Source organism: Roseibium aggregatum (assembly GCF_017309185.1).
Classification (GTDB): domain Bacteria; phylum Pseudomonadota; class Alphaproteobacteria; order Rhizobiales; family Stappiaceae; genus Roseibium; species Roseibium aggregatum_B.
Genome location: NZ_JAEKJZ010000003.1, coordinates 57,672 through 114,594 on the forward strand (window position 1 = coordinate 57,672; position 56,923 = coordinate 114,594).

The following is a 56,923-nucleotide window of genomic DNA, read 5'->3' on the forward strand; positions in this document are numbered from 1 at the left end:
GATTTTCGAAAAGTTTCGCTTTATTTTCACTTGAAGTGGATTATGTGAAAAAAATCGAGCCGGAGGCGGATATGGCGGCTGACTACGATCTTCTGGTCATCGGAGGCGGCATCAACGGAGTGGGGATTGCCCGGGATGCGGCAGGACGGGGCGTTTCGGTTCTACTTGCCGAGATGGGAGATCTGGCCGGTGCGACGTCTTCCGCCTCAACCAAGCTCATTCACGGCGGCTTGCGCTATCTGGAATATTACGAGTTCAATCTGGTGCGCAAAGCCTTGAAGGAGAGGGAAGTGCTCTGGCGCGCCGCGCCGCATATCGCCTGGCCGCTGCGCTTCATCCTGCCGCACCACAAGGATCTGCGCCCGGCGTGGCTGCTGCGCGTCGGTCTGTTCCTCTACGATCACCTGGGCGGCCGCAAGCTCCTGCCGGCGACGGAGACGGTCCGGCTCGACACGGCGCCCTATTCCCAGGGATTGAAGAAGCTCTTCCAAAAGGGGTTTGAGTATTCCGACTGCTGGGTGGATGACGCCCGCCTTGTCGTCTTGAACGCACGGGATGCGGCGGAGCGCGGAGCAACGATCGTCACCCGGACAAAATGCACCGGCGCGCGGCGGGACGGAGATCTCTGGCGGGTCGATCTGAAGGATCTTGCGTCAGGCGAGACGAGGACGGTCACGGCGAATGTGCTTGTCAATGCCGCCGGTCCCTGGGTCGCCGACACCTTGCAGGAGGTCGCCGGTGCGAACGAGAGCGCCGCGATCCGCCTGGTCAAGGGCAGCCACATCATCGTCCCGCGCCTGTTCGATCACGACCGCTGCTTCATCTTCCAGAACGGTGATGGCCGAATCGTTTTCGCGATACCCTACGAGACGGATTTCACGCTGGTGGGCACGACCGATGTCGATTTCGACGGCGATCTCGCGAATGTCGCGATCTCGCGGGACGAGATCGCCTATCTGTGCGAAGCGGTGAGCGAATATCTTGAAAAGCCGGTTTCCCCGGAAGATGTCGTCAGCACCTTTTCCGGGGTGCGGCCGCTCTACGACGACGGGGCCAAGGACGCCAAGGCGGCAACGCGGGACTACGTGCTGGAGCTTGACGGCGGCGAGGCGAAACCGGCGATCCTGTCCGTTTACGGCGGCAAGATCACCACCTACCGCAAGCTCGCGGAGCAGTCCCTGAAGAAGCTCGAACCCTTCCTCGCCTTCAAGACCGGCCGCTGGACCGCGGATGCTCCGCTTCCGGGCGGCGGCTTCAATGTCATGGCGTTCGACGCCCAGGTCGCGGCGTTGCAGGAAGACTATCCTTTCCTGAACGCGAGGCATGCGACACGGCTGATCCGTCTCTACGGAACGGATGCAAGAGCGCTGCTTGGGCAGGCCAAATCTGTCACGGACCTTGGCCGATCCTTCGGCCATTCCCTCTATGAAGCCGAGGTGCGATGGCTCGTGGAGAGGGAGTGGGCCAGGAGCGCGGAGGACGTTTTGTGGCGGCGGACGAAACTCGGCCTGCGGTTTGATGAAGAAGAAGCGGCGGGACTGGACGCCTTCGTGTCCGGTCTTCTTGCCGACGAGGCCGGGGCTGCGGCATAGTCGCAATCGAATGAAAAGAAATGGGAGGTGCGCCATGGGCCGACTGGTTCTGGCGATAGATCAGGGCACGACTTCGAGCCGGGCAATCGTTTTCGACGGTGATTTTCGTCCCGTCAGCATCGGGCAGACCGAATTTCCGCAGCATTTTCCAACCTCGGGCTGGGTGGAGCACAGTCCGTCCGACATCTGGTCGAGCACGCTGTCGGTCTGCCGCGAGGCTCTGTCGAAAGCCCCGGATGGCGGCAGTGGGGTCGAAGCGATCGGCATCACCAATCAGCGCGAGACCACGCTGATCTGGGACCGCTCCACCGGTGAGCCGGTTTACAATGCCATCGTCTGGCAGGATCGCCGGACGGCGGATTTTTGCGCGAAGCTGCGGGCCGAAGGGCTTGAAGAAACGTTCGCGGCAAAAACCGGTCTGCTGCTCGATCCGTATTTCTCCGGAACGAAGATCGCCTGGATTCTCGACAACGTGGAGGGCGTGAGGGCGCGCGCGGAGCGCAGCGAACTGGCGTTCGGAACCGTCGACAGCTGGCTCATCTGGCAACTTACGGGCGGAGAGGTCCACGCGACCGACGCGACCAATGCCTCCCGGACGCTGATTTACAACATTCACGAGAATGCCTGGGATACGGACCTGTGCAGGCTGCTCAATATCCCGATGAACCTGTTGCCGGACGTCAGGGACAATGCGGCCGAATATGGTGTCACCCGTGCGGAGTTGTTCGGGGCGCGCATACCCATTCTGGGCGTGGCCGGCGATCAGCAGGCAGCCACTCTTGGGCAGGCCTGTTTCAAACCGGGCATGGTGAAATCCACCTACGGTACGGGCTGTTTCGCCTTGATGAATACCGGCGAAACGCCGGTGCTGTCGCGGAACAGGCTGCTGACGACGATTGCCTACCGCTTGTCGGGAAAGACGGTCTACGCCCTGGAGGGGTCGATCTTCGTTGCCGGTGCGGCGGTCCAGTGGCTGCGCGACGGGTTGGGCATCATCGAGAGTGCATCCGATACACAGGGACTTGCCGAAGCGGCCGATCCCGGGCAGGACATTTACCTCGTTCCCGCCTTCGTCGGTCTCGGGGCGCCGTACTGGGACGCGGATGCCCGTGGCGCCCTGTTCGGCCTGACACGCAACACCGGTCCGAAGGAGATTGCGCGTGCGGTTCTTCAAAGCGTGGGTTACCAGACCAGCGACCTGATCTCGGCCATGCGGTCCGATTGGCCCGGGGCGGAACAACCGGTTCTGAGGGTCGATGGCGGCATGACCGCGTCCGATTGGACCATGCAGTTTCTGGCCGATATTCTGGGGGCGCCCGTTGACCGGCCGACGGTGGCGGAAACGACGGCTCTGGGTGCTGCGTGGCTGGCGGGATCGATGGCCGGAATCTGGCCGGATGAGGAAAAATTCGGCACCCGGTGGAAACTGGAACGAAGATTTGAACCGCGTCTCGCGGAAAGCGAGCGCAAGCGTCTTCTGTCCGGCTGGGCGCAAGCGGTTGATCGGACCCGTTCGACCCGGTCCTGAACTTTTCTTCAAGTTGTTCCTTTAGAAAAAGGTTCCTGAATTCAATCCTTTAGTCGGGGTGGCGGGGTGAGTTCCCTTTGGTAATTGATTCTTGCCTAAGCGCCTTGAGCTGTCAAAAAATTACGGCAGCATCTCTTACCTAGCAAAAATATTTCAAATCCCCCCTGAAATTAGAAATATGTCAGCGGTTGATTTTCTGTCAAAAAACCGCCTTAGTTTGCGCTGGCCTGGGCTTAACCTTTTGCACATTTCAAGATGCAAGGCCCGGGCTCTTCATCAAGGGGAGAACAGTTTGATGAAATTTCAAAAAACCTTGAAGGCAACCCTTCTCGGCGCCAGCCTTGCCGTGGTTGCGGCAACCGGCGCCTCCGCAAAAACACTGGTTTACTGCTCGGAAGGTTCGCCGGAAGGCTTCGATACGGCTCTCTACACCTCCGGTACCACGTTCGACGCTTCCTCCAAGCCGATCTACAACCGGCTGGTCGAGTTCAAGCGCGGCACGACCGAGGTCCTGCCGGGCCTGGCGGAAAGCTGGGACGTGTCCGAAGACGGTCTGGAATACACCTTCAACCTGCGCAAGGGCGTCAAGTTTCATACCACCGATTTCTTTACGCCGACCCGCGATTTCAATGCGGACGATGTGATCTTTTCCTTCGAGCGACAGCTCAAAAAAGACAACCCCTGGCATGAGTATACGGCGGGCACTTCCTGGGAGTACTTTGATGCCATGTCCATGCCCGATCTCATCAAGGAGATCGTGAAGGTTGACGACTACACGGTGAAGTTCGTTCTGAACCGTCCGGAAGCGCCGATGATCGCCAACCTGGCAATGGATTTCGCCTCCGTTCTATCGGCTGAGTATGCGGGACAACTGGAAAAGGCCGGCACCAAGGAACTCCTGAACCAGCAGCCAATCGGCACCGGTCCTTTCACCTTCGTCGCCTACCAGAAAGATGCCGTGATCCGTTACGCCGCATTCGCCGATTACTGGAATGGTAAGCAGGCGATCGACAGCCTGATCTTCGCCATCACGCCGGACGCCGCCGTGCGCCTGCAGAAGCTGAAGGCCGGTGAGTGCCACGTCATGCCGTATCCGGCACCGGCTGATATCGCCGACATCAAGGCGGACGACAGCCTGACCATGGTGGAACAGCAGGGCTTGAACGTTGGCTATCTTGCTTACAACACCAAGATCGCTCCCTTCGACAAGAAGGAAGTCCGCAAGGCGCTGAATCACGCGATCAACAAGCAGGCGATCCTGGATGCCGTCTTCCAGGGCTCCGGCCAGGCCGCGAAGAACCCGATCCCGCCGACCATGTGGTCCTACAACGACGCGATCGAGGATGACGACTATAATCCAGAACTGGCGAAGGAAATGCTGGCAGCCGCCGGTGTCTCCGACCTGTCCATGAAGGTCTGGGCGATGCCGGTTCAGCGTCCGTACAACCCGAATGCCCGCCGCATGGCGGAAGTCATTCAGGCGGATTTCGCCAAGGTTGGTGTCAACGTCGAGATCGTGTCTTACGAGTGGGGCGAGTATCTCTCCCGTTCGAAGGCTGAGGACCGCGACGGCGCCGTTCTGCTCGGCTGGACCGGCGACAACGGCGACCCGGACAACTTCCTGGCCGTTCTGCTCGGCTGTGATGCCGTCGGCGGGTCAAACCGTGCGCAGTGGTGCAACGACGAGTTCGACGCTCTCGTTCAAAAGGCCAAGACTGTCACCGACAAGGCGGAGCGCACGAAGCTCTACGAAGAGGCGCAGGTCGTCTTCAAGGAAGAAGCGCCCTGGGCGACCATCGCGCATTCCGTCGTCTTCATGCCGATGTCTTCCAAGGTCACCGGCTACGTCATGGATCCGCTCGGCGGTCACTGGTTCGACGGCGTGGATATCGCGGAGTAAACGCCGCTCAAATCCCGGAAGGCGCTGGCAGAAATGCCGGCGCCTTCCAGTTTTTTGGCCGGCGGACATTCTTCTTTTGAAAGACGGTTGCCGCCGGTCCTTCGTATCTGGATCCTGACATGCTTCGCTTTCTTCTAGGCCGCCTGGGCCTGTTGATCCCGACATTCTTCGGCGTCACGCTGGTCGCCTTCTCCTTCATCCGGCTGCTGCCGGGCGATCCGCTCGATCTTCTGGCCGGCGAACGCGGCGTCACGCCCGAGCGCAAGGCGGAACTGATGGCCCAAATGGGTTTCGACAGGCCGCTCTGGCAACAGTATCTCGACTATGTCGCCGGCGTTTTTCAGGGCGATCTCGGAACGTCATTTGTGTCGAAAAAACCGGTGCTCGACGAGTTCCTGACGCTCTTTCCCGCGACCGCGGAACTGGCGCTGTGCGCGATTATTCTTGCCGTCTGTCTCGGTATTCCCGCCGGCATTTTCGCCGCGGTCAAACGCGGCTCCTTCGCCGATCAGGCAATCATGGGAACGGCGCTCGTCGGCTATTCCATGCCAATCTTCTGGTGGGGCCTGCTCCTGATCATTCTCTTTTCCGGCATCCTGCAATGGACGCCGGTCTCGGGCCGTATTTCGCTGCTCTATTTCTTCCCGCAGGTTACCGGGTTCATGCTGATCGACAGTCTCCTGTCCGGCGAAAAGGGCGCGTTTCTATCCGCTGTCCAGCATCTGATCCTGCCGTCGATCGTGCTGGCGACCATCCCGCTTGCCGTGATTGCCCGTCAGACCCGTTCGGCCATGCTTGAGGTGCTCGGCGAGGACTATGTCCGCACGGCCCGGGCGAAGGGCCTGCCGCCGCGCCGGGTCATCGGCCTTCACGCCTTGCGCAACGCGCTGATCCCGGTGGTGACGACCATCGGCCTGCAGGTCGGCGTGCTGCTTGCCGGGGCGATCCTGACGGAGACCATCTTTTCCTGGCCGGGGATCGGCAAGTGGCTGGTCGACAGCATTTCGCGCCGGGACTACTTCGTCGTTCAGGGGGGGCTCCTCATGATCGCGGCGATCATCATGCTGGTGAATCTGGTCGTGGACGTGCTCTACGGTCTGATCAACCCGCGCATCCGCCACAACTGAGCCGGGGACCGGAAAATGACAAACACCTCTCCGGCCGCCAAGGCCGACACGGCGAAACTGGAAGCGGAAAGCCGCAACGCCACAAAGGCGCAACTGGCCGAGTTCTGGTATTATTTTTCGCAAAACAAGGGCGCTGTCATCGGACTGGTGGTGTTCGCGCTGCTGGTTCTGATGGCGGTGTTCGCGCCGCTGATAGCGCCCCATGATCCGGACGTTCAGTACCGCGACAGCTTTCTGGTGCCGCCGGTCTGGGAAGAGGGCGGCAAGGCGGCCTTTCTGCTGGGTACGGATGCGGTCGGCAGGGACATTCTCTCCCGTCTCATCTACGGCGCGCGCTTTTCCCTGTTCATCGGGGTTGTCGTCGTCACCATCGCGCTTGTGGGCGGCATCGTCATCGGTCTCGTCGCCGGCTACATGCGCGGCGCGGTCGACACGCTCATCATGCGCGTCATGGACATTGTCCTTGCGTTTCCTTCGCTGCTCCTCGCTCTGGTGCTGGTCGCCATTCTGGGGCCGGGTCTGATCAACGCGATGATCGCCATCGCCATCGTCCTCCAGCCGCATTTCGTGCGGCTGACCCGCGCCGCCGTTCTGGCCGAGCGCAGCCGGGACTACGTGGTCGCGGCCAAGGTCGCCGGTGCCGGTCATCTACGGCTGATGTTCAAGACCATCCTGCCCAACTGCCTGGCGCCGCTGATCGTTCAGGCGACGCTGTCCTTTTCCAACGCCATCCTGGATGCGGCGGCCCTCGGGTTTCTCGGCATGGGCGCGCAACCGCCGACGCCGGAATGGGGCACGATGCTGGCGGAAGCGCGCGAGTTCATCCTGCGCGCCTGGTGGGTGGTAACCTTCCCGGGACTTGCCATCCTGATCACCGTGCTTGCCATCAATCTTGTTGGCGACGGCTTGCGCGATGCGCTCGATCCGAAGCTGAAGAGGAGCTGATGCCATGCCGCTTCTTGAAATCAGAAACCTGAAGGTCGAGTTCGACACCGCGAAAGGCCCGTTCAAGGCGCTCGACGGCGTGGATTACTCGGTCGATTCCGGTGAGGTGCTGGCGATCGTCGGGGAATCCGGCTCCGGCAAGTCCGTCGCCATGCTGGCGATGATGGGACTTCTGCCGGACAGCGCGACGATTACCGCCGACAAGATGGCGTTCGAGGGGCTGGACCTGAGAACGCTTTCGGCCACAGCGCGGCGCAAGGTGATCGGCAAGGAGATCTCGATGATCTTTCAGGAGCCGATCGCAAGCCTCAATCCCTGCTTCACTGTCGGCTTCCAGTTGGGCGAGTCCTTGAAGACCCACATGGGCCTCAAAGGCGGCAAGGCGAAAGATCGCGTGATCGAGCTTCTGACGGCGGTCGGTATTCCCGACCCGGAGGGCCGGCTCAATGCGTTTCCGCACCAGATGTCCGGCGGCCAGTGCCAGCGCGTGATGATCGCCATGGCAATTGCCTGTTCGCCAAAGCTCTTGATCGCCGACGAACCGACCACCGCACTGGACGTCACGATCCAGAAGCAGATCCTGGACCTTCTGGTTCAACTGCAGCAGGACAGCGGCATGGGCCTCATCATGATCACCCACGACATGGGGGTGGTGGCGGAGACCGCTGATCGGGTAATCGTCCAATATCAGGGCCGCAAGATGGAGGAGGCCGACGTGTTGTCGCTCTTCGAGAATCCACAGAACGCGTATACGAAAGCGCTGCTCTCGGCGCTGCCGGAAAATGCAACGGGCGACCGTCTACCGACGGTGAGCGACTTTGCCGAAGCGGGAGGATTTTGACCATGTCGGACGATGTGATCCTGAAGGTCCGGGACGTCTACCGCACCTATGACATCAGCGGCGGTCTGTTCCGCAAGGCTTCGCAACTGACGGCCGTCAAGGGTGTCAGTCTCGATGTGGAGCGCGGCACGACGCTGGCGGTTGTCGGCGAAAGCGGCTGCGGCAAGTCGACCCTTGCCCGCATGCTCTCCATGATCGACGCGCAGTCGTCCGGCTCCATCGAGATCGACGGCCTGCCGATCGACATTTCCAGGACTGGTATTTCGAAGGAAATGCGCCAGAAGGTGCAGATCGTCTTCCAGAACCCCTACGGTTCACTGAACCCGCGCCAGAAGATCGGCCACGTGCTGGAAGAGCCGCTGTTGCTCAACACGGACATGTCGGCGGCCGAGCGCCGGGACCTGGCCTTGCAGATGCTGGAAAAGGTCGGCCTGCAGCCGGAGCATTACGGCCGCTATCCGCACATGTTTTCCGGTGGCCAGCGCCAGCGCATCGCCATCGCGCGCGCCATCATGATGAAGCCGAAGCTCCTTGTGCTCGACGAACCGGTCTCCGCGCTCGATCTCTCGGTACAGGCGCAGATCCTCAATCTCCTGGCCGATCTTCAGGAGGAGATGAACCTGACTTATGTGTTCATTTCCCACGATCTTTCGGTGGTGCGTTACATCGCCGACAAGGTGATGGTGATGTATTTCGGTGAAGTGGTGGAATACGGCACGCGGGACGAGGTCTTCGAAAACCCGCAGCACGACTATACCAAGACCCTGTTCGCGGCGACACCCAAAGCGGATGTGGAGAGCATTCGCAAGCGCCTGGCCGCCAAGGCGGCCTGACGAGTCTTACGGCCGGATCTGGATCGGCAGGGTTCCGTTTCCGTCAGGCAACGGCCTCGTTTTGATTGGAAGCAGCCAGATTGGCCGAAGTCTCCCGCAAGTTCTGCGCCGAGATTTCATAGTGCTGGCTGGCTGCAAGATGAAGCGACCTGTGAAGGCCGCCGATATCGACACTGCTTCCGTCACTGAAGGTCACGGTCACGTCACTGCCTATCGAGGCCCCCGCCAGAGTGATTGAATCCTCGGAGCCTGCAAAGGACAGGACGGTGCCTTGGCTTTCATGCGAGACCGTGAAATCTTCTGCGGACAAGCCGTCTCCAATTCTGATTTCAAGATCGCCGGAGGAGTTGACAGTGTCTGCTCCATCGCCTTTTTCGAAATAGACAACGGAGTCGGTGTTGACGCTGATTGTGTCGTTACCCGCGCCAGCATGAATCGTATTGCCGGAATTTCCCTGGATAATGTCGTCTCCGGCTCCTGCGTAAATTGTGTTGCCGGAATTGACACTGATGATGTCGTCACCGCCACCGGCTTTGATAACATTGTCCGAATTGGCTCGAATGGTGTCATTACCGCCGCCGGTGTTGATGGTGTTGCCGGCGTTGGCCTGGACGACATCGTCGCCAGAGCCAGCCGTTATGACATTGCCCGCGTTCACGCTGATGACATTGTTGCCACCACCGGCGTTGATGACGTTGTCCGCATTGGCGTTGATTACGTCGCTACCGTCGCCGGTTGTAATTGTGTTCCCTGCGTTTGCAAAAATGGCGTTGTCGCCTTCGCCTGCATCGATTGTGTTCTCCGCGTTGACTGAAATGACGTCATGGTTCTCTCCAGTGACAATGACGTTGTTCGCGTTTGCGGTTATGATCGAGCCGATTAAATTGTCGATGGCGTTTTTTTGAGACCCGGAGTTATCGGACCGCTCCAGCGCCAGGCTTTGACGGAATTCCTCTATCAACCGATCCACTTTGTTTTTCTCGGCGACAGCTTTGTCCAGATCGTCGTTTACAGCAGGCTGAGGTTTTTCTTCCGGTTCCTCCGATTGTCTTTCTTGTTGCCTTGCGGTTGTCGGCGTCGTAGATGCCGTCGACTGAAAGAAATGGGATCTGGATTGATAGTTCAAGCTGCCGATTGTCATCAATCACCTCCGCCTCGCGCGTTCAGATTGCAGAGAAATGAATGGATGTTCTCGTTTTGATTGTGTGTAGGTAATTTTAACAATCAGTAAATTTTCCTGAACTTCAGGGACTGCGCTGAAGCTGGTTTGAGTCCCGGTCCACTTCGAAGGAAGCGTCAAGTCCGCAGCCTGTTTTCAGGTAATCGTTTATGAGATGTTTCTCGGCTTGTGCCGTTTGAGTATTGTTTGCGCGACGCTCGTTCGTCTCATTGAGGCGCGAGGTCGCTCTCCCGTTCCTATGGATTCCATTTCTCGATTGAAGGAAAAATTCATTTTCGAGGTTGCTTTATTCGATTATTCGAGTATTCTCGAATTATGGAAAAAGAAGACGCCTTGAACGCATTGGCAGCCTTGGGTCAGGAAACACGCCTCGACGTCTTTCGCCTTTTGGTGAAAGCGGGAAAAGAAGGCATGGCCGCAGGTGCTATTTCAGATGCGCTCAAAGTTCGTCCGAATACCCTATCGACCCACCTGGGCGCCCTGTCCCGCTCCGGCCTTGTGCACGCGGAGCGGGACGGGCGCTCGATTCATTACACCGCGGATCTCGGCACCATGCAGGTCCTGGTGACTTACCTTCTGCAGGATTGCTGCGGCGGAAATCCCGACCTCTGCGCACCGATCCTCAAAATGGCCAGTGCGGCTACCTGCGACAGTTCCGAAGCCTGTTGAATTCCCGGCAAGGTGGTAAATGACAATGCGATATGTGCTTTTCGTGTGCACAGCGAATTCCGCCCGCTCGGTCTTGGGCGAAGCTCTGTTACGCCACCTGGGGCAGGGTGGGTTTGAGACCTACTCTGCAGGCTCGACCCCACGGGGAACCGTTAATCCCTATGCGATTGATTGCCTGGAGCGCCACGGACTTCCTGCAACCGGTTTTCGATCAAAGAGTTGGGAAGAATTCTCCGGACCGTCTGCACCGGTAATGGATCACATCGTGACGGTCTGCGACAACGCCGCAGGCGAAGCCTGCCCGGTTTGGCCGGGACATCCGTCGGTTCTTCACTGGAGCATCCCCGATCCGGCCGCTGTTTCAGGAACGGAAAGTGAGATTCGAGCCGCATTCGATAACGCCTACGACCTTCTTGAAAACAGAATTGTGAAAGAGTTGATATGAGTAAAGAAGCATCCTCGCCCATGGGACTCTTCGAGCGCTATCTGTCGCTTTGGGTCGGTCTTTGCATTGCCGCCGGCGTCGGTCTCGGTGTGACCTTTCCCGGTATCTTCGAGGCGATCGCCTTGATCGAGTATGCCAGCGTCAACCTCGTAGTCGCGGTGCTGATCTGGGTGATGATCTACCCGATGATGGTCAACGTCGATTTTGCGTCTTTGAAAGACGTAGGCAAAAAGCCGAAAGGCCTTTGCATCACGGTTGTCGTCAACTGGCTGATCAAGCCTTTCACGATGGCCGCTCTCGGTATCCTCTTCTTCGAGTATCTATTCGCGGGTCTCGTAGATCCCCAGACGGCGAAAGAGTATATCGCGGGAATGATCCTTTTGGGGGTCGCGCCTTGCACGGCCATGGTGTTCGTCTGGAGCCAGCTCGTGCGGGGAGACGCGAACTACACGCTCGTTCAGGTTTCGATCAACGACATTATCATGGTGTTCGCCTTCGCACCGATCGCGGCGCTGCTCCTTGGGGTGACGGATATTGTCGTGCCGTGGGAAACGCTGCTCCTTTCCGTGATCCTTTACGTCATCATTCCCCTGACCGCCGGATATTTCACCCGGAAAGCACTTGACGGAAAAGACAACGAAGAGCGCATCGCGGAGTTTACGGGGAAGGTTAAGCCATTTTCGGTTATCGGCCTTCTGGCGACGGTCGTTTTGCTGTTCGGTTTTCAGGCGCAGACCATTCTCGACAAACCGATGGTCATCTTGCTGATTGCCATACCGCTTCTCATCCAGAGCTATGGCATATTCTTCGTTGCCTATGCTTGGGCCTATCTGTGGCGAGTGCCTTTCAACACAGCTGCCCCGGCAGCTCTCATCGGAACGTCGAACTTCTTCGAGCTCGCGGTCGCAGTCGCCATCAGCCTGTTCGGACTGAACTCCGGAGCCGCGCTCGCAACGGTTGTCGGGGTTCTGGTCGAGGTTCCCGTAATGTTGTCGCTGGTTGCTCTAGCCAATAGGACGCGCTCTTATTTTCCAGCCGTTGCGTAAAGCCCGATACGGGGAGAGCCGACGCGAACAAAGGCCTGCCTTGCAAATATGCCAGGCAGGCCTTCGCTTTTAGAGTGCTGAAGTCCTGGCCTCCGCATTAGTTCATTCCGGTCAAGAGTTTGGCGACCCGACAAATAAATGTTCATGTGCGGTTCAGACAGTCTATCGTAGAGGCGTCCTTTCAGAAGTTGATTCTGGCACTTTGTGGATTTTCGATTTGAATTGGTCTCTACGAGCGAGTTATCGATGAAACGTTTTTCAGTTTTTCTCCTGCTGGCGACTATCCTGTTGCCGATTTCCCTGGCTCATGCGTCTCCTGACGTGGACTTCCCTCAGAACGGGCAATCCTATGGCGGCAAGGTCCGCAGCGGCCCCGGCATGCAATACGGTCAGACCGGTAGCCTTCGCGAAGGCGACCGTATTTTGATCCTGTCGGGAACCGGGGTCATGATGAATGGCTACGAATGGTTCCAGGTCCGCTACCGCAACGGCCGGACCGGTTATCACTGGGGCGGACTTTTCTGTTCCGAACGTCCCTATCCCGGGATCTACCAGGTCTGCGCGCCGCGTTCGCGGGTCAGCAATCCGCCGCCGCAGCAGCCTGCCTATCAGCCGCCCGCACCCGCCGGTGTAAACGGCCAGAACGCGGGTATCGTCCGGCATTCGGGTGGCAGCTTCGTCAATGTCGGCAATCGGCAGTGGCATGAGCAGGACGCCTACGGCAACGTCACGTTCCGCTTTCAGGAATTCGGCCGGGACGAGTGGTCCGTTTATCTGCACGATTCTTCACGCAACGTGATGCTGCAACTGGATCTGCACCGGCGCATGATCACTTACGCGCAGGGCACTGGTCCCCGCTCGGATCTCTATCAGATCACCGAAGCCTTTCCGGCGGGTGGCCAGCAGCCCGCAACGGGTGGGCATTATCCCCAGCCGGCCGGCCAAAACGCGCTGACCGTCAAATACACCTGCACCGAAGGTATCCCGCTGGTCGTGAACTACGTGAATACCGGCAACGGTCACCTGACATTTTCGATGGATGGTGCCCCTTTCCAAAGGCTGGAGCAGGTCGTATCGGGGTCGGGAGCCCGTTATTCGGATGGTCCCTACACCATCCACAGCAAGGGCTCGCAGGTCTTCATTACGGCTCCCTGGGGAAGCGATACCTGTTTCGAGAGACGGTAACGGACCGGCCCGGCGGCGTTTCTGAGCGCCGCCGGGTTTGCGCCAACTGACCTCCGCCGACTTGCCTCGTTTGCGCTCAATAGCGTGCCGAAACTGCAGATCTGCACCTTGAGCGTGTGTTCTGGGTTTGCTATGCAATCTTGATTGCTTGTTCTGGATTGTACGAGGTGTTCCCGGTGAAAGCCCGAGTTCTGTTTTTTTGTTTCGCCGTTTTTCTTATGCCCTCCCAGGTGAGTTCCGAGCCGTTTGAGTTTTCCGGCCGGACATTTGTCTTCTATGGTGGAGGACACGGTATTCAGACCGAATACTATGCGCGCGGCGGCCGTGCTTACCTTTGGTATCCGGGCAACTCCCGTAGCGTGCGGGGACAGTGGAAATACAGTTCCGGCGGAAGCCATGTCTGCTTCCGTTATCCCGCCAATATCTACGATCCCGTGAAAAACAAGCAGCTTGGGGACTGGAACTGCAAGTCGAAGACAAAATTGCAAAGGATGGCAAAGGCGGCGTGCAAAGGCGACCCGTTCCGGCTGTCGAGCGGAAAGGTTCCTTACATGCTGAAGCGCGGCCGGGGGCAACTTGGGCAGATCAAGGAAAAATGTTCCTGAGATGGGGTTTGGCTTTACGATTCGATGTGATTGCTGCGATTGAACCCTTGCCTCGACCGTGAGGACACAAAAAGCTGCACGTGCTACTGCAGAAAACGCCAATGAAAACGAAAATGCTGATGGTCCGTTTCCTGCTAGTACTGGGTTTAGCAGCTGGCATGTTTTCGTTTTCAGTGTCCGAAACTCTTGCTGCAAGCTGCTCGGAACGCACTCCAAGCGAGCATATAGAAGACACCGATGTAATCTTTCTAGGCATAGCGGGTGCAGAAGCGGGAGGATCACGAGACGATAAAAAGCGTATTGTCCGGTTCGAAGTATTGCGGAGCTTCAAAGGCGCGAAAGGTCGAACCATCGATATTGAATATATGAATGACCACGGCGGAAACACAGGCTGGGGGTTCGCTCCTGGAAAACCCGTCTTTGTGTTTGCTGCCAATCCACGTCGCGCGCTCAATAAGGATCCGACTGCACCTTTGGTTTATTTCTGTTCCATGGCTCCGTTTCATGGCAGAAAAAAACTTCACAATGAATACTGGAAAATTCTTTGGGCGTTGAAGAACTGAAGTTCTGCAGCGATGTGGTCGTATCAGCGGAGGGGGCGAGCTACCGTCCGCTGACCGGAGTTGAAGTGATCGCCGTTTTGAAAATGACGGAATAGGCTTCCTGGAGTCTACTTCCGCTTCTTGTTCATCGCCGCTGCGAGTGCCGCGGCCATCGCGTTGTTGCCGCCGTCGCCGCCTGAGGATTTCGGCGCGCCACCCTTGCCGCCGCGCGGACCATTGCCGCCGGGGCCTCTTCCACCAGGATCTCTACCGCCCGGACCGCGTCCCCCCGGAGCCTGCCGGTCCTGCTGCGCGCGTTCGCGCTGTCCCTGGTAATCGGCCTGGGACTTCATGGTCATGGAGATGCGCTTGCGCGGCACATCCACCTCCAGGATCGTCACCTTGACGATGTCGCCGGCCTTGACGACCTTGTGTGGATCGTCGACGAAGCGGTCGGCCAGCTGGGAGACGTGGACCAGACCGTCCTGGTGAACGCCGACATCGACGAAGGCGCCGAAATTGGTGACGTTGGTGACCGTACCCTCCAGCTTCATGCCCGGTTTGAGGTCGGAGATCTCCTCGACGCCTTCCTGAAGGGCGGCGGTCTTGAATTCGGGGCGCGGGTCGCGGCCCGGTTTTTCCAGTTCGGAGAAAATGTCCTTCACCGTCGGCAGGCCGAATTTCTCGTCGATGAATTCCGCCGGGTCGAGGTTTTTCAGGAGCGAGTTGTCGCCCATGATCTGGCGGACGTCGCGGCCGCAGGCCTTCACGATCCGCTTGGCAAGCGGATAGGCCTCCGGGTGAACGGAGGATGCATCCAGCGGTTCCGCGCCGCCGTTGATGCGCAGGAAGCCGGCGCAGAGTTCGTAGGCCTTGGCGCCGAGGCGCGGCACTTCCTTGAGTTGCGACCGTTTCTCGAAACGGCCGATCGCTTCGCGATGCTCGACAACGGCCCTGGCGAGGCTGTCGGAGAGGCCGGAGATGCGTGACAGAAGGGCGGGGGAGGCGGTGTTGAGATCGACGCCGACCGCGTTCACCGCGTCTTCCACCACCGCGTCGAGAGCGCGGGCGAGTTTGGTCTGGTTGACGTCGTGCTGGTACTGGCCGACGCCGATGGATTTCGGCTCGATCTTGACCAGTTCCGCCAGCGGGTCCTGCAGGCGCCGGGCAATGGAGGCCGCGCCCCGGAGAGAGACGTCGATGTCCGGCATTTCCTTCGCCGCCAGTTCCGACGCGGAATAGACGGAAGCACCCGCCTCGTTGACGATCACCTTCACAGGACGCTGGGCGGCAGGAACATCTGTCAGGATATCGCCCGTCAGTTTGTCTGTTTCCCGGCTCGCCGTGCCGTTGCCGATGGCGATCAGGCCGACCTTGTGTTTGGCGATCAGGGCAAGCAGGGTGACGCGGGAGCCGGTCAGATCGTTGCGCGGCTGGAACGGATAGATCGTAGCGGTGTCGACCAGCTTGCCGGTGTCGTCGACCACGGCGACCTTCACGCCGGTACGGATACCCGGATCGAGCCCGAGCGTGGATTTCGCGCCTGCGGGTGCCGCCAAGAGCAGGTCCTTCAGGTTCCTGGCGAAGACCTGAATGGCTTCCTCCTCGGCCTTGTCCTTGAGCACGCCCATGAGGTCGAGTTCCAGATGCAGGGCGAGTTTCACCTTCCAGGCGAAGCGGGCGACCTCCATCAGCCATTTGTCCGCCGGGCGGCCCCGGTCTGCGATGCCATAGGTGTCGGCAACGGTTTTGACGGCTGGAAGGACCGGCGAGACGTCGTCCGCGTCGACCGTGAGATCCACCGAGAGAACGCCTTCGTTGCGGCCTCGGAACAGGGCGAGCGCCCGGTGGCTCGGGATCTTCGACCAGCGTTCGGAATAGTCGAAATAGTCGGCGAATTTCGCGCCCTTTTCCGCCATGCCGTCGATCAGTTTGGACTGGACGACACCGCGTTCTTCCACGTAGCGGCGCAGGCGGCCGACCAGATCGGCGTTTTCCGAAAAGCGCTCCATCAGGATCTGGCGGGCACCGTCAAGCACCGCCTTGACGTCGCCGAAGCCCTTGGCCTCATCGACAAAGGCGGCGGCTTCGGTTTCCGGTGTTCTGGACGGGTCGGCGAGAAGTTGGTCGGCAAGGGGCTCCAAACCCGCTTCGCGTGCAATCTGGGCTTTGGTGCGGCGCTTCTTCTTGAAGGGAAGATAGATGTCTTCCAACTGCGATTTGGTCTCGGCGGCCTGGATCGCGGAGGTCAGGTCCGCCGTCATCTTGCCCTGTTCGTCGATCGATTTGGTGATCGCGACCCGGCGATCTTCGAGCTCCCGCAGATAGATCAGCCGCTCTTCCAGTTTTCTGAGCTGGGTGTCGTCGAGCCCCCCGGTTGCTTCCTTCCGGTAGCGCGCGATGAACGGCACGGTGGAGCCTTCGTCGAGAAGCTGCACCGTTGCATTGACCTGCCCGGCCTTGCAGCCGATCTCATCCGCAATCCGATGCGCGATGCGCAAGGCGGTGTCCGCGGAAAGCGCGGACTTCGCGGTCGATTGGGCGGATGCGGAGGAATGAGCGGCGGTGGTCATCTTCGGATTTGACTTTCGGTTTTCGAACTCTCGGGCGGAAGACGATAATCGCGCTTAATCGGGCGGAAAAGAGACCGGAGACCGCCGTCCACCGGCAATTGCACGCTGGCCGAACAGGAGAGAGAGGAGAGAATGGAGGAGCATGGCGTAAGGTCAGACGCGTTCCAGATAAATGCGAATGGTAAAAGTTTCAAACTTGCGCATAATTAGTTTGAATTTTACGGTTTTTCGAACGATGGGTAAAAGAAATCATTTTCTGCGTACTTGAAAGGCCGCTATTCTCGAACCGTATAGTGGTGTTTTCTGGCATGGATCGTTGGTAGTCAAACCAGTTTGACATGATTGGCAGCCGCTTGAAGGGCGTTCGAGCCAAATGCATGGTCCGGTTTGTTAGGGAGAAAAGATAATGCCAAGGGGACGTCCCAGAAAAGTGGACACGCAGGATGCGCTCCAGGCGATCATGGTCGCGTTCTGGCAGAACGGGTATTCCGGAACGTCCATGAACGATCTGGCGTCCGCATCCGGCATGGCAAAACCCGGCCTTTATGCGGCTTTCGGAGACAAGGAAGCGCTGTTTGAAAAGGCGCTGCTGCATTATTTCGAAAACTACGGCGGCCCGGTCTTCGCGCAGTTGCAGGCAGCACAGAAGCACGTGGTCGAGGACTTTCGGGATTTTCTCGGCGCGGTCGCCGCGCTTTCCTCTGACAGGTCCCTTCCGGCCGGCTGTTTCCTGATCAATTCTCTGGTCGACTGCACCTACGGCTCGGAACGCCATCACGAACTGGTCATGGGCCTGAAGGACTCGAAGTTCACCGCCATCAGGGAGCGTGTGCTGAAAGCGGTCGACGCTGGAGAAATGTCCGCCCGCACGGATATCGATCGCGCGGCGGTCTTTCTGGACGGACAGTTCTGCGCCATAGCCATGCTGGGGAGAGGGGGCAGTTCCCTTGCGGACCTGAAGACTTTCATAGAAACGGGCCTGCGCACCTTGCCCGTTACCGGGGATGGCGGCGTCTTCGACGAAGACCTTGCCGTGCCTACCTTACGACAGTGATCCGCTCCGCTGCGCGGGTGACCGCCGTATAAAGCCAGCGGCTCTTGTGCTCGCGGAAGGCCCAGCTCTCGTCGAACAGCACCACGTCGTCCCACTGCGAGCCTTGCGCCTTGTGCACGGTCAGCGCGTAGCCGTAATCGAACTCGTCCGCCCGGCGGCGGATGGCGTAGGGAATGCCTTCCGCTCCGTCCTCGAACATGGCGGGCAGGACCTTCACCTTCACGGCGGTCTTGCCGATGTCGTCCTCGGAGATGACATCGAAACGCAACGTGTTGCCGCGTGGCGGCCGGAGCCGCTTTACGGTCCACAAGCCGCCGTTCAACAGACCCTTGGTCTTGTCGTTGCGCAGGCAGACGAGTTTGTCGCCGACGGCAGGCATCGGCGTGGTGAATTCCTTGAGCTCCCGGATCCGGGAATTGTAAAGCCGCCTTGTCTTGTTGGTGCCCACCAGGACCTGATCGCTTGCCAGGATCTGATCCTTGTCGATCTCGCGCCGGTGGATCACCCGGCTTTCGCCGAACGCGCCATACTCCAGTTCGCCGCCGTCGCGGATTGTCATCGACATGCGCACGATCGGATTGTCCTGCGCCTGCCGGTGAACCTCCGTCAGCATGATGTCCGGTTCGGCTTCCGTGAAATAACCGCCGCCTTTCACGGGCGGTAACTGGGCCGGGTCGCCGAGCACCAGAACCGGCGTGCCGAAGGACAGGAGATCCTTGCCGAGGTCCTCGTCCACCATGGAGCATTCGTCGATCACGATGAGGCGGGCGGTCGCCGCCGCGCTGTCGCGCTTGATGGCGAACTGCGGACCGGCGTCTTCCTCGTCGTCGTCGGTCTCGTCCTCCTCCTTTGCGGCGCGCGGGCGGTAGATCAGCGAGTGGATCGTGCCGGCGTCGGCGCAGCCCTTCTGGCGCAGGACGTGGGCCGCCTTGCCGGTGAAGGCGCCGAAACAGACGTCGCCGTCGATCCCTTCCGCCAGATGACGGGCAAGCGTGGTCTTGCCGGTTCCGGCAAAGCCGAACAGCCGGAACACCTGCCGGTCGCCCCGCTTCAGCCAGGCGGCCGCCTCCTTCAAGGCTTCGTCTTGTTGGGGGGACCAGGCCACCGGCGCACTCCGAGAAATGAAGACCCGGTTGCATACCCTGATTTGGGCGATTCGACCAAGGGTGGATTTGGGAGGCCTTCGGGCATCTGGCGAAATTTGAACTTGTCGTCCCGGTTTGGCGCGGAGGCGTCAAGTCCGGGCCTCCGCCTGCGCGGCGACGACAGTTGATCGGTTTTTCAAGCGGAAACTCTCGTCAGAGAATATGGAAAACCCATCACCCCAAGACCGAGAACGAACTCTCCTTCGTCAGTTCCCGTTTCCTGGAAAAGGCGCCGGTGTTGAGCGTGTGGTCGACGTGGCGAAGCGGGAATTGCAGCGGTGTGTTGTCATGGTCGTTGCCGGCCTCGCAGTAGTCGATCAGGTCGCTCATCAGGCGGCCGGCGACCAGCGCGTTCTTGAACTGGTTGCCGCTGGTGCCGATGGCGAGATAATAACCGTCGACATCGCTGCGGTCGTAGATCGGCAGCCAGTCGTCGGTCGCGTCGTAAAGATCGGCGACGCCGACCGGGTGCTGCGAGACGCCGAGGTCCGGCAGGCGCTGGGAATAGCGGTAGGCATAGGTCAGCGCCCGGTCGGTCAGGTCCCGGGAGAAGTCGTCCGGATCGTTTTCGATATGGGGATCGCAGGCCGGGTTCTGGCTGCCGATCATGAGCTGTCCGCCGCTGCCCGGCTTGATGTAGCAGCCGATGTCGTTGTCGGAGACGATCAGGCCTTCGCGTGAATAGCCGAACGTTTCCGGCGGCCTGATCTGGACGACTTCCTGGCGCAGCGGCCTGTGGCCGATCCTCACGCCGGGATCACCGTCCAGCAGGGCGTTCACCCTGCCGGAATGCGGCCCGCCGACGTTGATGATGATGTCCGCGGAAAGCCGGTCGCCGTTTTCGCAGACCACGCCGGCAACGCTGCCGTCTTCGACGGGAATGCGCACGACGCGGGTGTTGAAGCGGAACGCGGCGCCCGCGCGTGCCGCCGCATCCTTGAGATTGCGGGCCGCGATTTGCGGATCGTCCACGTAGCCGCCTTGAGGAAAGAAGACCGCGCCTTGGATCGCGCCGCCGGTCGGTGTGCCGAACGCGTCGTCGTCCATGGTCCTGGGGGGCGCGAAGCAGTCCAGATTGTAGCCGGGCAGGTGCCGCTCGATGTCTTCGGCGGTCCAGTGTTCATGGGGTATGCCGAGCGCTTCGGCGTGTTTGAGAACCTGCGCCTGATAGTTGTCGGCCACCGTTTTCATGACCATGGTTCCGGTTTCGATGAACCGGGCCAGCCCGTCCCCGCTGTCCGCGCCCAGGGTTTCGCGCCAGTTTTTCCACTCGTGATAGCCTTCATAGGCGAGCGCGGTTCCGTCCAGCGTCGAGTAGTAGGTTCTGATGACGGCGGCGGAACTGGAGGTCGATCCGTAGCCGGCTGCGGGCAGGGCATCGACATTGAGCGTCCTTTTGCCCTTGCGTGCCAGATGAAGCGCGATGGCGCAGCCGATCACCCCGGCGCCGATGACGATAACGTCGTAACGAGTCGTTGAGTTGTCTGATCCGGAGGCGGTTGCTGGCATGGTCGCTTTTCCTGATTGATTTTCTGTCAGTCGAGAGGAGCCGCTGCGCGATGTCCAGTGGGCAATGCGCCATTAGGTGTTCAGATTCGGTCAGCGAGGCAAATGGGAAAATGCGCTGATTGTGAGATAATTCATCAAATAGTGAATTTTCTAAACAATATGCTGATTATATGAAAGTCTGCGTATTCTGTTCTCGAGTCTCAAATTGAAATCAACTCAGGCTCCGGTCAGTCTGGACTCCGTTCCCGGGGGCAATGTCGTCTTTTCAAATAGTTGGAGAATAGTGTGCCACGCGCATTTTTACGCGAATGGCCGACCGTGGCTTTAATCACAGTCTCGGCGGCGCTCTGGATGTTGCTGATCGGTTTTTATCAAACGCTTGGAGGATGGATCGTCTGTCCGCTGGCCGCCGTCTTGGCGACCTTGCAGTCCTCCCTGCAACATGAGGTGCTGCATGGGCATCCGACCCGGAACCCCTCGGTCAACGAGGCGCTGGTCTATTTTCCGCTGGCCGTGTTTTTTCCGTTCCGAAGAGTCAAGACCCTTCATCTGCGCCACCACAACAACGACCGGCTTACCGACCCTTACGACGATCCGGAGAGTTTCTATCTAGCCTGGCGGGACTGGACCCGGCTGCCGGCCTTTCTCAAGGTGTTGTTGACGCTCAACAACACGCTGGCCGGCCGGCTCCTGATCGGTCCGGCACTTTCGATCGTCGGTTTCTACGGGTCGGAAATCAGGCTGCTCCGCAAGGGCGCCAAGGGTGTCAGGGGCGCCTGGCTGCATCATCTGGCTGGCCTTGTTCCCGTGCTTGCCTATGCCTGGCTGGTTGGCGGCATGCCGCTCTGGCTGTATGTTTCATGTGTTGCCTATCCCGCCACGAGCTTGCTGATGGTACGTACGTTCGCCGAACACCGGGCCCACGAAAACGCCGAGGCGCGTTCGATCATCGTCGAGTATTGTCCGGTGTTTTCTCTCCTCTTCCTGAACAACAATCTTCACGTGGTGCATCACGCGCATCCGCGAACGCCCTGGTACGAGCTTCCGGCGCTTTACCGGTCGGCGAAGGAAGATTGGCAGCGGCGCAACGACGGTTACGTGTTCGCCAATTACCTTGAGCTGGCGAAAAGCTTTCTGTTCAAGCCGAAGGAACCCGTTCCGCACCCGCTCATGCGATGCGAGGACGACGTTCAGGGAAAGGCCGCAGAGGCGGTGTCTTGAGCGCGCGCGACTGTCTTGAGGTACGCCTGCCGATGTATGACTGGCCGGAGGTTCGTCCGGCGACGGCGAAGCTTGAAAAGGCGCTCGGCAAGGCGTTGGCCGGTCGACTCGGCCTGGCGCCGGAAAGGCTGAAACCCTGGCCGGTCGGCATGGACCTTGGCGAAGCCTGGACCCGGTCGGACCTGTTGTTGACGCAGACCTGCGGGTATCCGCTGACCCATGGGCTCAGGGGCAAGGTCCGGCTTGTCGGTGCGCCGCATTACTCGGCGCCGGACTGCGAGGGCGTCAGTTACCGAAGCCGGATCGTCGTCCGCAAGGACAGTCGTTTCAGAAACCTTGAAGACTTGCGCGGGAGCCGGGCCGTGTTCAACAGCCTCGACAGCCAGTCGGGCATGAATGCCTTTCGTCATGCAATCGCGCCGTTCGCAGGCGGCAAACCGTTTTTCGGGCGTGTGATGGCAACGGGAAGCCATCGGGCTTCCGCAAGCGCGGTCGTCGCGGGAGATGCCGATGTGGCCTGCATCGATTGCGTGTGCTGGCAGCTTATTTGTAACGAGGTCCCGGGCCTCGCGGATCATCTCGATGCGATTGCCGCAACGGCAGCCGTGCCGGGGCTGCCGTTGATCACGTCCCTGCGGTTTTCCGTGGCGGACGAGGCAGCGATTGCGGAAACGGTCGAAGAGGTGTTTTCCGCGCCAGAGACGCGGAAAAGCCGCGAGCGCCTTGGCATTCGCGGCTTTTCCAGACTGTTTTTCGAAGACTATGCGGCAATTCCCGCCATGGAAGACGAAGCCGTGTCCCAAGGCTATCCGGACCTTTTATAGGTCCGGTGAACTGCCCTTAGCGAAAGGTGCGGGAGATCTTCGTCGTTTCACGCAGGCGCAGGGCCTGGTTCATACGGGCCAGTTCCGCAGCGGTGTGTCCGGAAACAACACCCATGAGGTTCGTGCGCAAGGCTTGTGCAAGATAGGTCATAGCGATCCCGATCCTGAATGTCTGGTTGGTCCTTGTGGTCCGCTGCTCTAAAAACGGGCCATCTGCTGCATATATGTGCATAACTTGTCATTCAATCAATCGAATAGTATTCATCTCATCGTTCAAAAAAATTGAATTGAATTTTTGTGGAGGCAAACTTGGAAAAGCTGCCCGGTGCGGGGACACATCTCATCGATATGGAGCTTTACCGCACCTTTCTGGTGATTGCGGAAACGTCCAGTTTTACAAAGGCTTCAGAGCTGATCGGCCGAACGCCTTCGGCGGTTTCGATGCAGATCAAGAAGCTTGAATCAATTCTGGGTGTCGCGGTTTTTGCAAGGGAGGGCCGCACCGTTCGCCTGACCCCGGAAGGCGAGGCTCTGATGGGATATGCGCGGCGCATCCTGATGCTGAACGAGGAAGCGGTGTCGCTGTTTCTGTCGCCCGAGGTGGAGGGGGAGGTGCGGTTCGGCGCGCCGTCCGATTTCGGCACCCGCTTTTTGCCTAATATCCTGTCCCGCTTCGCGCGCTCCCATCCGGGCGTGAATGTGGACGTTCATCTGGACGGCAGTCCGAGACTGGGAGAGTTGGTCACTAAGGGCGAGCTGGATCTGGTGCTTTATACGGCCCGTCCCGGCACGGCCCTCGCGCAGGCCGGGCAAATCGTCTTTACCGAGCCGCTGGTCTGGGTTGGACTGGAAGGGGGCATTGCCTACGAGCGCGACCCCTTGCCGCTCGCGGTTTCGACACCGGGCTGCCCCTGGCGCCGGGCCGCGCGCGTCGCGCTGGACGATGCGCAAAAGCCCTACCGGATTTCCTACACGAGCTTTCACAGCGCAGGCCAGGAAGCGGCGCTGCTCGCCGACCTCGCGGTCGCACCGTTTCCGGCAAGCGTCGCCGGGCCGCCGCTTCAGGTGCTCGACGAGCGCCACGGCCTGCCGACAATCGGCGATTACCACATCATCATGGCGGAGGGGCCGCGCGCGGGCCGCGCCACCCACGCCTTCGCCGAGCATGTCGAGGAGAGCTTCAAGGAGCTCAGTCTTGCCCCGAATGCGGCGTGAACGGTTTGTTGCCGCGATTTCGTTTCCGGAGTGTCACGCGCCGGCAGATCAATGCTGCGGGCACCGGTACACCTGCGAGGGCTTCAGGACAAGATGGAAGTGTTTCATTTTAAGACATTCGTTAACGATGTTCTTTTTCAATCAGTGTACTTCCGGGTGAAATCGGCGGAAAGACTGGCGTAAAAGTTAACGAACAGTTAGGATTCACGGTAAAGAAAGTCCTAACTGTGAGATGCGTCATGACAATTCTTCGCGAAACGCTTCTGGCGGCCGGTCTGGTCGCAGTGCTTGGAACCGCCGCTCATGCGGAAAGCGGAACGATCCGCATCGTGCATGAGGAACCCTATGGCGCGATCGTCACCAAGGAAGCCGGCGTGCTCGTCTTCCGCGGCCTGCCGCCGACCCGCAAGGTCATCGTCAATCCGGACGGCAAGACCCCGCTGGAACTGAAGCAGACCGAAGTCAACGAGACCAACGTGGTGCTGTTCTCCAGCCAGGCCGACTACGCACGGAACCTGGGCGCGAAGATTATCCGGCTCAAGTAAACTGGCGACACCGCGACATTTTTGCGGTGCAATCCTACACGCCATTAGTCATTGCAGGGCTTGACCCTGCAATCCATGCCGTTTCCTGTCCTCAGATTGAAAGACCGGGTCCTGTGGCTGATCCGGCCGGGCCAATATTGGCGTCCTTCAGGTCCGAAATGGAACGGCATGGATGCCATGGTCGAGCCATGGCATGACGAGAAGAGATGTTGTGCGGGGACCTGCGCCTTCACATCCGCATGCGCTCCGCCTTCGGGTCGAACGGCGGCTCGGAGAGGATCGTGGCCTTGCGGCGGTCGCCGAGGATTTCGACTTCGAAGGCACCGGCGCTCGTCTCGCCGGCAAACGCCGCCGGAATGTACCCCTGGGCAAGTGATTTGCCGACGAAATGGGCGTAGCCGCCGGAGGTGATCCAGCCGATCACCTTGCCCTCGTGCCAGACCGGTTCGTCGCCCATGACATCGGCGTCCGCGGCATCGACCGCGAAGCTGACCCTGAGCCGTTTCGGACCTTCGTCGAATTCCTTTGTTGCGGCTGCCTTGCCGATGAAATCGTCCTTCGACAGTTTCACGAAGCGGCCGAGGTCGGCTTCAAAGGGACCGTAGACCGGGCGGAACTCGCGGAACCAGGTGCCGAAGTTCTTTTCAAGGCGCATGGAGAGCAGGGCGCGCATGCCGAAGTTGACGATGCCGAACTCTGCCCCGGCCTCCATCAGGGCTTCGTAGACCTGGCGCTCGTATTCCGGCGTCATCCAGATCTCGTAGCCGAGGTCGCCGGTGTAAGAGATGCGATTGACCTTGCAGGGCGCGTTTGCGACGTCCATCTCGCGGAAGTCCATGAAGCGGAAGGCCGCGTTGGAGACATCCTCGCCGGTGACCTTCGCCAGCACGTCGCGGGCCTTCGGGCCGGCGATGGACAGGCCGACCCAGCCCAGGTTCAGGGCCCGGATCGTGACGGAACCGTCCACCGGCAGATGCTTTTCGAACCAGCGCATGTGATAGACTTCGGCCTGGGACGAACCGAACATGTAGAATTTCTCGTCTGACGCGCGCGCTATGGTGAAGTCGCCGATCAGCTTGCCGTTGTCGTTGAGCATCGGCGTCAGGATGATCCGGCCTATCTTCGGCATGGTGTTGGTCATCAGGCGGTCGAGGTAGGATTCCGCACCCGGGCCGACGATTTCGTATTTGGCGAAGTTCGCGATTTCCGTGATGCCGACGCTTTCGCGCACCGCCCGGCATTCCGCGCCGATGTGCTCGAAGTCGTTGGAGCGGCGGTAGGAGACGATGTCCTTCGCCTCGACGCCTTCAGGCGCGAACCAGAGCGGTGTTTCCAGGCCCCAACTGTCGCCCATGACGGCGCCTTGCGCCAGCATGCGGTCGTAGAGCGGTGTCGTCTGGTGCGGCCTTGCTGCGGGCAGTTCCTCGTTCGGAAAGCGGATGCGGAAGCGGCGGCGGTAGTTCTCCTGCACCTTCTTGTTGGTGTATGAGAGCGTCGCCCAGTCGCCGTAGCGGGCCACGTCCATGCCCCAGATGTCGTAACCCGGGTCGCCGTTGACCATCCAGTTGGCCAGCGTCAGACCAACGCCGCCGCCCTGGCTGAAGCCGGCCATGACGGCGCAGGCGACCCAGTAGTTCCTGAGCCCCCGGACCGGTCCGACAAGCGGATTGCCGTCGGGGGCGAAGGTGAAGGGGCCGTTGATGATCTGCTTGATGCCGGCGTTCTGCAGTGCCGGGAAGTGCTCGAAACCGACCTCCAGTTCCGGCGCGATCCGGTCGATGTCGGGGGCGAGCAGTTCGTGGCCGAAGTCCCAGGGTGTCTGGCGCGGGCTCCAGGGACGGCAGTTCTGCTCGTAGGTGCCGAGCAGGATGCCCTTGCCTTCCTGGCGGGTGTAGATCTCGCCGCCGAAATCGAGAACGCCGATCAGTTCCTTGCCGGTCTCCCTGTTGTGTGTGGTGACCTCTTCCATCTCCTCGGTCAGGAGGTACATGTGTTCCATGGCGAGCAAAGGCAGTTCTAGCCCGACCATGCGGCCGCATTCACGGGCCCAGAGACCGCCGGCGTTGACCACGTGCTCGGCATGGATCGTGCCCTTGTTGGTGATGACATCCCAGGTGCCGTCCGGTGTCTGGACCAGCTCCTCGACCTTGGTGTGCCGGTAAACCGTGGCGCCGTTGACGCGGGCGGCCTTGGCGTAGGCATGGGTGGTGCCGGAAGGGTCGAGATGACCTTCGACGGGATCCCACAGCGCGCCGATGAAGTGCTTCTCCTCCAAGAGCGGGAACATCTTCTTGGCCTCGGAGACGGAGATCAGCTCCAGGTCCATGCCGAGATAGCGGCCCTTGGCCTGGGCGAGGCGCAGGAAATCCATGCGTTCGGGCGTGTCGGCCAGCATGACGCCACCGGTCAGATGCAGCGAGCAGGACTGGCCGGAGATCTCTTCCAGTTCCTTGTAAAGCTCCACCGTATAGGTCTGAAGCTGGGCGACGTTGGGGTCGCCGTTGAGCGTGTGGAAGCCGCCGGCGGCATGCCAGGACGAGCCGGAGGTCAGTTCGTCGCGTTCCACCAGCACCACATCCTTCCAGCCGAGCTTGGTCAGGTGATAAAGCACGCTGCAGCCGACGACGCCGCCACCGATGACAACAACCTGGGTATGGGTCTTCATGAATTTCGCTCCGGAGAGACCCGCTCCTTGATGACGGGTTCAAAGTTCAAAGTGACTGTGAGTTCACGATCAGAAATCGGTCGGCGCACCGCCTTCGGCCTTGCGTTTCTCGACGAAGGCCGTGAGTTCCTCGTCGATCGCCGGGTCGAGGGCAGGCTGCTCGTAGGCTTCAAGCGCCATCTTGTAGAGCCTGTTCGCCTTGTCATGGGCGGTCGGGCTGCCGGCTTCCGCCCAGGTCTCGTAATTGCGCCAGTCGGAGACAATCGGCGCGTAGAAAGCGTCCTTGTACCGGGCCTGGGTGTGCTCCGTGCCGAAGAAATGTCCCGCCGGTCCGACCTCGCGGATCGCCTCCACCGCAAGTGCCTCTTCCGAGACGTCGAGCGGGGTCAGATATTCGGCGATCTTCTGCAAGAGGTCGATGTCGGTGATGAATTTCTCGAACCCGGCGCTCAGGCCGCCTTCCAGCCAGCCCGCCGCGTGCTTTATGAGATTGCCGCCGCCCTTGAGCGCCCCCCAATGCGACAGGGTCGTTTCCAGGGCTGCCTGATAGTCCACGGTGTTTGCGGCGCAGACGCCGGAGGAGCGGTAGGGCAAGTCATTGCGGCGCGCGAGCTGTCCGCCGACAATGGCCGCCTTCATGTATTCCGGCGTGCCGAAGGCCGGCGCGCCGGATTTCATGTCAACGTTCGAGGTGAAACCACCATAGACGACCGGCGCGCCCGGTCGCACGATCTGGGCGAAGGCGATCCCGGCGAGCGCCTCGGCGTTCTGCAGAGTCAGCGCGCCGGCGATGGTGACCGGAGCCATCGCGCCGGCGAGCGTGAAGGGCGTGACGATGGAGACCTGTCCCGCCCTGGCCATTTCGATGAGACCCTGCAGCATGGGGGTGTCGAGGCGCAGCGGGGACGACGTGTTGATGACGGAGGCAACGCACGGGGTGTTGTTGAACTCATCCGGGCTGAGGCCATGGACGATCCGGGTGATCTCCAGCCCGTCGAGATTGCGTTCCTTGCCCAGCGAATAGATGTGATAGACCTTGTCGGTCAGGCGTGCCTGGTCGGCAACGCAGTCGAGGTGGCGGACGGACGCATGGAGGTCCACCGGTTCGACCGGATAGCCCATGGTGCAATGTATGATGTTGAAGAACTGGGCGAGCTTCAGGAAGTTCCGGTAATCCTCCTGGTTGCCCGGTCTGCGGCCCTTGTCCCGGTCCACGGCGTTGGGAGCGCTGGCCACACAGGAAAAGGCGACCGCGTTGCCGCCGATCTGAAGGTCGTGCGCGCGGTTGCGCGCGCGAATGGTGAATTCGCCAGGAGCCCTGGCGACAAGTTCCTCCACCAGCGCGCGGTCCATGCGCACGCGGTCTCCGCCCGGATTCACATCCGCTCCGGCATCCTTCAGAAGTGCCTTTGCCTCCTCGTGCAGGAAGTCGATGCCGATTTCCTCAAGAACGCGCATGGAGGCATCGTGGATCGCTTCGAGCTCGTCGGCGGACACGGCTTCCAGAGGCGGAAAAAGGTTTCTGGGCTGCTTGAACGGTTTTTGCGGAAAAGGGTCGGGACCGGCCTTGTCGCCGCCCCTGCGCCGCCGGCCGCGGCGTGTTGGAGGCAGGGCGCTCAGATTTGCCGTGTCGATGTCAGCCGTCATGGTTTCCGCCGTTGTTGGTCGTCAGGGCGCCGGGACGTGCCATGCGCTCAGGTTTCGCCGGTTCGAACGAAACTAGCGGAGGCAGGGTCTTTTGCGGGCAGTCTGGGAACGACGGTGAGTGCTTCAACTCCGACATCGGGCCGTGCCGGCTGGCCCATGCTGTCTCTGTCGGCAAACTAGAGCTTGACGTCCGCCGTCTTCGAAGCGATCAGGACCGATGAACCTGTCGAAAGGATTTTCCGTGAGCGCGCGGCTTTCAGATTCGGATTTGCTGACTTTTCTGAAGACCCTGCTTCCGGTGACGGACTGGCAGGCGGCGCGCCTGAGACCGTTGCCGGTCAGCTACACCAGCCGCTTCTGGCGCCTGGACACGCCGGACCGCCTCTACATGGTCAAGGAGTTCTTTCCCGGCGCGGAAAACAACCTGCTCTATCCGACCCTGCCGTATCAGGAAGCCGATGCGCTCAGCGGGCTGGCGAAGCACGCTCTTGCTCCGGAGCTTGAGGCCTTCGCGGAAAGTCCCGCCGGAACGCCGGTCCTGATCTATGGCTATGCGCCGCCGGTCTCCGATGAAATCGACGTGGGCGAGGCCGCGGAGCTGATCGGGCGGCTGGCGTCCCTTTCCGGACCGGTGCCGGGTCATCACGAGGTTCCGGCCGGCTTTCACGAGGTCCTTGACCAGGGGGATGCCATGTTGGCGGCCATTCCCGACAGCCGCAAGGCGGTCAACCTGAAGCGGCTGCGCCCGGAGAGCGGTTCGGTGCAGCGATGTCCGGTCGAACGCTTGCTGATCCACCGCAGCTTCTGTCTCGGCACCATTCTGGCGACGGGCGAGGGCGCGCGCCTGATCGACTGGCAATTCGCCGGCCTCGGCGATCCCGTCGAGGATATCGTCTGCTTCGTTTCGCCCGGCCTTGCCACGCTCTACGGCGTTCATCCTCTGGTCGCCCATGCGGAAGACTTGTTCCTGAAGCACTATCCGGACCGGGGTACGGTGAGCCGCTTTCTTGAAGAACGGAGTGCCTATCACTGGCGGTTCGCAGCCTATTGCCTGCTGCGCAACGAGACGCTGATGCTCGAAAACGCTCCCGCCGCGCGGGCCTACGGCCGCGCGCTGGAGGAAGAAGTGGATCTTCTGCTCCGGCTCCGCGGCAGGTAGGCTTGCCTGCGCCGGCGCTGACATCGATCTGTCACACGAGCGCGATAACGGGAAGCATGTCTATCGATCTGATTTCCGTTACAAAATCCTTCGGCTCCCACAAGGCGCTCAACGGCGTTTCCCTGTCCATCGAAGAGGGCACCTTTTTTGTCGTTCTGGGTCCTTCGGGATGCGGCAAGTCGACCTTGCTGCGCGCGATCGCGGGCCTCGAGCCGATCGATGCCGGCGAAATTTCGCTCGACGGTGAGCGTGTCGCGGCCGACAGGTTTCATCTGCCTCCGGAGGACCGGCAGGTGGGAGTGGTGTTTCAGTCCTACGCGCTCTGGCCGCACATGAGTGTCGGCAGCAATGTCGCCTTTCCGCTTGAAACGGCGGGTGAAAAGCGCGGCACGGTCTCTGCCCGCGTCGCGGAGTGTCTGGAGACCGTGGCGTTGACACCGTTCAAGAACCGGAAACCCGCCGAACTCTCCGGCGGCCAGCGGCAGCGGGTGGCGCTCGCGCGCTGCCTCGCCCAGGGCGCCGGCACGGTGCTGATGGACGAGCCGCTCGCCAATCTCGATCCGCATCTGCGCAACGCCATGGAAGAGGAACTGGCGGCCTTTCACAAGGCCAGCGGTGCGACCACGCTGTTCATCACCCACGACCAGCGGGAGGCAATGGCGCTGGCCGACAGGGTCGCGGTGATGTGGGACGGCGAGATCCTGCAGGCCGACGACCCGGACACGCTTTACCGCAGACCCGCCTCGAAGCGCGTCGCGGGTTTCATCGGCCGAAGCACGCTTGTTCCGGCGACGGTCGAAGCGGCGGACGGTCCACGGGCGCAGGTCTCCTTCGCGGGGCTTTCCATTGACGTCGAATGCCGTCCCGGAACCGCTCCCGGCGAGGCGACGCTGCTCATCCGTCCGGAACACGTCGTGCTGGCGACGGGCACGGAAGGGTTCGGCGCGACGGTCGAGCGGACGATTTACCGGGGCGGGCACTGGGAGGTTTTCGTCACCGTCGACGGATCCGGGCAGTCCCTGCTGATGACCCTGAACCGCAAGGCGATGCCCGGCGACCGGCTGCGCCTCGATATCCTGCGCGGATGGGTTTTGCCGGGAGAGTGAAGTCTGTCGTTGGAAGGGCGAGGCCGCTGTTTTCATGCGGACAAGCACCCTCCTTCATTGGAGGCATTTGCATAACGTTGGCGACAAGGGGGCTTTCCATGCCTCCCGGCTCTCGCGCCGCTCGGCCGGGATAACCGGAGTGAGGTGGAAGGCTCCCCAGGTTCAAGCCAAAAACCTCAATCCTTCCAGGGTATCGTGCCTGCGGGAACGCGTCCCGCCAGCATGTTCATCCCCAGCATGATCACCACCGTCGCCAGCACGACCACGGCGGACATGGCCGCGGCGAGCGTGGTGTAGCCACCGTCCTCGTAGTTGAAGATGGTGGTGCCGATGGTCTCGTTGCCGGTGGACCATAGCAGCGCGGAGACGGTGATCTCGTTATAGGCGGTCAGAAAGACCAGGATCGCCCCGGAGGCGGCCGAGGGGGCGGCGAGCGGAGCGAAGATCCTGTTCATGCGGCGGAAGAAGCCGGCGCCCGAAACCCGTGCGGCATCTTCCAGCGACCCGTCCATCTGCAGGAAGGCGGCCGCGACCGGTTTCAGGCCGACGGCGAGAAACACCGAGGCATAGGCGATCAGGATGATCCAGAGCGTGCCGTAAAGCGAAACATTCACGACGGGCAGCGGCCGGATGAAGGCCAGGATGAAGGCGATCGACATGACAAGGCCGGGAACCGCGAAGGCGACTTCCGACTGGGTCAGGGCGAGACCCGCGAGGCGCCTTTTGCCGGCGTGCCTGTGGGTCAGGAAATAGCCAAGGTAAAGGCTGACCACGGCAATGATCGCCGCCGCGATGCCAGCGATCACCGTCGAATTCGCAAAGGCTCTCAAGGTGACAGTCTGGCGCCACAGCACTTCCTGGAAGTTTTCGAACGTCAGCGTGGCCAGGGAGAGCGGCAGGCCGTAGGTCCTGACCAGGGCAGTGGCGAGCAGAGAGGCGGCCGGCAGCACCAGAACGAAACCGACGAAAATCCAGACGGCGGCTTCGACCAGGGGACGCTTGGCGCCGAGAGAAATCGCCAGTGGGTCCTGGGGCAGCCCGATGAGGCTGTTGCGCATGCGCCGCTGCAACAGGCTCTGGACCAGGATCGCGGCGAAGGCGACCAGCGCCAGGATGACGGAAATCACCGCGACGTTCGGCAGGACATCCGGACCGAAGCTGGCCAGCCTGCGCCAGACCAGAACGGGGAGTGTGGTGTAGCGCGCGGGAATGCCGAGCAGGGCGTTGATGCCGAAATTGCCGAGGGCCGCCACGAAGGCCAGGGCGAAGCCGGCAAGAAGCGCGGGAGCCAGCAGCGGCAGGGTGATCCGCCGGAGCATCAGCGCGGCGCGCGCGCCCGAGATTCGCGCGGCATCGGACAGCTCCCTTGGAAAGGAGCGCAGGGAAGCGCGGACCAGCAGGAACACCAGCGGGCTGTGCTGAAGGGTTAGGAGCAGGACAAGGCCCTCGCGCGAATACAGCGGGTGGGTCGAGCCGATCTCCGGTGCCAATCCCAGCCAGCGCAGCACCGGGCTGGCGGGACCGAGCGCCTGGATCCAGGCAATCGCGGTGACATGGGGCGGGATCATCATCGGCAGGAGGATGAGGAAAACGAGCAGTCCCTTGGCGCGAATGTCCGTCAGGCCGACGAGCAGGGCCAGCGCCGTGCCGAGCACCGTTGCCACGAGCGCGGACAGGAAGCTGCTTTCGATGGAGTGCCAGAGAGCGCGCTGAACGGACCGGCTTTGAAACGCCTCCAGGAGCGGGCCGAAATCGAGCCCGGCATCGCTCGTCAGGCCTGTCTTGAACAGGAGCATGAGCGGCAGGCCGCAGATCAGCGTGGCGCCGAGTACGAGCGCGAGGAGGGTGGTTTTTTCGGAGGTTAATGCTGATCGCACTGGTATTCGCTGTCAGTCGAAAACGTCACTCCGGACAATCGCGGCGCTCGCTGCGTGACGATCCGGACACCGGTCATCAGCATGAGCGAAGCGAATACTCCAGCCTTTTGGGACTGGCCGCGCCAGTGCGCGAAATATGTCTGGAGTCCGGATCGGCGTTCGACTGCGTCTCACTTGTCCGGAATGACCAAAAAAGAAGGCAGCGCGGAGAATGTCCGCGCTGCTTTTCGTCTAAATGGCCTTAGCCGCCGAAGATCTCGGTGAACTTGATCTTGTTGGCCTGATCCTGGTCCAGGGCCTGGGACGGATCGAAGTCCATCAGCTTGATCTGGTCGCGGGCCGGGAAGCCTTCGGGAGCCTCAACGGCCGGGTGGGCCGGCAGGTAGCCCTGGGACGCGGCCAGCTTCTGGCCTTCCTCGGAGATCAGGAAGTCGACGAAAGCCTTCGCGGCGTCCGGGTTCTGCGCGGTGGACAGGATGGCGACCGGCTCGGTGACAGCGGAAACGCCTTCTTCCGGGAAGACGAACTCAACCGGAGCGCCTTCCAGCTTGTTGCGGATCGGCAGGAAGTCGACGACGAAACCGTAGAGTTTCTCGCCGCCGGCAACTGCCTTGTAGGTGCCGCCGTTGCCGCCTTGCGGGTTGGCACCCTGCTCGGCGAGACCTTCATAGAAAGCCCAGCCAAGACCCGGATTGGAGGTCAGGGCAGCCATGTGAATGGTCGCTGCGCCGGAGGTCAGCGGCGACGGCATTGCGATCTTGTCCTTGGCTTCCGCTTTCAGCAGGTCCTTGTAGGACGCCGGCTTCATCGGCGCGCTGGTGTTGTAGACGATGCCGGTGGTGATCAGCTTGGTGGAGAAGTAGGTCTTGTCATCGTCCATGATGGCCGGATCGTAGGCGGAGACGTCCGCGCCTTCGTGAGCCATCAGGCGGCCTTCCTTCTTCAGGCCTTCCATGGTGACCATATCGGCAATCAGCAGAACGTCAGGCTTCGGTGCGCCGGCTTCGAATTCAGCGCGCAGTTTCGCCATCATCTTGGTGGTGCCGTCGCGAACCCACTCGACTTCGACACCCGGGTGCTTGGCGGTGAAGGCATCCACGGTCGCCTGGGCGTCCGCGTTCGGCTGGGAGGTGTAGAGAACGAGCTTGCCTGTTACGTCGTCGGCATGCGCGGGGGCATAGGTCGCGGCCAGGAGACCGGCGGCGATCAGAAGCTTTTTCATAAGACAGATCCTTATGGGTTGAACCATAAAATGACGTTGCGAATGATCGTCGCCTATCATCTGAGTGTGACAGTTTTATTCGAGATCTGCGTAATTCTGCCTATTGGTGATCTGGCTAAATGGTTTGAGGGTCGTTTTCGGAAACCGCCGTGCACGGAGCGCGGCCGCGCGGTCTTGTGACGAAGCACGCGCGTCCGGCTCAAGCGCATTCATGAGTAGCCGAGACAGGTGCCTTCTGAAACCAGATCCAGACCGTGCGTCTTGTCTTCCAGGGCGGCGGGCAGTCCGGCGACCGGTTCCAGGTAAAGCGCAAAGGTGGAGTGATGGAGCGGCAGGACCTTGCGGGGCTTGAGAGCCTCGACGAAATCGGCGACGTGATGCGCGCTCATGCTGATCTGCCCTAACGCTCCGGTGGTGCCAACCCCTCCCATATGCGGGATAAAGATGTCCGGGGTGCCCAATGGCCTAACGGCGTCCAGAACCCTCGGCGTGGGGAATGTGTCGCCCGTCCAGTAGACCGTCTTTGTCCAGTTCCCGTTGCGAAACGTCAGCCAGTAGCCGTTGCCGGGACCGAGCAGGCGCGCGATTTCCGGGTCTTCCGAATGATCCGCCGGAATCGCCTTGAGTGAAATTTCCACTTCACCCTTGTTCAGAACGAAACTCCGGCCCCAGTCGGCCTGTCGGACGTTCGTGAAGCCTTTCGCCGAGAGTCTGGCGGTGTCATGAGCAGGAACGAAGAAGGGCATGTCCTTCGGGATCGACTGTTCCGCCTTCTGGTCGAAATGATCTTCGTGCATATGGGAAAGAACCACGTAATCCACCCGGCCAAGGTCAACTCCCGGAAAAGGTGTCAGGCGTTCGTGAAAAACGACGTTCGGTCCCTTGGAAAGGTCGAACATCTCATTCGGATCGCCCATGCGAAAGGCTTCCTTGCCGTCTCCGAATGCCGGGTCGGTCAGCAAGGTGAGGCCGCCGAAAGCGATCAGCATGGTCGCTCCGCCGAGCCAGGTGATTTCGAGACGGGTTTCATTTTCGGGAGCGTTGCCCCGGCTGCTGGACGTTGCGCTCAGGAGCGCTGGTGCCGCAAGTGCCGTCGCCCCGGCAGATTTCAGGAAATTGCGCCGTTTCATTCAGATTGCCTCTTCAACCGTTTTGTCTTTGGCTGAGGTAGATCGTTCGAATTGTTCGCGGTAGTCAGGTAAACATGCACACTCTGACTGGGAAATTCGTTCAATGACGGCGCTCTCACACCTGGAAACCTTCATCGAGGTCGCGGCGTCCGGCAGTTTCGCGGGGGCCTCCCGTCATCTCGGTCTGCCCAGGTCCACGGTTACGGCGCGGATAAAGTCCCTTGAGGAGGAATTGGGCGTCGCGTTGTTTCAGCGCACCACCCGGCAAGTGCGCTTGACGCCGGAAGGAGAGAGTTACCTTTCGAAGGTCCAGCCAGCGATGGTGGAACTCAAGGAAGCGGGGGAGCAGTTGAAGTCGGCGCTGGCACCCCAGGGTCTGGTGCGCTTGTCCGTTCCGGTTGACCTGCCGCTCGACAAGATGGCGGACGCAATGACGTCGTTTAACGCTCGCTATCCGGATGTCCGGATCGAGGTGCACATCAGCGACCGGCCGGTCGACCTGACCGGCGAGCGCTTCGATTTCGCTCTTCGTGGCAACCGTGCCGCTTCCGAAAACGTGGTTGTCCGCAAGATCGCTTCCAGTCCGCTTCTACCCGTCGCCCGTCCGGAGCTGTTGGCGGGAGCCTCGTTTGATGCGCTTCTGGCGGAAGGCCGCGTCCTCGACCCTGCCGGCGCCATGGGGGAAACGGAGTGCAGCGGGTCTACCGCCGTATTCCGCACCCGGAACCTCCAATTGGTTCGCGCGCTGGTTCTGACAGGGAGTGTCGCCGCGGTCCTGCCGAGGTCCATGTGCGAAGACCTTCTGGAGACCGGCGAGCTTGTGGAGACAGGTTATCCAGCTCCTTTGCCGGACCTGTCACTCTATGCCGTGCTTCCCTCCAGGCGGTTCGTTCCCAAACGCGTGCGGCTGCTGGTCGATCATCTTGCAAAGGTTTTCCGCTGAGCGCCTGTTTCCCGTTTCCGGTTACGGGCAGGCCATTGCCGTTGTTCGGCGGCTCGGCTATCACCGGGACACGTAGTTCAATCGATTGTAGAAAGGCGCTGTTCATGAGCTCTAAAGACACGGTCGCGGAAATCGGCCTGATCGGTCTCGGCACGATGGGAGGCAATCTGGCGCTCAACATCGCCGAAAACGGATTCCGGATCGCGGTTTTCAACCGCACGTCCGAAAAGACCGACCAGTTCATGGCCAAGGCCGGGGATCTTGCGGACAGGCTGGTGCCGACTAAAACGCTTGAAGACTTCGTGGCCTCGCTTCAGCCGCCGCGCGCGGTGATCCTGATGGTGCCGGCCGGAGAGGCCGTCGACGCGCAGATTGCTGCCTTGCGTCCACTGCTCGGTGACGAAGATCTGATCATCGACGCCGGTAACGCGAATTATCACGACACCAACCGCCGGGCGGAAGAGGCGGCAGAAAAAGGTCCGCGCTTCATGGGAATCGGCGTGTCGGGCGGCGAGGAAGGCGCCCGTTTCGGTCCGTCGATCATGGGCGGAGGAGCAAGAGACGCCTGGAACCGGGTCGGGCATATCCTCGAGGCCATTTCCGCGAAATACGAGGACGTCCCCTGTGCGGCCTATCTGGGCGAGGCCGGGGCCGGCCACCTCGTCAAGACCGTTCACAACGGCATCGAATATGCCGACATGCAGATGATCGCGGAAGTCTACGGCGTCATGCGCGACGGTTTCGGCATGACCGCGAACGAGATTGGCGATGTTTTCGAGACCTGGAACGGCGGTATCCTGCAGTCCTACCTGATCGAAATCTCTTCCAAGGTTGCAAAAACGGCCGATCCGGAAACGGGCAAGCCGATGCTGGACATCATCCTGGACCGGGCGGGGCAGAAGGGCACCGGCCGCTGGACCGCCATCGAGGCGCTCATGCTCGGAACGCCGGCGAGTGCGATCGAGGCGGCCGTCGCCGTGCGCAACATGTCGGCGCGGCTCGATGACCGGAAGGCGGGCGAGGCCGCGTTCGGCCCAGCACCTCAAAGCATGGAGCGAGCGGCGGGGAGCATCAACGCCCTGGAGGCGGCACTGGTCGCCGGCAAGATCGTTTGCTACGCGCAGGGTTTCGGTCTGATCCTGGAGGCGGCGAAGCAATATGGCTGGGCTATGCCGCTGCCGGAGATCGCGAAGATCTGGCGCAACGGCTGCATCATCCGTTCCGCCATGCTGAACGACATGTCGTCGGCCCTTGCGGACGATGCAAGCCGGAATCTGATGCTGGCTCCGTTCTTCCGCGACAAGCTGAAGGAAACGGAGGCGAGCCTGCGCCGCATGGTGGCCGAGGCCGCTCTCCACGGTCTGCCGGTTCCGGCGCTTTCGGCCGCACTTTCCTATTTCGACATCATGCGTACGGGGCGTTCCACCGCCAACATGCTTCAGGGCCAGCGCGACTTTTTCGGTGCGCACGGGTTCGAGCGCACCGACAGAGACGGCGGCGGCTTCCACGGCCCCTGGGCGATGGGGTGAGGGCAAGCCGCTTCAAGACGGAAGGGCCCCGCGGAGCGCGGGGACTTCCGGTCAGGTCCCGGCCTGTAGCCCCGTGTCGAGCAACGCCTTGATCTGGGCCTCGCCGGTTCCGGCAACGATCCGGCCGAGTTCTTTATCGCCTTTCAGAACCAGCAGTGTGGACCGGCGCGGGATTTTCCGCGATGTCGTGACCGCGTGGCCGCGGTAATCGTCCCAGTCGACCCGGACAAACACGATGGCGTCGTTATAGGCCGGGTTTGACGAGCGCAATGCGTTGATCACCCGTTCCTGGCGGGCGCAGGTGCCGCACCAGCTGGCGGCGTAGTCGACGAAGACTGTCTTGCCGGCCGCAAGCTGTTCTTCGATCAGTCCGGGCGTGTAGGCAAGTGTGTCGCTGGCCTGGCCGGGCGCGGGCAAGAGCGTTGCCATCAGGCCGGCGAAAACGGTCGAGACGAGGAAATTGCGACGGTTCATCATGTATCCTTTCCGGTTGTAGGTCAGAAGCGCACGGAGAGATCCTGCAGCCAGACCGGCAACACGCCGATGGCCCAGGCGTCGATCATGTGATGGACGTTGAAAAGCAGCAGGAGGCCGACCGTCAGGAAAATGCCTCCCATGACGGGTTTGGACTTTTCGGCCAGTCCCTTGAGACTGTCGGCCCGGCGGCGGAGGGTTTCGCGAGCGCCCAGTCCGAGACCCACGATCAAGGTGGACACTCCGAGGGCGAAGAAGCACATGATCAGTGCGGCCCAGAGAAGGTTCTGCCCCTGGGAGGCAAGGGCGATCGCGCCGCCGAGCGTCGGGCCGATGCAGGGCGACCAGACAACCCCGAGCAGTGCGCCGCCCAGAAACTGGCCGCGCAGACCGCTCATGTCGGTAGCCTGCATTTTCTGTCCCGCGGATCCGGAAAGTCCGGCGGCGGCCAGTTCGAACCTGTGCGCAAAAGCCGGGACGAGCAGAACAAGGCCGAAGGCGATCATCAGAACGGCGCCGATCTTCGACATGACCTCCTCGGTCAGGCCGATGGCATAGCCGAGTGTCGCGACAAGCATGCCGACCACGACAAAGGAGACGCTCATCCCCGCGGCCAGGGCCACCGGCGCGCGGCGGTCCGCGCTGAGGGCGGAGGCGAGCACGATCGGAAGGACCGGTAGAACGCAGGGATTGATGAGCGTCAACAGCCCGGCAAGATAGGCAAGCGGCAATTCAAGCATGTGATCGGTGCGGCCTCTGGCTGGCTTTGTCGTGATGCAGATGCCCGGCTGCCGCCAGGCGGTTCATGCACCTAGATAGGCCGGCCTGTCACCGCTGTCCGCTAACGCTTCATCACAACTGCGTTGGCTGTTTTCCGACCGCCGGGCACTGGCTACTGCGCGAGACCCAGGGCTGCCATGTTGGCGATCGACGCGGGCAGGCCGGAATGGTCGCGCAGCTCGACGATCAGGCGCGGGGCGCTCTCGAGTTTCGCAAGGGCTCCGAACACCGCGTGCCAGTTGATGGTGCCTTCGCCGAGTGTCCAGTGGCGATCGGCATAGCCGTCGGCGTCCTGCAGGTGGATGTGGCGTAGGCGGTTGCCGGCGGCCTTGACGTAGTAGTCGACCGGAGGTGCGCCCGTCGAACCGTGGGCATAATGGGCATGGCCGGTGTCGATGGAGATCTTGACCGCCTCGGAACCGAAGCTTTCCGCCAGTTCGATGCGGGCGTAAGGGTCCTTGTCCTCGATGTTCTCGATAACCAGTTCGCAACCGATCTCCCCGGCGCGTTTGACCGCGTCCTGCATGGTCAGATGGCAGAGCTCGATCTTCTTCGCGCGGGCGTTTTCATAGTTGTCGAGATTGTTGTGGTCCCAGGTCGAATAGGGGCTGTGCACGACCATGTGGGTTCCGCCAAGCGCTTCGCAAACCTCAAGCCCTTGCAAGAGCCGCTTTCTGACGACCTCCCGGACATCGACATCCATGCTGTCGACGGAAAAGCCGAAGAAGGGGCCATGAATTCCGACCCGGCCTTCGTGTCCGTCCAGCAGCGTCCTTGCCCGGTCCACGAGAGGCTGCCAGTCGCCGTTCAGAACCTCGCCCGGCCAGAAATCCTGCAGTTCGAGATCCCGCGGCTTGTCGAGCATCAGCTTGCGGTGGGTTTCGAGCGTGTTGACGTTGAGCGCGGCGCCAAGAATGGGAAGGTCTGTCATGAAACACCTATGGTCAGAACGGAAAGGCTGTCCGCCTGATACGGTGTTGTTCTTGACACTATTGCGACGTGGGGCAGGCGCTCCGACGATATCCACGTTTGCGGTGGCCACAGCCGGAAACGCGGACGCGATTACGGCGCGGGGAGAAGGAGCCGCTCAGGCCGCGAAAACGCCCGTTTCGTCGGCGAACCCCTTGATTTCGATCGGATTGCCAGACGGATCCCTGAAAAACATCGTGCTTTGTTCGCCCGGTTCTCCCTCGAACCGGACAGTCGGGGCGATCACGAACGCAAGACCGGCATCGGTGAGCCTGGCGGCAAGCGCCTTCCAGGCGGGCATGTCGAGGACGGCGCCCAGGTGCGGCATGGGTACCATATGGTCTCCGACCTTGCCCGTGTTCGTCGTCTTGAACGGTTCGCCGAGGTGGAGCGAGATCTGATGACCGAAGAAATTGAAATCCACCCAGGTTTCCGTGCTCCTGCCTTCCTGGCACCCAAGGAGCCCGCCATAGAATGCGCGTGCCTCGTTCAGATCCGTGACGTGAAAGGCGAGGTGAAAGCAGGGGTGCATGCGTGGCTCCATGTCCTTGATCGGGAAGACAGGCTTCGGAAGAGTATAAGGGCTTTGTATCAAGCGTTACCGCTCGTGACACTCGGTTTGTATCAATTGCTCTTTGAAAAGCCGACAGGAGAACGGGCGGGTGAGGCAGTCGGCACACCTTCTTCCGGCAACGGGCAATCGCGTCTGCCGGTTTCGCAAGGCGCCGCTTCGGAGAATCAAATTCGTAAATAAAGTTCGGCAGGTGACGATAACCCGCACGAAAATGTCGTATGCAGGCATATCAAGGAAATAAACGGCATGAATGCTACCTAGGTGCATGCTAGACGGTTGTGCTAACGGCTGCATAATGCAATGGTATTGCCGTTAATCCCACTGCCGGTTTGAAATACCGGTCATGACCTTTTCCCTTGCAGGCCGGGTCATGAAATTGGGTTTGGAGCAAGAGTAGCGTAAATGCACCTGGAAAAGGCAAAATTCAAAAGAAAAAATTTTGTTGTCTGTTCGGGTAAATTTCGCTCATTGCTAACGTTACTTTTCCAACGGATGCGCCGGCGAATGAATACTTTTGAAAAAGCGTCCGCTCGCTGCGCCCAAGTCACACTCACGCATACAAGCTGCACAGGAGTACCCTCATGAAAAAATTGTTTGTTTCGGTCGCCGCGACCGCTCTGATCGGCATGGCGTCCAGCGCCATGGCGGAAGACTGCGGTACGATCACAGTTGCGGAAATGAACTGGGCATCCGCCGGAGCGATCGCGCACATCGACAAGATCATTCTGGAAAACGGCTATGGCTGCACGGTCGAGCTGGTGACAGGCGACACCATGCCTACGTTCACGTCCATGAACGAAAAAGGCGAGCCGGACATGGCGCCCGAGCTGTGGATCAACGCCATTCGCGAGCCGCTCGACAAGGCTGTCGCGGAAGGCTCGCTGATCATCGGCGGGGAAGTCCTTAACCAGGGCGGTGTCGAAGGCTTCTGGGTTCCGACCTATATCGCGGAAGCGAACGACATTCACACCATTGCGGACGTCAAGAAGCATCCGGAACTGTTCCCGGGCGCTGAAGACGAAAGCAAGGGCGCGTTCTTCACCTGCCCGACCGGTTGGAACTGCCGTATCACCACCGGCAATCTGTTCCGTGCCTTCGGTTTCGAAGACGCAGGTTTCGAGCTTGTCGACTCCGGGTCCGCGGCCGGCCTCGACGGATCCCTGGCGCGCGCTTACGAGCGGAATGAAGGCTGGCTCGGTTACTATTGGGCGCCGACAGCGATCCTCGGCAAATACGACATGACCCTGCTCGACTTCGAAGTCGAACACAACAAGGAAGAGTGGGACAAATGCACCTCGATCGAGGACTGCCCGGATCCGAAGCCGAATGCCTGGTCCAAGTCCGAGGTTTTCACCGTTGTGACCGACGAGTTCTCCGAAAAGGCGGGGCCGACCATGGACTACATCAAGGGCCGGACCTGGGATAACAACACCGTCGGCAAGGTTCTGGCCTGGATGAGCGACAACCAGGCGACCAATGAAGACGGCGCCTACTACTTCCTGGAAAACTACGAGGACGTCTGGACCAAGTGGGTCTCGCCGGAAGTGGCGGAAAAGGTCAAGGCAGCCCTTTGATCCGCTGATGTCAAGAAACGGAGCCCGCGTTCAAAACGCGGGCTCTTCACTATGGGGCACAAAATACCATCGGGACGAATAAGATGGACTGGATAGAATTTCCCTCGCTTAGTCGGGGCACCTTGAGGGACATACGCGTCACAATTGACGGCGGCTTTAGAGAATTTACCCGTACCTACGGCGAGATGCTCGAAAGAGCGACCGAGCCGCTGGAAGATTTTCTCGTTTTCCTCGAACACCTTCTGATCGAATCCCCCTGGCCTATCGTGCTGGTGGTCCTGGTCGGCATCGTGTTTTTGATGAGCCGCAACGTGAAGATCACTGCGGGCTCATTCGTGGCGCTTGTGTTGATCGGTGTGTTCGGCATGTGGGAGGACACCATGCGCACCATCGCCATGGTGACCGTGTGCACCATGCTCGCGATCTTCCTCGGAATTCCGATCGGCATTCTGATGGCGCGCTCCGACAAGTTCCAGAGCATCGTCAATCCGGTCCTCGACCTGATGCAGACCATGCCCGCCTTCGTCTATCTCATCCCGGTGGTGATGATCTTCGGCCTCGGCAAGGTGCCGGGTCTCATCGCCATCGTCATCTATGCAATTCCACCGATGATCCGCCTGACCAACCTCGGCATCAGGCTTGTCGATCCGGATGTTCTGGAAGCGGCTGACGCCTTCGGGTCCAGCGCCCGCCAGAAACTGGTGAACGTGCAGCTCCCGCTTGCCTTGCCGACGATCATGGCCGGGATCAACCAGACCATCATGATGGCGCTGGCCATGGTTGTCGTTGCCGCGCTGATCGGCGTGAAGGGGCTCGGTCAGCCAGTGCTCAACGCGATCGCCAACCAGTATTTCACCATGGGCGTGATGAACGGTCTGGCCATCGTCGCCATCGCGATCATCTTCGACCGGGCAACGCAGGCCTACGGCAAGCGTCTCCAGAAGCATTCGGAGGTGATCCATGGCTGAGGCAACCGGCATCGAAATCAAGAGCCTTTACAAGATCTTCGGGCCGAACGGCGCGGAGATGGTGCAGAAGATCAAGGACGGCATGTCCAAGGCCGAGCTCAACGAGCAGTTCAACCATGTGCTCGGCCTGAACGACATCAACATCTCCATGCCCGGCGGCAAGATCCAGGTGGTCATGGGGCTCTCTGGATCCGGCAAATCGACGCTGATCCGGCACATCAACCGGCTGATCGATCCGACGGCGGGGGAGGTGCTCTATGGCGGCGAGGACGTCTGCCAGATGTCGGAGAAGGAACTGCGCGAATTCCGCCGTCACAAGACGGCGATGGTGTTCCAGAAATTCGCGCTTCTGCCCCACCGCACAGTGATGAAGAACACCGTTTACGGACTGGAAATCCAGGGCGTGCCGATGAAGGAAGCCGAAGAGCGGGCGGCCCGCTGGATCGACCGCGTCGGCCTGTCGGGCTTCGAGGACCATTATCCGAACCAGCTGTCGGGCGGTATGCAGCAGCGCGTGGGCCTTGCCCGGGCGCTGACCAACGACGCCGACATCCTGCTGATGGATGAGGCCTTCTCCGCTCTCGATCCGCTGATCCGCATGGACATGCAGACGGTGCTGCTGGATCTTCAGGAAGAGCTGCACAAAACCATCGTGTTCATCACCCACGATCTGGACGAGGCGCTCCGGCTTGGCGACAAGATCGCCATTCTGCGCGACGGGGCGGTGATCCAGCAGGGTACGGGGCAGGACATCGTCCTTAATCCGGCCGATGCCTATATCGCCGACTTCGTCAAGGAGGTGAACCGGGGTCGCGTCATCCTCGTGGATACGGTGATGGACAGGACGAGGACGCTCGAAGGCGGGTTGACCGTTTCCAGCGGGATCATGCTCGAGGAGGCGGCCAAGACCTTTGCGGAGTCCGGCGAAGGGGAACTGAGCGTCGTCAATGGCGACGGAGCGCCTCTGGGTGTCCTGAACATTCAGGACGCCATCACGGCCATGGTTACGCCCGCAACGCATTGACCGGTCGGAAACGGCAAAACAAAGCCCCGGAGCAATCCGGGGCTTTTTTCTGGCAAACCCTCCGACGGTCATTCCGGTTCAAGCGATGCCGCTTTGCGGCACGTTGCCTGGAAGGACGTGATGAGGTTCATCAGCAGTCAGTGCCGCGCCGTGGAAATCCGGGCCGTCTTGCTTTCTCCTCCGCGGGTGCCCCCGGATTGGAAATCAAGGCTTCGCGGTCGAGTAAACAGGACCGCCACCGGCGGTTTCGGCGACATCCAGCAGCACTTCGTCGTTTTCCGATGGGCCCAGTCTGAGGTCCCAGGTGTTGAACTCCGGAATCAGCCTGGCGAGCGGTGCTGGTCTTTCCTCGATAACGGAAAAGTGCCGTGGCGCGAGCCTTCCGATATTTGCAAGAAGAAAGAAATCGGCAAGGCGTGCGTCATAGCGGGCATTCACATAATCGACCTTGCTCGAGAGAAGTTCGCGCTGACCGTCCAGGACGTCCATGAGCGTGCGCTGACCGCTTTCGAATTCGATCTGGAGACCCTTCGCCGCCCGGTCGTTGGCGCCGATCGCACGCTGTCCGGCCTTGGCGCGCAGGCGGGAGGCGGTGCGTTGCGTCATTGCCCGGATAACGTTTTCGCGGATGACCTGCTGGGTGTCGTCGAGTTGGTATTCCTGCTGCTGTGCGGTGAACCGGGCCCGCTTGACCGAGGCTATGTTCCGGCCGCCGGTAAACAACGGGGCGGAGACCCGGAGTCCGACGCGGAAATCTTCCTCGTCCTGATTGTCGAGCGAGTCGCTGAAGCCGGTTTGCCATTCGCTCTCAAGCGAAACGCTGGGCAGCATGTCGCCAACGGATGCGCGTGCGGCGAACCGGGCGGCGCGGGCGTCCGCCGTCGCGGCGCGGATCGACGGGTTGTTCTGAAGGGCTATCGTGATGGCTTCCGAAAGTCCGGCCGGTTCGAGCGCCTTCGGGATACCCGGCCAGCCGAGCTTGCCGGGTTCTTGTCCGGTCAGCCGTTCATATAGCGCTTCGGAAGCTTCCAGGTCGCCTGCCGCCTGATCGCTGTTGCCTTGAGCTTCCGCAAGCCGGGCGAGAGCCTGCTCGATATCGGTGCGGGTCGCGTCGCCGGAGCGGAAGCGCTCGCGCGCGGCGGTTACTTCACGGTGAACAACGTTCGTGTAGGCTCTCAGATGGTTCAGGACGGCACGGTCACGAACGACCCTCAGGTAGGCGTCCGCTGTGTTGTAAAGCAGTGTCTGTTCAGCTCCGATGAGCTGGCTGCGTCCAGAATTGGCTTCCTCGTGTGCCTGGTTCAAACGGTTTACACCGGCAAATCCCTGGAACAGCGTTTGCGAAAGCGACAGATTGAATTCGTGTGTGAACGTCCGGTCCCGGCTGGCGCTTCGGTCGTAGCGATAGGCATTGTGGTCCGCGAGATAGGAACCGGTCACGGTCGGAAGAAATTCCGATCTGGCGGTCCAGATCCCCTGATTGGTCGCCTGATAGCGCGAACGCTCCGCTTTCAGTCCGGGATTGACCGCATATGCGGAAGCCATGGCTTCTTCAAGGGACTGCGCGGCGAGAGGGGTGCAGCAAAGAGAAAGGCTTGTCAGGGAGATGCCTGACAGCAGAACAGTCAAGAAAGTTCGGAACCCGCACATCAGACCAACCCGGGCAATGAAAGGCGCAATTCGCGCGCAAAATTTGTCATGAGACCGAAATTAGAATTTCATGGTTAATCAAATGTAATTTTGGTTACGTTTCGAATTAATTTTATGTGGAACACTTGGAAGGTATTTCCAAATGGACGGCTCGCGAAAATTGCATCTGTAATTTTTCTGAATATCCTTGTTTTTCATTGTCAATATTTACGAGTTCTTCCTCCGTATTGGGGTGATAGTTTAGTTTGTTCTATAGAATTAATTGTATCTTGGTTTGGTGCGTTCAAGTTTTTATCAAGTAAAAAATTTGATACGTTGGGGCATTTTGATCTTGATGCATGGCCGGTTTGAGCGAAACCTGCATCCAATCCTTGGGTGATGCGAAACGCCGTTTTGAGAATCGGTCCGGCCTCTCTTCGGTGTCCGGATCCGCCGTTGCCGTTTCAGGAGGGCGCAATAGCCTCTGGCAGATAATTGTTACAAAAAAGTCTAATCAAATAAGCTCTCAGGCTGTTTCTGCGGAAGGTTTCATAGAGCCTGCCTGTGGGTTTCTGTCGTTCGACGCTCTGTGCTTCTTTCCAAATTTATAAATTAAATCAGATTTTTATGATTGTGCGGGAGGGCGGCTTCCGCTTCAATCTACCGAATGAGGATGAATTAATAAAATTGTATTGATAATATTATCAATGAGGAATTGATTTACTTTCATTAAGGCGCAGGGTACCCACGGGCGAGGCTTTTCCGTGGGAGCGCGGAAAGAGGGTCGGCGGCACCGGCCTGAAAAACGGGTGCTTATCGGAATGAGTTTGAAAGCCAAACCTACGCGTGTCGAAAACGCCTACGAGCGGCTGAAGCGCGAAATCATGTGCGGGGAGTTGCCGGCAGGATATCAGGCGCCGGAACCTGTCGTCGCGGAGCGGCTCGCCATGAGCCGGACGCCTGTTCGGGAGGCTTTGATCCGTCTCGAGGCAGAGAAGCTGGTCACCCTCATTCCACGGCGCGGTGCGAAGGTCTTGCCCATCTGCAGACAGGACCTTTGCGATGTTTGCGATGTCCTTGCCGTTCTGGAGGCGCTTGCCGCGGAAAATGCCGCTCGCGGGGAGCGGGGCGAAGGGCTCTTGCGCGATTCGGAAGATGTCGTCGAAGAACTCGGGACCGGCGTGCCGGGAGACCGGCTGGAAAACCGGGCCGAGCGCGAAGACCGGTTTTTCCGCGCGATTGCCAGGGCCGGCGGCAATCCCAGGCTGGAGGCAGAGATCGGCAGACTGCTCGATCAGATCTTTCGCGCCAGTCTCGTTCTGTTGCACTCAAGCCCCGTCTCCGCTTCGGCCTTCCAGGGGCATCGGAATCTGGTCGAAGCCATCAGGGAGGGGCGGGTGGAGGCGGCCGGCGCTGCTGCGCGATCCCTGCGTGCCGGTGTTCTGGACAGGTTGCTCGAGGCGCTGGACGAAAGCGGCCTGACCGAGGTCTGATGCCACCCGCCACGCAATGGCCTCACCTGATGTCGCGTTCCGGTTCGCCGGCAAGGCGCGTTGGGCGGGACGGCTCGCGGCTTGCCGTTAAGGTTGAAATCAGACGTCAGTTACCGGGCGGGAGCGGGGCCCGTCGACTGGCCGACGATCAGCTCAGCGTCGAGATGCAGGCATTCCGGCTTGCTCGAAGGATCGGCGATTATTTTCAGTAGCAATTCCGCCGCCTTTTGCCCCGCGTAGCGGACGGAAGAGCGTGTACAGGTGAAGATCGGCACCGCGCCGCTGTTCGGCAGGAAGGACAGGGCGTCGTCATGGGTAACGATCGACACGTCCGTTCCCGGTCTCAGGCCGCGCTGCCCCACTGCGCGGGCAACGCCGATCGCCGAGATCATGGAAGACACCAGAAAGGCGGTCGGCGGGTTGTCGCTCTCCAGCAGTTCAAGGGCGCTGTCGCAGCCATAGGGTTCCGTCATGTCGGCTCTGCGCATCAGGGCCGGATCGGGCGTGAGGCCCCTGGTCGCCAGCGCGTCCTCGAACCCGCGCCTGCGCCGGGCTGCGAAATCCATGTGTTCCAGTCCGTTCAGCAAGGCAATCCGGGTGTGGCCCAGGTCCAGGAGCAGGTCGGTTGCCCGCTGGAAGGCGCTGCGGTTGTTCATGTCGATCCAGGATGTCGTTTCTTCCGCGCCCGGAATACGGCCGTGGACGACAAACGGCAGATTGAGTTCCTTCAACAGAAGGTGCCGGGTTTCCTTGACGGCCGGGCCGTGGATGATCACGCCGTCCGCCTTTTTCCGCCGGGCGATCTCCCGGTAGGCGCCTTCCTCCTGGGCATCCTCGACGACGGTTATGATCATGTCGTAGCCATGTTCGGAATAGGTCTCTCCGGCGCCGGCGATGAATTCCAGAAAGATCGGGTTCATCATTTCGTGGATCGAGCGGGGGATGACGTGGCCGATCGCCATGGCGCGGCCCGTCGCAAGCCGTCTTGCCTGGCTGTTGGGCGCATAACCCAGCTTGTCGGCCATTTCGGCGACGCGCTTGCGGGTTTCGGCGCTGACCTCCGGATAGCCGTTCAAGGCACGGCTGACGGTTGTCTGCGACAAATTGAGCTGTTGCGACAGCTCCTTCAAATTGATGCTCTTGCTCATTCCTTGCCCAAAACGCTTTGAAAGCGATCCTCCCGACAGGCTTTGCTGGATTGACAACATTAGTTTCGGAGCTGGACGCTTGACAAGATCGGGGTGTGCCGACATGGTGAGCTCCGAAATCCAAAGCGGTTTGAGCGTCCGCTTCCGGGGGTTTTATCCGCCTTGATCAACGGTCGGGTATTGCTGCCGGACGGCGAGATGTGTCACTTTAAATGAAGTGTCCCGGGACAGGGGCAATCTGGGAGGAGCGACATGAAATCACGTTTGATGGCTTGCACGGCCGGCTTGATGCTGGGTCTTGCCCTCGGCACGGGCGGCGTGGCTGCGCAGAACCTCACATTCGAACCGGGAACGGGCGAGTTCAACTGGGACAGCTACAACGCCTGGAAGGAAAGCGCGCCCGATCTGAGCGGCGAGACCGTCACCATCGCGGGGCCGTGGCTGCAGCCGGAAGACGGCTTTTTCCGGAACGTTCTGGCGTATTTCTCCGCGGCAACCGGCGCGGAGGTGGTCTACACCGGATCAGACTCCTTCGAGCAGCAGATCGTGATCGACGCCGAAGCAGGCGCTGCTCCCAACATTGCCGTCTTTCCGCAGCCGGGCCTTGCCTCGGACATGGCCTCGCGCGGTCTGCTGACGCCGCTGCCGGAGGGCATGGGAGCATGGGTTGCCGACAACTACGGCGCCGGCGAAAGCTGGGTCGACCTCGGCACCTACAAGGATGCCGACGGCAAGGACCAGCTCTTCGGTTTCTTCTACAACGTCAACCTCAAGAGCCTCGTCTGGTACATCCCGGAGAATTTCGAGGATGCCGGGTATGAAGTGCCCTCCACCATGGAAGAGCTGAAGGCGCTGACGGAACAGATTGTCGCCGACGGCGAGACCCCCTGGTGCATCGGTCTGGGGTCCGGATCGGCAACCGGCTGGCCCGCGACCGACTGGGTCGAGGATCTGATGCTGCGCACCCAGCCGGCCGACGTCTACGACAAGTGGGTGTCCAACGAAATCCCGTTCGACGACGAGCGAGTGGTCGCGGCGATCGAGGAATTCGGCTGGTTCGCGCGTGACGACGCGAAAGTGTCGGGCGGGGCCGGGGCCGTCGCCTCGACGGACTTCCGCGACAGCCCGAAAGGCCTGTTCTCCGTGCCGCAGCAATGCTACCTGCACCGTCAGGCCTCCTTCGTGCCGGCCTTTTTCCCGGAAGGCGTCGAATTCGGAACGGATGTCGATTTCTTCTATTTCCCGGCCTATGCGGAAAAGGGGCTCGGCAACCCGGTTCTGGGAGGCGGCACGCTGATGGCGATCACCAAGGCGTCCGACGCGACGTTCGAGCTGATGAAATTCTTCCAGCTACCGATTGCCCACGAGGTGATGATGGCGCAGACCGGCTTCCTGACGCCGCTCAAGACCGCCAACCCCGCCACCTACAAGGACGACACGCTGCGCGGCCAGGGAGAAATCCTCGTCAATGCAAGCACGTTCCGTTTCGACGGCTCCGACCTGATGCCGGGCGCCGTGGGGGCGGGCAGCTTCTGGACAGGCATGGTCGATTATGTCGGGGGCAAGGACGCTCATGAAGTGGCCACCGCCATTCAGAAGAGCTGGGACGCCAACAAGTAATCAAAAGAAGGCCGGTTTCCTTCGGAGGCCGGCCTTTTTCATTTTCCCGGCGGCAGCCGACGCGTAGGATAGCCTCCAGCTGCAGGCTCCCGGACCGGCGGAAGCTTTGCCCAAAAACGCATTAAAACGACTTGGGGACGGAACGGCCATGTTAACGGACAACCCGGCACTCCTGGGCCTCGTGACGATTGTCGTGGGCGTGGGCGTTTGCCTCGGGTATTTCTTCCTGTCCAATCTTGTTCTCGATACGGTGATCTTCCCGGCGAGGGGGCCGAACGCGGGGCGCAACATCAACCGCGCCAACATGGTCCGGCCGTGGCTGTTTCTGTTTCCGGCGGTGTTTTTCCTGGCGCTTTACCTCGCCTACCCGGTCTTCGAAACCCTGCGGTTGTCTCTGACCGACCGTGACCTCGGCGGTGCCTTCGTCGGCCTTGAAAACTACCGGAAGATGGTCGATGAGGCCAAGTTCTGGGAAGCGGTGCGCAACAACATGCTCTGGTTGATTGTCGTACCGGGCGCCTCGACCGCCTTCGGGCTTCTCGTTGCCCAGCTGACCGACCGGATCGGTTGGGGCAATCTCGCCAAGTCGCTGATCTTCATGCCGATGGCGATTTCTTTCGTTGGCGCATCGGTGATCTTCAAGCTGATCTACGATGCGCGGCCGGCGGACCTGAGCCAGATCGGTGTCTTGAACGCGGTCTGGATGAAATTCGATGGCGGTCCAGGGTCGGTGTTCACTCTGCAGATCGTGCCGACGCTGCTGCTTGCCGGTTTCGTGGCGCTCCTTGGTTATATCATCTGGACTTTCATCCGGGATCTCACGGCGGGCGGGCGGAACCGTTCGGTCTTGCTGCTTCCGCTCCAGCTCGCGGTTGCCGCCGGCGGTCTCTGGCTGATCTGGCTGGCGCTGGGCTCCATCGTGAACGTCTGGATCGCGGATCTGCCCTTCGGCGAGCCGCAGACCTGGCTGACGCTTCCGTTCTGGAACAACTTCTTCCTGATGGTCGTTCTGATCTGGATCCAGACCGGGTTCGCCATGGTGATCCTGTCGGCGGCCTTGCGCGGCATTCCGGAGGAAACGATTGAGGCGGCGATCGTCGACGGCGCCAATCCGTTCCAGATCTTCTTCAAGATCAAGGTTCCGCAGATCATGGGCACCATCGTTGTGGTCTGGACCACGATCACGCTGGTCGTGCTGAAGATCTTCGATATCGTCTTCGCCATGACGAACGGCCAGTGGGAAACCCAGGTTCTGGCCAACTACATGTACGACAAGCTGTTCGTCACGAGGGATTGGGGCGTGGGGTCCGCGAGCGCCATCGTCATCATGCTGCTAGTGACACCGATCCTGGTCTGGAACGTCTACAACGCCCGCAAGGAGATGCGCTGATGAACAGGGTCGCGGGCAAGAAGTCCAGTCTGACCTGGGCCGTTCACATCTCCGTCGCGGTGCTTGTTGCGCTGTGGCTGTTCCCGACAGTAGGCCTGTTCGTGTCGTCATTCCGCACGGCCGACCAGATCTCCAATTCGGGCTGGTGGGCATCGCTGTTTGCGGCCGAGCAGACCGAGGTCTACCGGACGAGCGACCCGGACGATACCCGGCAGGCGGACGGAGACATGTACTCGGTCTCCGGCAATATTTTCGGAGGCGCACCGCTGGACATCGGGGCCTGGGGCGTGTCCTCGCGCAATGTTTCCGCCTTCCAGCCGGGCGAAACCGCCGACATGGGCGACGGCGAAAGCCTGACGCTTGCACCCGACGGCAGCTATGTCTGGAAAGGCAACGACAAGCAGCTCTCTGGCCGTGGCCAGCGGATCTTCGTCGTCGCCCTGGTGCCGCCGGAATTCAACCTGGACAACTACCGCACGATCCTGTTTTCCGGGACCGGCCAGGACAATATGGCCAAGGCGTTCTTCAACACGCTGACCGTCACCATTCCAGCGACGATCATCCCGATCGTGGTTGCCGCCTTCGCTGCCTATGCTCTGGCGTGGATGGACTTCCCGGGACGCGCGCTGCTGATTGCGGCTGTCGTCGGCCTGCTCGTGGTACCGCTGCAGCTTGCGCTGATCCCGCTTCTGAAGCTTCACCTGGCGATCGGCATCGGCAAGGGCTACATGGGCGTCTGGCTGGCGCATACCGCCTTCGGCATGCCGCTCGCGATCTACCTTTTGCGCAACTACATGGTCGGTCTGCCCAGGGACATTATCGAAAACGCCAAGGTCGACGGCGCGACCGATTTCCAGATCTTCACGAAGATCATCATTCCGCTGAGTTTTCCCGCGCTTGCGTCCTTCGCGATCTTCCAGTTCCTGTGGACATGGAACGATCTCCTGGTGGCCAAGGTGTTCCTGATCGACTCGTCCGGTTCCACCACGGTGATGACCAACCAGATCGTGGAACTCCTGGGCACGCGCGGCGGCAACTGGGAAATCCTTGCGACCGCTGCTTTCGTTTCCATCGCCGTTCCGCTGGCGGTGTTCTTCGCCATGCAGCGCTATCTGGTCCGCGGACTTCTCGCGGGATCGGTCAAATAACATGAACAAGAACGACAAATACGACAACTGGGGGGAAGGTGCAGCATGGCTTCGTTGTCCCTGAAAAACGTCAGCAAGTCCTACGGCGCCATCGAAGTTCTCAGGAACATCGACCTGGATATCGAGCAAGGCGAGCTGATCGTCTTCGTCGGTCCCTCCGGCTGCGGCAAGTCGACACTTTTGCGCATGATCGCCGGACTTGAAAAGATCACCGGCGGTACGCTGGAAATTGACGGCATGGTCGTCAACGACGTCCCGCCGGCGCAGCGCGGCATCGCGATGGTGTTCCAGTCCTATGCGCTCTATCCGCACATGACGGTCTACGACAACATGGCGTTCGCGTTGAAACTCGCCGGGAAATCCAGCGCCGAAATCGACAAGGCCGTGCAAAGTGCAGCCGAAACGCTGCAGCTCTCGCATTTGCTCGATCGCCTGCCGAAGGCCCTTTCCGGTGGCCAGCGCCAGCGCGTCGCCATCGGCCGTGCCATCGTGCGCGATCCGAAGGTGTTTCTCTTCGACGAGCCGCTGTCCAATCTGGACGCGGCTCTGCGTGTCGCGACTCGAATCGAGATCGCGCAGCTCAAGGAAAGCATGCCGGAAAGCACGATGGTCTACGTCACTCACGATCAGGTCGAGGCAATGACGCTGGCCTCCCGGATCGTCGTGCTGCATGGCGGCGACATCGAGCAATTCGGCGCGCCGCTGGACCTTTACGAACGTCCGGCCAATACGTTCGTCGCCCAGTTCATCGGCTCGCCGGCCATGAATCTTCTGGAGGCGACCGTTACGGCGACAGGGCAGGAGACTTCCCTGCAAATGGCCGACGGCGGCCATGCGACCGTGCCCATCGCCTCCACCGACGGCGACATGGGAGCCCGTGTGAAGCTGGGCGTGCGTCCGGAAGACCTGACGGTCACGGAGGGAGAAGACTATCTGGTTGCCGCCGACGTGGAGATCGTCGAGGCGCTGGGCGAAACGACGGTGCTTTATTTCAAGGCGCAGAACGGCGACCCGTCGCTGATCGCCAAGCTGCCCGGCATCCACCGGATCGCCAAGGGAACAACGGTCCGCCTGACTGCGGTGTCTGAAAAGCTGCACCTGTTTGACGGGGAGGGGCGATCGTTCCTGTACCGGTAGGGTTTCCGTGCGCCTGGTTTGCACCGGTGAGGAAATCTAACAGCCAGTTGAAACAGACCCCAATTTGTCACCCCGGACGGAGCAAAGCGGAGATCCGGGGGCCACTCGCCGATCAGGACATTTTAAAATCTGCCGGATTTCGGGAGGTGTCAGCCAATCGCTCTCTCTGGAAACGAGTGGGCCCCGGGTCGCGCTGCGCTTGCCCGGGGTGACACCGGAGGAGAACCGACTTTTCGACGCTTGCCGGGGCTTCCCCTCAGCCACTTCTCAGTGCTGATGTCCGGCGTGGCTGTGCCGGGTGGCATTGGCGGCTTCCACCTGGACATGCATCTCGATATGGCCGAAGTCGAATTCGATCTCGATCTCGAATTCCTCGCCTTTCTTGAAGGGCTGTTTCAGACCGTTGAGACGCAGGGCAAGTCCGTTCGGGGCGAGGACCAGTTCCTTGCCGGCCTTGACCGGCACGGAAGGCAGGGCGACGAATTCGGTCTCGCCGTCCTTCAACTGAAAGCCGACCAGTTCGACGCTTTCGGCAATGTCAGCCTCCCCGCCGGTGATCTTCACGTCCTTGTCCGATTTGTTCTGGATCTCGACAAAAAGCAGGGCCGATTTGCCGGACGTTGCCTGAATCCAGGCGTGCACCGTCCGGACACCGTCGACGGATGCTTCGTGATGGGAATGGTCGTCTTCGCCGTTCTCGTGGTCATGATCGTCGTGATCTTCAGCGTGGTCGTCGTGATGCTCGTGCTCTTTGTGGGTTTCTTCATGAGCGCTTTCATCGTGATCGTGCTTTTGCAAGGCCAGGACGGGTTGGCAGAGAAGAAACAGGACGGAAAAAACGGCTGCAAACAAACGGATCATCGAATTGCCCTTGCTTGAGTTGTTAGGCTCGCAAATCAGTAATGATATTACGTGACATTGCCATGAAGGCTGGCAGCAGAGCGAGCAGAACCGTCAGGCTGACAAAGGCCGCGATCAGGTGGAATTCGGGCCAGCTCAGGCTTGCCGTTACCAGAATGTCGGTCCGGGCGGTCACGACCGAGGAGATGATGCCGACAGCGACCCAGCCGACGGCCAGTCCGGCGAGAGAGCCGACGAGGATCAGGGTTGCCGCATAGGCCCAGACCACGGCAAAGACAAAGCGGGCGGGTGCGCCGAGCGCGCGAAGCAGCGCCAGACGCCGGGCGAACAGGCGGGAGAGCACGATCAGTCCGGTCAGAACCCCGGCCGTAACCAGAACCTGTGTGAGCACCGCCATGACCGACATGATCTGGCGGACGTCTCCCATCAGGGAATGGAGCTGCGCGAGGACGGCCCCGGGGAAAAACGCCATGGTATCGTCCCGGGTGAATTCCGAGCGCAAGGCGTAATTCGCCCAGAGTTCTTCCGCATGAACGAGGATGGCCGGGGTGCCGGGGAAAAAATCGGGGTCGAAGGGCGGCCCAAGCTGGCCGGAGCGTTCCGGGGCGTGACCGTTGACGAGGCCGTGCACCTCCCAGACGCTTTCGACGGGGACGAGAATCGCCCGGTCCCACGGGCTGCCGGTGGGGGGCAGCTTGCCGACGATCTCGAGTTCGTGTCCCTCGTGAGCGTCGGCCTCAGCCGTGTCTCCCACGCCGTGGGCGGGTACGAACCTGTCTCCAAGCGACAGGTCCACGGCGGAACCGGCGATGGCTTCGGTGCTGGTTTCAAACAGACGCCCACCGGCGAGTCGCCCGGCAAGATGGGTTGCGAAGTCCGAGGTCGTGCCGACGACCGGGGCATCCTTGTAGCTGTCGCCGAAAGCTATGGGGGCGGCGAGCTTGACCTGGTCGTGATTGTAGAGTTCGTCGAAGACCTCGCCACTCAGCAAGGGAACGTCGCTCGGCTGGAGATAGACGGCGGCGAACATCATGGTGATCTCGCTGCCCGGGGCGGCGACAATCAGATCGAATTTTTCCGCCGCGCGGGCGGTTCCTTTCCTGAGCCCGCGTTCCTGGGCGATCAGTCCGACGCCGATGCCGACGGAAATCGCGATCAGAAATACAAAGGTGAGATTGGTCCAGCGGTAGCGCCAGAGCAGGGCGCCGACCAGCGCCAGTGGCCGGAACCCCCACAGGACGAACACGCCGGCAATACCAGCCGGCAGAAGCAGGAGCAAAAGCCAGATGCTGTCCTGGGCCAGGGGCGACAGGTCCTGCCAGCGGTCGAGGAGGAAGTCAGGCAGGGGAAGCCTCCATCGTCAGACGGCCGTCGGTTATGTCCACCACCCGGTCCATGCGTTCAAGAAGATGCAGGTCGTGGCTGACGGCGATGAAAGTCTTTTTTTCCACGCGGGCCAGATCGGTCAGGTCGGTGATCAGGGCGTCCGCCGTTGCGCGATCCAGGCTGGCGGTCGGTTCGTCGGCCAGGATGACCGCGGGGTCATGCGCGAGCGCGCGGGCAATCGCGGTGCGCTGGCGCTCGCCACCGGAAAAACTGTCGACGGTGCGCCTTTCGGCCGGAACGCCGAGTTTTTCAAGAAAGCGCTCAGCCGTCTTTCGGATGGAGCGGCGCTTGCCTGTCTTGTTGAACGCGGTCGCCAGCGTGGCGTTGCCCAATGCACTCAGTTCCTCGAATAGGAGGAAATCCTGGAAGATCAGTCCAATGTTCTCGCGCCTGAACCGGGCGCGCTCGCCGTCGCCAAGGCGGGCCAGGTCGCAGCCCCCCCAATCGACCGAACCGGTCATCTTCGGCTGGAGACCCGCGATGGCATAGAGAAAGGTCGATTTGCCGGCGCCGGAGGGGCCGCGCAGGCCGATGGTCTCGCCAGGGGCCGCGGCGAAATGCTCGCAGGTCAGGAGCACACGGCCGGAAGGGGCGCTCACGGACAGGGCATTGACACGCAGGGGAAGGCTCATGCCGGTCTTTCAGGTGCGTTCATAGACTGAATCGACCAGACGGGCACGGCTCACGAAACCGGTGTCCGGGTCCTTGTAGGTGCCCAGCTCGAGAATGCCTCTGGTGAGGATCTTGCTGTTGAAGGGAACGACGTCGACGGTCCGCTTGGTATAGATCGCCAGAATGTCACGGGGCCATTCGGCCTCGGTCTCGCAGAACGGACAGACGGCCATCGGGATCTTGGTCAGCACGAAAAACCGGCTGTCGGCCTTCAGCGGGGGAGCCATATAGCCGTCGACGGTAATCCGGCTGCCTTCCAGTTTTGCCGCGACGT

General features: G+C 60.7%; 50 protein-coding genes (1 of these 50 running past the window's edge). 30 read left to right on the forward strand and 20 right to left on the reverse strand.

Translation table 11 applies throughout. From position 1 onward, the window contains the following. Positions 1-71 precede the first annotated feature (71 nt). The 7 genes from glpD (at position 72) to JF539_RS15495 (ending at position 8,766) form a co-directional block, all read left to right on the forward strand. Positions 72-1,592: a glycerol-3-phosphate dehydrogenase gene (gene glpD / locus JF539_RS15465; RefSeq protein ID WP_207141607.1), complete on the forward strand. Its 1,521-nt coding sequence runs from the start codon at positions 72-74 to the stop codon at positions 1,590-1,592. Between the two features lie 34 nt (positions 1,593-1,626). After that, positions 1,627-3,120, forward strand: a complete 1,494-nt coding sequence (glpK, locus tag JF539_RS15470; protein WP_207141608.1) for a glycerol kinase GlpK — start codon at positions 1,627-1,629, stop codon at positions 3,118-3,120. A gap of 295 nt (positions 3,121-3,415) precedes the next feature. Continuing rightward, on the forward strand, positions 3,416-5,020 hold the full coding sequence (locus tag JF539_RS15475) for an ABC transporter substrate-binding protein (protein ID WP_207141609.1): 1,605 nt from the start codon (positions 3,416-3,418) through the stop codon (positions 5,018-5,020). 119 nt (positions 5,021-5,139) lie between these two features. Beyond that, positions 5,140-6,147, forward strand: coding sequence for an ABC transporter permease subunit (locus tag JF539_RS15480; protein WP_207141610.1), 1,008 nt, complete (start codon positions 5,140-5,142; stop codon positions 6,145-6,147). 15 nt (positions 6,148-6,162) lie between these two features. Continuing rightward, entirely contained in the window at positions 6,163-7,092 is a 930-nt protein-coding gene (locus JF539_RS15485) for an ABC transporter permease subunit (RefSeq protein ID WP_207141611.1), read from the forward strand. A gap of 4 nt (positions 7,093-7,096) precedes the next feature. Continuing rightward, positions 7,097-7,933, forward strand: coding sequence for an ABC transporter ATP-binding protein (locus JF539_RS15490; protein WP_207141612.1), 837 nt, complete (start codon positions 7,097-7,099; stop codon positions 7,931-7,933). A gap of 2 nt (positions 7,934-7,935) precedes the next feature. Continuing rightward, on the forward strand, positions 7,936-8,766 hold the full coding sequence (locus JF539_RS15495; RefSeq protein ID WP_207141613.1) for a dipeptide ABC transporter ATP-binding protein: 831 nt from the start codon (positions 7,936-7,938) through the stop codon (positions 8,764-8,766). A gap of 43 nt (positions 8,767-8,809) precedes the next feature. Here the strand turns inward: JF539_RS15495 and JF539_RS15500 are convergent, their stop codons facing one another. Beyond that, a complete protein-coding gene (locus JF539_RS15500) occupies positions 8,810-9,907 on the reverse strand; it encodes a calcium-binding protein (RefSeq protein ID WP_207141614.1) in 1,098 nt (365 codons plus the stop codon). A gap of 354 nt (positions 9,908-10,261) precedes the next feature. Here JF539_RS15500 and JF539_RS15505 point away from each other — a divergent pair, with 354 nt between their 5' ends. From JF539_RS15505 to JF539_RS15530, 6 genes are all read left to right on the forward strand, one after another. Beyond that, positions 10,262-10,615, forward strand: coding sequence for an ArsR/SmtB family transcription factor (locus tag JF539_RS15505; protein ID WP_207141615.1), 354 nt, complete (start codon positions 10,262-10,264; stop codon positions 10,613-10,615). Between the two features lie 25 nt (positions 10,616-10,640). Next, positions 10,641-11,060: an arsenate reductase ArsC gene (locus tag JF539_RS15510; RefSeq protein WP_207141616.1), complete on the forward strand. Its 420-nt coding sequence runs from the start codon at positions 10,641-10,643 to the stop codon at positions 11,058-11,060. Beyond that, entirely contained in the window at positions 11,057-12,106 is a 1,050-nt protein-coding gene (gene arsB / locus JF539_RS15515; RefSeq protein WP_236042525.1) for an ACR3 family arsenite efflux transporter, read from the forward strand. Before JF539_RS15510 ends, arsB begins: the two co-directional genes overlap by 4 nt. 246 nt (positions 12,107-12,352) lie before the next feature. Then, positions 12,353-13,291 carry an MliC family protein gene (locus JF539_RS15520; protein WP_207141617.1) on the forward strand — a complete coding sequence of 313 codons (939 nt, stop codon included), beginning with the start codon at positions 12,353-12,355 and terminating at the stop codon, positions 13,289-13,291. A gap of 116 nt (positions 13,292-13,407) precedes the next feature. Beyond that, positions 13,408-13,896, forward strand: coding sequence for a hypothetical protein (locus tag JF539_RS15525; protein WP_207141618.1), 489 nt, complete (start codon positions 13,408-13,410; stop codon positions 13,894-13,896). Between the two features lie 101 nt (positions 13,897-13,997). After that, entirely contained in the window at positions 13,998-14,459 is a 462-nt protein-coding gene (locus JF539_RS15530; RefSeq protein WP_207141619.1) for a hypothetical protein, read from the forward strand. Positions 14,460-14,566: 107 nt separating this feature from the next. Here the strand turns inward: JF539_RS15530 and JF539_RS15535 are convergent, their stop codons facing one another. Then, the gene (locus JF539_RS15535; protein ID WP_207141620.1) at positions 14,567-17,011 is read right to left on the reverse strand and encodes a Tex family protein; all 2,445 of its coding nucleotides are present in this window, start codon (positions 17,009-17,011) and stop codon (positions 14,567-14,569) included. Between the two features lie 406 nt (positions 17,012-17,417). On the opposite strand from JF539_RS15535, the gene JF539_RS15540 reads away from it, so the two are divergent. Further along, positions 17,418-18,065, forward strand: coding sequence for a TetR/AcrR family transcriptional regulator (locus tag JF539_RS15540; protein ID WP_207141621.1), 648 nt, complete (start codon positions 17,418-17,420; stop codon positions 18,063-18,065). Here JF539_RS15540 and JF539_RS15545 read toward each other — a convergent pair. Together JF539_RS15545 and JF539_RS15550 are read right to left on the reverse strand one after the other, a co-directional pair. After that, complete coding sequence (locus JF539_RS15545; protein WP_207141622.1) at positions 18,049-19,170, reverse strand: ATP-dependent DNA helicase; 1,122 nt, start codon at positions 19,168-19,170, stop codon at positions 18,049-18,051. The genes JF539_RS15540 and JF539_RS15545 overlap by 17 nt on opposite strands. A gap of 214 nt (positions 19,171-19,384) precedes the next feature. Further along, entirely contained in the window at positions 19,385-20,719 is a 1,335-nt protein-coding gene (locus JF539_RS15550) for an NAD(P)/FAD-dependent oxidoreductase (RefSeq protein ID WP_207141623.1), read from the reverse strand. A 318-nt stretch (positions 20,720-21,037) separates the two neighbouring features. Here JF539_RS15550 and JF539_RS15555 point away from each other — a divergent pair, with 318 nt between their 5' ends. Continuing rightward, complete coding sequence (locus tag JF539_RS15555; protein ID WP_209017343.1) at positions 21,038-21,940, forward strand: fatty acid desaturase; 903 nt, start codon at positions 21,038-21,040, stop codon at positions 21,938-21,940. Beyond that, the gene (locus tag JF539_RS15560; RefSeq protein ID WP_209017344.1) at positions 21,937-22,764 is read left to right on the forward strand and encodes a phosphate/phosphite/phosphonate ABC transporter substrate-binding protein; all 828 of its coding nucleotides are present in this window, start codon (positions 21,937-21,939) and stop codon (positions 22,762-22,764) included. Before JF539_RS15555 ends, JF539_RS15560 begins: the two co-directional genes overlap by 4 nt. A gap of 16 nt (positions 22,765-22,780) precedes the next feature. On the opposite strand, the gene JF539_RS27915 is transcribed toward JF539_RS15560, so the two are convergent. Beyond that, positions 22,781-22,915: a hypothetical protein gene (locus JF539_RS27915; RefSeq protein ID WP_268957562.1), complete on the reverse strand. Its 135-nt coding sequence runs from the start codon at positions 22,913-22,915 to the stop codon at positions 22,781-22,783. Between the two features lie 158 nt (positions 22,916-23,073). Between JF539_RS27915 and JF539_RS15565 the strand changes: the two genes are divergently transcribed. After that, on the forward strand, positions 23,074-23,979 hold the full coding sequence (locus tag JF539_RS15565) for a LysR family transcriptional regulator (protein ID WP_207141625.1): 906 nt from the start codon (positions 23,074-23,076) through the stop codon (positions 23,977-23,979). A 239-nt stretch (positions 23,980-24,218) separates the two neighbouring features. Next, positions 24,219-24,524: a hypothetical protein gene (locus JF539_RS15570; protein ID WP_207141626.1), complete on the forward strand. Its 306-nt coding sequence runs from the start codon at positions 24,219-24,221 to the stop codon at positions 24,522-24,524. 229 nt (positions 24,525-24,753) lie between these two features. Here JF539_RS15570 and JF539_RS15575 read toward each other — a convergent pair whose 3' ends face one another. Further along, positions 24,754-27,189, reverse strand: a complete 2,436-nt coding sequence (locus tag JF539_RS15575; RefSeq protein ID WP_207141627.1) for a GcvT family protein — start codon at positions 27,187-27,189, stop codon at positions 24,754-24,756. Positions 27,190-27,258: 69 nt separating this feature from the next. Next, the gene (locus tag JF539_RS15580; protein ID WP_207141628.1) at positions 27,259-28,836 is read right to left on the reverse strand and encodes a trimethylamine methyltransferase family protein; all 1,578 of its coding nucleotides are present in this window, start codon (positions 28,834-28,836) and stop codon (positions 27,259-27,261) included. Between the two features lie 268 nt (positions 28,837-29,104). Between JF539_RS15580 and JF539_RS15585 the strand changes: the two genes are divergently transcribed. Further along, positions 29,105-29,995 (forward strand): phosphotransferase, encoded by an 891-nt coding sequence (locus tag JF539_RS15585; protein ID WP_209017345.1) that lies wholly within the window; start codon positions 29,105-29,107, stop codon positions 29,993-29,995. A 56-nt stretch (positions 29,996-30,051) separates the two neighbouring features. After that, the gene (locus JF539_RS15590) at positions 30,052-31,101 is read left to right on the forward strand and encodes an ABC transporter ATP-binding protein (RefSeq protein ID WP_207141630.1); all 1,050 of its coding nucleotides are present in this window, start codon (positions 30,052-30,054) and stop codon (positions 31,099-31,101) included. A 176-nt stretch (positions 31,102-31,277) separates the two neighbouring features. On the opposite strand, the gene JF539_RS15595 is transcribed toward JF539_RS15590, so the two are convergent. From JF539_RS15595 to JF539_RS15605, 3 genes are all read right to left on the reverse strand, one after another. Continuing rightward, a complete protein-coding gene (locus JF539_RS15595) occupies positions 31,278-32,978 on the reverse strand; it encodes an ABC transporter permease (protein ID WP_207141631.1) in 1,701 nt (566 codons plus the stop codon). A 241-nt stretch (positions 32,979-33,219) separates the two neighbouring features. Further along, complete coding sequence (locus JF539_RS15600; protein WP_207141632.1) at positions 33,220-34,200, reverse strand: ABC transporter substrate-binding protein; 981 nt, start codon at positions 34,198-34,200, stop codon at positions 33,220-33,222. A gap of 209 nt (positions 34,201-34,409) precedes the next feature. Further along, complete coding sequence (locus JF539_RS15605; protein WP_207141633.1) at positions 34,410-35,330, reverse strand: MBL fold metallo-hydrolase; 921 nt, start codon at positions 35,328-35,330, stop codon at positions 34,410-34,412. 103 nt (positions 35,331-35,433) lie between these two features. Here JF539_RS15605 and JF539_RS15610 point away from each other — a divergent pair, with 103 nt between their 5' ends. Further along, positions 35,434-36,273 carry a LysR family transcriptional regulator gene (locus tag JF539_RS15610; protein WP_207141634.1) on the forward strand — a complete coding sequence of 280 codons (840 nt, stop codon included), beginning with the start codon at positions 35,434-35,436 and terminating at the stop codon, positions 36,271-36,273. Between the two features lie 104 nt (positions 36,274-36,377). Continuing rightward, entirely contained in the window at positions 36,378-37,802 is a 1,425-nt protein-coding gene (gene gndA / locus JF539_RS15615; protein WP_207141635.1) for an NADP-dependent phosphogluconate dehydrogenase, read from the forward strand. Between the two features lie 51 nt (positions 37,803-37,853). Here gndA and JF539_RS15620 read toward each other — a convergent pair whose 3' ends face one another. From JF539_RS15620 to JF539_RS15635, 4 genes are all read right to left on the reverse strand, one after another. Beyond that, positions 37,854-38,279, reverse strand: coding sequence for a thioredoxin family protein (locus tag JF539_RS15620; protein WP_209017346.1), 426 nt, complete (start codon positions 38,277-38,279; stop codon positions 37,854-37,856). A 20-nt stretch (positions 38,280-38,299) separates the two neighbouring features. Then, entirely contained in the window at positions 38,300-39,016 is a 717-nt protein-coding gene (locus JF539_RS15625; RefSeq protein ID WP_207141636.1) for a cytochrome c biogenesis CcdA family protein, read from the reverse strand. A 152-nt stretch (positions 39,017-39,168) separates the two neighbouring features. After that, the gene (locus JF539_RS15630; RefSeq protein WP_207141637.1) at positions 39,169-39,987 is read right to left on the reverse strand and encodes a sugar phosphate isomerase/epimerase family protein; all 819 of its coding nucleotides are present in this window, start codon (positions 39,985-39,987) and stop codon (positions 39,169-39,171) included. Positions 39,988-40,143: 156 nt separating this feature from the next. Next, complete coding sequence (locus JF539_RS15635) at positions 40,144-40,557, reverse strand: VOC family protein (RefSeq protein ID WP_207141638.1); 414 nt, start codon at positions 40,555-40,557, stop codon at positions 40,144-40,146. Between the two features lie 623 nt (positions 40,558-41,180). Here JF539_RS15635 and JF539_RS15640 point away from each other — a divergent pair. From JF539_RS15640 to JF539_RS15650, 3 genes are all read left to right on the forward strand, one after another. Continuing rightward, entirely contained in the window at positions 41,181-42,173 is a 993-nt protein-coding gene (locus tag JF539_RS15640) for an ABC transporter substrate-binding protein (RefSeq protein WP_207141639.1), read from the forward strand. A gap of 83 nt (positions 42,174-42,256) precedes the next feature. Next, the gene (locus JF539_RS15645; RefSeq protein ID WP_207141640.1) at positions 42,257-43,141 is read left to right on the forward strand and encodes an ABC transporter permease; all 885 of its coding nucleotides are present in this window, start codon (positions 42,257-42,259) and stop codon (positions 43,139-43,141) included. Next, complete coding sequence (locus tag JF539_RS15650; protein WP_207141641.1) at positions 43,134-44,165, forward strand: quaternary amine ABC transporter ATP-binding protein; 1,032 nt, start codon at positions 43,134-43,136, stop codon at positions 44,163-44,165. The genes JF539_RS15645 and JF539_RS15650 overlap by 8 nt, the downstream gene beginning before the upstream one ends. A gap of 204 nt (positions 44,166-44,369) precedes the next feature. Here JF539_RS15650 and JF539_RS15655 read toward each other — a convergent pair whose 3' ends face one another. Next, entirely contained in the window at positions 44,370-45,815 is a 1,446-nt protein-coding gene (locus JF539_RS15655) for a TolC family outer membrane protein (protein WP_207141642.1), read from the reverse strand. An 800-nt stretch (positions 45,816-46,615) separates the two neighbouring features. Between JF539_RS15655 and JF539_RS15660 the strand changes: the two genes are divergently transcribed. Further along, positions 46,616-47,287: a GntR family transcriptional regulator gene (locus JF539_RS15660; protein WP_207141643.1), complete on the forward strand. Its 672-nt coding sequence runs from the start codon at positions 46,616-46,618 to the stop codon at positions 47,285-47,287. A 110-nt stretch (positions 47,288-47,397) separates the two neighbouring features. On the opposite strand, the gene JF539_RS15665 is transcribed toward JF539_RS15660, so the two are convergent. Then, positions 47,398-48,435 (reverse strand): LacI family DNA-binding transcriptional regulator, encoded by a 1,038-nt coding sequence (locus JF539_RS15665; protein ID WP_209017348.1) that lies wholly within the window; start codon positions 48,433-48,435, stop codon positions 47,398-47,400. Between the two features lie 252 nt (positions 48,436-48,687). On the opposite strand from JF539_RS15665, the gene JF539_RS15670 reads away from it, so the two are divergent. The 4 genes from JF539_RS15670 (at position 48,688) to JF539_RS15685 (ending at position 53,730) form a co-directional block, all read left to right on the forward strand. Next, on the forward strand, positions 48,688-50,055 hold the full coding sequence (locus JF539_RS15670; protein ID WP_207141644.1) for an ABC transporter substrate-binding protein: 1,368 nt from the start codon (positions 48,688-48,690) through the stop codon (positions 50,053-50,055). Between the two features lie 148 nt (positions 50,056-50,203). Continuing rightward, a complete protein-coding gene (locus tag JF539_RS15675; RefSeq protein ID WP_207141645.1) occupies positions 50,204-51,445 on the forward strand; it encodes a carbohydrate ABC transporter permease in 1,242 nt (413 codons plus the stop codon). Next, the gene (locus JF539_RS15680; protein ID WP_207141646.1) at positions 51,445-52,593 is read left to right on the forward strand and encodes a carbohydrate ABC transporter permease; all 1,149 of its coding nucleotides are present in this window, start codon (positions 51,445-51,447) and stop codon (positions 52,591-52,593) included. Before JF539_RS15675 ends, JF539_RS15680 begins: the two co-directional genes overlap by 1 nt. Before the next feature lie 45 nt (positions 52,594-52,638). Further along, on the forward strand, positions 52,639-53,730 hold the full coding sequence (locus tag JF539_RS15685; protein ID WP_207141647.1) for an ABC transporter ATP-binding protein: 1,092 nt from the start codon (positions 52,639-52,641) through the stop codon (positions 53,728-53,730). Between the two features lie 267 nt (positions 53,731-53,997). Here the strand turns inward: JF539_RS15685 and JF539_RS15690 are convergent, their stop codons facing one another. The 4 genes in view from JF539_RS15690 to JF539_RS15705 are tightly spaced (at most 58 nt apart) and all read right to left on the reverse strand, a layout consistent with a single transcriptional unit that may run on beyond the window. After that, on the reverse strand, positions 53,998-54,591 hold the full coding sequence (locus JF539_RS15690) for a copper chaperone PCu(A)C (RefSeq protein ID WP_207141648.1): 594 nt from the start codon (positions 54,589-54,591) through the stop codon (positions 53,998-54,000). A gap of 22 nt (positions 54,592-54,613) precedes the next feature. After that, positions 54,614-55,870 carry an FtsX-like permease family protein gene (locus JF539_RS15695; RefSeq protein ID WP_236042526.1) on the reverse strand — a complete coding sequence of 419 codons (1,257 nt, stop codon included), beginning with the start codon at positions 55,868-55,870 and terminating at the stop codon, positions 54,614-54,616. A 58-nt stretch (positions 55,871-55,928) separates the two neighbouring features. Further along, positions 55,929-56,609, reverse strand: coding sequence for an ABC transporter ATP-binding protein (locus JF539_RS15700; protein WP_207141649.1), 681 nt, complete (start codon positions 56,607-56,609; stop codon positions 55,929-55,931). Positions 56,610-56,618: 9 nt separating this feature from the next. Next, positions 56,619-56,923, reverse strand: the 3' portion of a protein-coding gene (locus JF539_RS15705; protein WP_207141650.1) for a hypothetical protein. The gene runs 133 nt beyond the window's last position; the window shows 305 of its 438 coding nt (coding positions 134-438); its start codon lies beyond the right edge, outside the window; it ends in the stop codon at positions 56,619-56,621.

What these genes read in the sequence shown, in the direction of transcription:
- JF539_RS15650 (WP_207141641.1), top strand. Translation starts at nt 43,134, where the DNA reads ATGGCTGAGGCAACCGGCATCGAAATCAAGAGCCTTTACAAGATCTTC.
- glpK (WP_207141608.1), top strand. Translation starts at nt 1,627, where the DNA reads ATGGGCCGACTGGTTCTGGCGATAGATCAGGGCACGACTTCGAGCCGG.
- JF539_RS15600 (WP_207141632.1), bottom strand. Translation starts at nt 34,200, where the DNA reads ATGAAAAAGCTTCTGATCGCCGCCGGTCTCCTGGCCGCGACCTATGCC.
- JF539_RS15535 (WP_207141620.1), bottom strand. Translation starts at nt 17,011, where the DNA reads ATGACCACCGCCGCTCATTCCTCCGCATCCGCCCAATCGACCGCGAAG.
- JF539_RS15655 (WP_207141642.1), bottom strand. Translation starts at nt 45,815, where the DNA reads ATGTGCGGGTTCCGAACTTTCTTGACTGTTCTGCTGTCAGGCATCTCC.
- JF539_RS15625 (WP_207141636.1), bottom strand. Translation starts at nt 39,016, where the DNA reads ATGCTTGAATTGCCGCTTGCCTATCTTGCCGGGCTGTTGACGCTCATC.
- gndA (WP_207141635.1), top strand. Translation starts at nt 36,378, where the DNA reads ATGAGCTCTAAAGACACGGTCGCGGAAATCGGCCTGATCGGTCTCGGC.
- JF539_RS15670 (WP_207141644.1), top strand. Translation starts at nt 48,688, where the DNA reads ATGAAATCACGTTTGATGGCTTGCACGGCCGGCTTGATGCTGGGTCTT.
- JF539_RS15490 (WP_207141612.1), top strand. Translation starts at nt 7,097, where the DNA reads ATGCCGCTTCTTGAAATCAGAAACCTGAAGGTCGAGTTCGACACCGCG.
- JF539_RS15605 (WP_207141633.1), bottom strand. Translation starts at nt 35,330, where the DNA reads ATGAAACGGCGCAATTTCCTGAAATCTGCCGGGGCGACGGCACTTGCG.
- JF539_RS15620 (WP_209017346.1), bottom strand. Translation starts at nt 38,279, where the DNA reads ATGATGAACCGTCGCAATTTCCTCGTCTCGACCGTTTTCGCCGGCCTG.
- JF539_RS15530 (WP_207141619.1), top strand. Translation starts at nt 13,998, where the DNA reads ATGAAAACGAAAATGCTGATGGTCCGTTTCCTGCTAGTACTGGGTTTA.
- JF539_RS27915 (WP_268957562.1), bottom strand. Translation starts at nt 22,915, where the DNA reads ATGACCTATCTTGCACAAGCCTTGCGCACGAACCTCATGGGTGTTGTT.
- JF539_RS15480 (WP_207141610.1), top strand. Translation starts at nt 5,140, where the DNA reads ATGCTTCGCTTTCTTCTAGGCCGCCTGGGCCTGTTGATCCCGACATTC.
- JF539_RS15700 (WP_207141649.1), bottom strand. Translation starts at nt 56,609, where the DNA reads ATGAGCCTTCCCCTGCGTGTCAATGCCCTGTCCGTGAGCGCCCCTTCC.
- JF539_RS15495 (WP_207141613.1), top strand. Translation starts at nt 7,936, where the DNA reads ATGTCGGACGATGTGATCCTGAAGGTCCGGGACGTCTACCGCACCTAT.
- JF539_RS15665 (WP_209017348.1), bottom strand. Translation starts at nt 48,435, where the DNA reads ATGAGCAAGAGCATCAATTTGAAGGAGCTGTCGCAACAGCTCAATTTG.
- JF539_RS15575 (WP_207141627.1), bottom strand. Translation starts at nt 27,189, where the DNA reads ATGAAGACCCATACCCAGGTTGTTGTCATCGGTGGCGGCGTCGTCGGC.
- JF539_RS15685 (WP_207141647.1), top strand. Translation starts at nt 52,639, where the DNA reads ATGGCTTCGTTGTCCCTGAAAAACGTCAGCAAGTCCTACGGCGCCATC.
- JF539_RS15475 (WP_207141609.1), top strand. Translation starts at nt 3,416, where the DNA reads ATGAAATTTCAAAAAACCTTGAAGGCAACCCTTCTCGGCGCCAGCCTT.
- JF539_RS15640 (WP_207141639.1), top strand. Translation starts at nt 41,181, where the DNA reads ATGAAAAAATTGTTTGTTTCGGTCGCCGCGACCGCTCTGATCGGCATG.
- JF539_RS15680 (WP_207141646.1), top strand. Translation starts at nt 51,445, where the DNA reads ATGAACAGGGTCGCGGGCAAGAAGTCCAGTCTGACCTGGGCCGTTCAC.
- JF539_RS15660 (WP_207141643.1), top strand. Translation starts at nt 46,616, where the DNA reads ATGAGTTTGAAAGCCAAACCTACGCGTGTCGAAAACGCCTACGAGCGG.
- JF539_RS15505 (WP_207141615.1), top strand. Translation starts at nt 10,262, where the DNA reads ATGGAAAAAGAAGACGCCTTGAACGCATTGGCAGCCTTGGGTCAGGAA.
- JF539_RS15580 (WP_207141628.1), bottom strand. Translation starts at nt 28,836, where the DNA reads ATGACGGCTGACATCGACACGGCAAATCTGAGCGCCCTGCCTCCAACA.
- JF539_RS15520 (WP_207141617.1), top strand. Translation starts at nt 12,353, where the DNA reads ATGAAACGTTTTTCAGTTTTTCTCCTGCTGGCGACTATCCTGTTGCCG.
- JF539_RS15570 (WP_207141626.1), top strand. Translation starts at nt 24,219, where the DNA reads ATGACAATTCTTCGCGAAACGCTTCTGGCGGCCGGTCTGGTCGCAGTG.
- JF539_RS15690 (WP_207141648.1), bottom strand. Translation starts at nt 54,591, where the DNA reads ATGATCCGTTTGTTTGCAGCCGTTTTTTCCGTCCTGTTTCTTCTCTGC.
- JF539_RS15675 (WP_207141645.1), top strand. Translation starts at nt 50,204, where the DNA reads ATGTTAACGGACAACCCGGCACTCCTGGGCCTCGTGACGATTGTCGTG.
- glpD (WP_207141607.1), top strand. Translation starts at nt 72, where the DNA reads ATGGCGGCTGACTACGATCTTCTGGTCATCGGAGGCGGCATCAACGGA.
- JF539_RS15550 (WP_207141623.1), bottom strand. Translation starts at nt 20,719, where the DNA reads ATGCCAGCAACCGCCTCCGGATCAGACAACTCAACGACTCGTTACGAC.
- JF539_RS15630 (WP_207141637.1), bottom strand. Translation starts at nt 39,987, where the DNA reads ATGACAGACCTTCCCATTCTTGGCGCCGCGCTCAACGTCAACACGCTC.
- JF539_RS15635 (WP_207141638.1), bottom strand. Translation starts at nt 40,557, where the DNA reads ATGCACCCCTGCTTTCACCTCGCCTTTCACGTCACGGATCTGAACGAG.
- JF539_RS15610 (WP_207141634.1), top strand. Translation starts at nt 35,434, where the DNA reads ATGACGGCGCTCTCACACCTGGAAACCTTCATCGAGGTCGCGGCGTCC.
- arsB (WP_236042525.1), top strand. Translation starts at nt 11,057, where the DNA reads ATGAGTAAAGAAGCATCCTCGCCCATGGGACTCTTCGAGCGCTATCTG.
- JF539_RS15510 (WP_207141616.1), top strand. Translation starts at nt 10,641, where the DNA reads ATGCGATATGTGCTTTTCGTGTGCACAGCGAATTCCGCCCGCTCGGTC.
- JF539_RS15590 (WP_207141630.1), top strand. Translation starts at nt 30,052, where the DNA reads ATGTCTATCGATCTGATTTCCGTTACAAAATCCTTCGGCTCCCACAAG.
- JF539_RS15540 (WP_207141621.1), top strand. Translation starts at nt 17,418, where the DNA reads ATGCCAAGGGGACGTCCCAGAAAAGTGGACACGCAGGATGCGCTCCAG.
- JF539_RS15500 (WP_207141614.1), bottom strand. Translation starts at nt 9,907, where the DNA reads ATGACAATCGGCAGCTTGAACTATCAATCCAGATCCCATTTCTTTCAG.
- JF539_RS15645 (WP_207141640.1), top strand. Translation starts at nt 42,257, where the DNA reads ATGGACTGGATAGAATTTCCCTCGCTTAGTCGGGGCACCTTGAGGGAC.
- JF539_RS15485 (WP_207141611.1), top strand. Translation starts at nt 6,163, where the DNA reads ATGACAAACACCTCTCCGGCCGCCAAGGCCGACACGGCGAAACTGGAA.